This is a genomic window from Sphaerochaeta sp. (assembly GCA_022482495.1).
Lineage (GTDB): Bacteria > Spirochaetota > Spirochaetia > Sphaerochaetales > Sphaerochaetaceae > RUG023.
In genome coordinates, this window is sequence record JAKVPA010000001.1 from 173,015 (window position 1) to 229,918 (window position 56,904).

The window sequence follows — 56,904 nt, forward strand, 5'->3', positions numbered from 1 at the left end:
ATGCCGACATGGACGATCTGAAGCGCTGTCTTGAACAGGCGAAGGAAAAGCGAAGACGCATCATCTGTACGGACGGGGTATTTTCCATGGACGGCGATGTGGCCAGATTGGATAAAATCTGCGATCTTGCCGATACCTATGACAGCATGGTGATGGTCGACGACTCCCATGCGACCGGATATCTCGGGGATACGGGAAGGGGATCAGGCGAATACTGGCATGTTGAGGACAGGATAGATTTGCTCACCACTACATTCGGCAAAGGACTCGGCGGCGCCAGCGGCGGGTGCATCAGCGGAAAAAAGCGACTGATCGACCTGTACCGTCAAAGTGCGCGTCCCTATCTTTTCTCCAACTCGCTCGCACCCGCCATCTGCGGCGCGACGCTTCAGGTACTGAAGATGCTTTCGGATGAAAATCCCTATGCGAAACGGACAAAGGAAAACGCGGCCTATTTCAGAAAGAAAATGCAGGAAGCCGGATTCGACCTGATCAAGGGGGATACCGCCATCATCGCCGTGATGATCTACGACGAGGCGAAGGCCGTGGAGATCGCGAACGAACTTCTTGCGCAAGGAATCTACGTCATCGGATTCACCTATCCTGTCGTCCCCAAAGGCAAGGCAAGGATACGCGTACAATTATCCGCAGCGCATACGAAAGAGGACATCGACCGGGCGGTGAACGCTTTTGTCAAGATAGGGAAAGCATCGGGCATTATCCGGTAAGGAAGAAACGGCGGGGATTTCCCCGCCGTTTTGCATTTCCTCTATGAATTGGATATACTTCCTTTCATGCAATCGCAACCAACGAAAAAATACATTCTTTCCGATATGCCACAACGCGGGCTTGTCCGCGTGATCGATCTCCAAAACGACAAGACATTGCTCGTAGCGAGCGAAGACATCGAAAAGGACATCATCGACATCCGTTTCAAACTCGATCTGGAGATGTATCCCTGTGAGCAATTACAGAAGGCGTATACGGCTACCGGTCTGGAACTGTTCTCGATCGAACCCTATCTCATCGCAACATCAGCGGAAGATCTTGCGTCGCTTCTGAAAACCGAAACGGAAAGACTTTCCCGAAAAGGCGTCAGACTGTATCGTTCTTGATCAGTTGCCGAATACCTTCGACCGCCAGTTTGATGGCGTCTTCCGTATCAAACAACTTAGGATTGTCCATGCCGAGTTTCTCTCGTTCCTGATTCCCCACGACGAAGAAGCATGCTCCGGCGCGTGCGCCGAGGTGTGCGGCACAGCACATCAACGCCGCTCCTTCCATCTCGCTGGCCAGCACGCCAAGCCGTTTCCACGCCTCCCATTTCTGCAGCAAGTCATAGGAGACCGGCATGATCTCTGGGTCATGCTGTCCGTAGAACGAATCCTTGGACTGCACCACCCCGGCATGCCATGTGTATCCCAGACGCTTCGCGGCCGCGACCAAGGCGGTCACCACCTGGAAATCACAAACCGCCGGATATTCGATGGGAGCGTATTCCCTGCTGGTTCCTTCCGCCCGGACACAACCGGTCGCGATGACGCAGTCACCTCCCATCACCGGAAGGGCGATGCCACCACAGGTGCCCATCCGGATGAACGTATCCGCCCCGCAATTGTGCAGCTCCTCCACGGCGATGGCGGTGGAGGGCCCTCCGATCCCGGTGGAACAGACGGAAACGGGAACCCCTTCCAGGCTTCCCGTATAGGTGACGAACTCACGGTTGTCCGCAACAAAATGGGCGTCATCCAAATGAGACGCGATCTTCTCCACCCGTTTGGGATCGCCGGGAAGGATCACATACCGCCCGACATCCCCTTTCTTGATGTGCAGATGGTACTGCACACCACTTCCCTGCATATAATCACTCATGCCTGTAGCATAGCACAGTTTCCTCGTTCCCAAAACGGGAAAGTCGTGATAGACTGCCCGCCATGAAGCAATCCCATGGAATCCTGTTGCTCGTCACCTGCGCGGTGATCTGGGGCTTGGCGTTTGTCGCCCAAAGCGTCTCCTCCGGCCAGATCAGGCCGTGGACGTTCAATACCATCCGTTTCGCCATAGGGGTTTCTGGTATTGCTGCCCATCTCACGCCACCATTTGAAGCAAAAGCGCACCTGGGTGGGAGGAGTACTCTGTGGCACCGTCCTGTGCTTCGCCAGTCTGCTGCAACAGATCGGCATCACAACGACGATCACCGGAAAAGCAGGGTTCATCACCAGCCTGTACATCGTCATCGTCCCATTCCTCTCCGTTCTGACCGGCAGGAAGGTGACCATCAGAAACTGGGCGTGCGTAGGACTTGCACTGGTGGGGATGGCGCTGTTGACAGGATTTCGGCAAGGCGGCATTTCCCGGGGTGAATGGTTCATCCTCGCCTCGGCGTTCTGCTATGCACTGCACATCATGGTGATCGACCATTTCAAAGATGTGGATGGCATCGCGCTTTCCACCGTACAGTTCCTCACCGCTACCGTAATCGGCATCCCATTGACCATTCTGGAGGCGCCGGCATGGGAAGCGATCAAATCCGTCGCAGTTCCCCTGGTATACGCCGGCGTGATGAGCTGTGGCGTCGCCTATACGCTGCAGATCCTGGGACAGAAATACGTGGAGCCGGCGAAAGCGGTGCTGCCGCTCTCCCTGGAATCGGTGTTCTCCGCGTTATTCGGGTTTTTGATCCTCAGACAGAAACTTACCCCTGCGGAACTTGCCGGATGCGCCGTGGTGTTCGCCGCCGTGCTGCTCAGCCAGAAAGAACCGGCGACTCAAAGAACCACGTAAGTTTTTCCCATGCCGCCGTCTTCCGGCATGGCGAACCGGTAATCCTTCACGGCAGGGTGCTTTTTCAGATAGGCGGCAATGCCTTGGGAAAGGATGCCATCCCCGTAGCCGTGGATGACGGAAAACTGCGTCACCCCATGCACCAGACACCGCTCGATCTCCTGGTCCAGCTTCTGGAGCGTTTCTTCCAACGTCAGACCGCGCACATCCATTTCCAATTCAGGAGCCGGCGTCTGTCCGGTATACACCACCTGGACGGTCGGCGCGTTGGTCTGTTTTGTTTTGACCAGATCCTTCCGTTTCAGTTCCAGCTTCATCGTCCCGATGGCTACCTGGTAGCGGCCCTTCCCCATCACACGGACGACCACCCCTTCCCGATGGTTTCGTCCACAGAGGACGGCGTCCCCTACGGCAAGCGGTTCGGCCTGGGAGACGATGGCGTCTTCCTCATGCTCCAACTGCTGGTCCGTCTCCTGTTTTTTCTGTTGCAGGGAAGAGACGTACTGTTTGACGGCGACGGTCTGCTCCCTGCTCACCCCTTCTTTCTTCAAACGGGCGACCAGCTGTTCCAGCTCACTGTTCTTCTCCCGCATGAACTTGGCGAGATCGGTGGACTGCTCGTCCTTCAGCCGGAGGGAGAGACGCCGCACCTGCTCTTCCCGTGCATGGAGTGTTTCCTGCTGTTCCTTCAGTTCCTGTTCCTTTTGCTGCATCTCTGCCTCTCGGGAGAGCAGTTCCTGCCGTTTCTGTTCCAGGCCTTTGATGATCTCCCCGATCTGTACGGCGGAGGATCCCAGATACTGCTGTGCCCGCTGGACGACCTGGGGCGGAACTTCCATGGCGCGCGCCGTATCCAACGCATGGCTGTCCCCCGGCACCCCTTGGACGACGCGGAACGTCGGCTTGTGGCTTTGGCCGTCAAACTCCATCGAGGCGTTCAGCACATCGGCGCGGGCGTAGGCGAATTCCTTCAGCACCCCGTGATGGCTGGTCACCAGCGTCAACGCCGCGTGACGGAGGCACTCCTCCAGGATGGAGCGGGCCAACGCAGAACCTTCCACCGGGTCGGTACCGCTTCCCAGCTCATCCAGCACCACCAGGGAACGCTCCGTCATGTGGCGGAGAATAAAGGCGATGCGGCGCATGTGGGAACTGAATGTGGACAGTCCCTGTTCAATGGATTGTTCGTCACCAATCTCCGTGTATACGTCGTCAAACAATGGCATCCGGGATCCTTCGGAAGCGGGAATGTAGCCACAAAGCTGGTTGAGCATGCACAGGAGCCCCACCGTCTTGATGGTCACCGTCTTTCCTCCGGCGTTGGGGCCGGAGAACACCACCGCCTTGACCTGTCCATCCAACTGGATGGTGATGGGAACCGCCTTGGCCCCCAGGAGCGGATGCCAGGCGCGTTCCAGATGGAGCGGGCCGTCGGAGAGATCCGTCCGGGTCATCGGCTCAAGGTGGCTGTAGCGAGCCAGGGCATAAAACTGGTCGGCGAACGCGACCTGCCCGGAAAGGCGGGTCAGCTCATCCTTCAGATCCCGGGCGCGATCGGAGAATTCCTTCAGGATCCTGGCTGTTTCCACCAGAATCTCGTTCTGGGCCATCGTCACCTGGTTGTTCAGCTCCACCAGACGGAACGGCTCGACGAACATCGTGCTTCCCGTCTGGGACGTCCCGGTGACGAACCCATCCCCCGTCTGGGAACGGTCGGAACGCATCGGGATGACCAGCCGGCCATCACGGAACGCCCCTTGGTCACTCTGCACCTTTTCCTTGTGGGCGTTGATGTACTCCCGGGCGAAACGGAGCCGACCCTGCCGGGCATCCTCGACCTGCCTGATCAAGCGGGCGATCGCAGGATGGCTGGGCTTGACCGTCCCGTCCGGCTGAAGGGCCGATGCGATGTCATCCCCCAATGCGGCGAGCGTGGGATCGAGACGCGCGGGGAACAAGGGGAGAAGCGCCTCCTGGAAAAGATTGTCCGAAAGCGTCGCGTGACAGAAACGGATGAAGGATGCCGCGCTCTGCAGATAGGAAGAAAGCGCGTACAGCGTCTGTCCGTCGGCATGATAGCGGAGATCCCCGTTCTGGCGGAAAAACTCGGTGAGATCAGGAAAACGGGTCGGATTTGGCACCATCCCGCTGGAAAGAAGCGTGAGGAATGATGCGATGATCTGCTGACGACCCTCCAGCGTCGCGCGGTCGGAGGTGAACGGCAAGCTTTCCAATGCGGCGCGCCCTTCGGCGGACAAACATTCCCTGCTGATCGCATCCAGCACGCGGTCGAATTCCAAATCCTTTCTACTCTGACTCTCCATCATACACCTTGTATTTCTCGCCCTTTTTGGGCATTTTTTTCTCCCGCTGCACCCACTGGGGCGTCATTTCCGACAGGGATTGGAGCATTCTGAGATAACTCTCGTACCGGTCGGCCAGGATCGTCCCCTTTTGGACCATCTCCTTGATTCCGCACCCCGGCTCCTCCTGATGCAGGCAACCGGCATAGGCGCACAGGTGGTCATTGGCGCGGAACTCCGGGAAACTCTGTTCGATCTGCCGGGGATCCCCGTGAGGGGGATACAGTTCACGCACCCCCGGCGTGTCGATGACGACAAAATCAGGACAGATGATCATCTGGGAGTAGTTGGTCGTGTGACATCCGCGGTTGAACTTCTCGCTGATCGCACCAACCCGCTGTCCGCTCCCGCACAACGTGTTGATCAACGTCGACTTCCCCACGCCGCTCTGCCCGATGAACGCCGTCGTCTTGCCGGAAAGCACCTTTTTGAGTTCCTCGATGTTTTCTCCCGTCTGGGAACTGACGGCAATGATCCGGTAGCCCAGCGTGTGGTACAGGGAAAACCGTTCGTTCTCCTCTTCGGTGAGCAGGATGTCGCTCTTGTTCATCACGATGACCGGCTCCACGTTATGGCAGCAGGCGATGGCACGGTCCAGGAACCGGGGCCGGAACGGTGGGCTCTCCACACTGGTGACGATGGCCACCTGGTCCAGGTTGGCCGCCACACACTGGTTGCACAACCCCTTGACGTTCCACCGGGAGAACCAGTTCTTCCGATCCAGCCGCTGGACGATCATCAGATCGGCGCTGAAACGGACCATATCCCCCACGGCGATGGGATTGTACTCGTTGACCAGACCGGCAAGCTGCTTGCCTTTGATGCGGCAGAGCAAGGATTGGCCTTCCCACAGAACGGTGTAGATATTGTTGATGCCCCGTGTGACAAGGCCTTGCCGGTATTCCATGCGAGCATGGTACACTGAACCCAAGGAACTTGACAACAGAAGGGAAACAGGGCACCCTCGGGGTATGTTTTCGTTCAAGACCTGCAACCATCCTTCCTGCCATACCTATGTCGCCTGCGGTACGGATACCTGTTACCGGCACAGCACGGAGAAAGAACGGCTTCGCGCCTACTGCACGATGAAACTGGAGAGCATGGAAGTGGTCAAGGACCTGTGCATCACCGATGCGGAGTTCGAAGGCATCACCCTGCCGGAAACGAAGGAGATCATCGCCAGCAACTTCGCATGGTGCACGTTCCGTGACATGGATTTCTCCCATGCCAAGCTGATCTCCTCGTTCTTTGATTTCTGCCTGTTCGAACACTGCACGTTCCACGACATTGACTGCCGGTACAGCGTCTTCTCGGGAAGCGAATTCCTTCACTGTGATTTCTCCGGCTCCTTCATCGTCCACTCCAACTTCTCCGGCATCACCAGCATCGACACCAGCTTCGCTTCCAGCGACCTGTACTTCTCATCGTTTCCCACCAGCTATCTGAAGAACACGTCGTTCGAGGACTGCAATCTGAAGAAAAGCGATTTCCGCTTCTCCGACCAGAAAGGAGTCTCGTTCAAGTACTCCAACTACCAGGAGGCGCGGCTGTGAAGATATTCCCCCATTTTTCCGTCGTTGGTTTCTGCAACAGCTACATCGTCGGCGGGGAGCAAGGTGGCGGATGCATCATGATCGACCCCGGGCACATCGACGAGGAATTGATCTCCCTCTTGGTCGCCAACCACTACATGGTGGAGGTGGTGCTGGTCACCCACGCCCATGAGGCGCACGTCGCCGGCATGGGGACGCTGAAGAAAATCTATGATCCGGTGGTGTACGCCGCGGATCCTTCCCGTTTCGACTATCCGGTGCAGAAGGTCGATGATGGCGAAGAGCTCATCCTGTGCGGGCTGACCGTACGGGCCATCCACGTTCCGGGCCATAGTCTGGACAGCATGGCCTATCAGATCGACCACGCACTGTTCAGCGGAGATACGCTGGAAGGCGGCAGACTGGCCACCTCCAACGGGTTCATGGAACAGGAATTGCTGCGCAACGTCGTGGAAAACCGGCTGATGAGCCTGGATGAGAACTTTTTGTTGTTCCCCGGTCACGGCTCGATCTCAAAACTCCGCATTGAACGGATGTTCAACCAGGATCTTCTGCACCTTCAGACCATCGAACGGACCCGGTCCCTGCTCAGGGACGGGGAAGACGCAAAAGAGGTTTGAACCGCTCCGGCAAGGGGCTTCGGAACGTCATCACCTTCCCGGTTTCCGGATGCCGGATGGTCAGGCTGAAGGCATGGAGCATCAAGCCATCCATTCCATCCGCTTTTCCATACACCGGATCCCCGGCGATCGGGTGTCCGATGGAAGAGAGATGCACCCGGATCTGGTGGGTTCGTCCGGTGTGGATCACCACGGAAAGCAAGGCATACGAAGACAGTTGCCGGAGCACGCTCCAGTCGGTGATGGCTTCCTTCCCTTCCCCCAATGGACGTACGGCGAACTTTTTCCGGTCACTGGCGCTCCGGGCGATGCCGGTATGGAGACTGCCTTGTGGTGCGGCAAACCGTCCCATGGCGATGGCCAGATACCGTTTGACCGTGGTATGTTCCTTGAACTGCGCAGCCAATGCCGCGTGCGCCTTGCTTGTCTTTGCGATGATCATCGTGCCGGAGGTGTCCTTGTCCAGCCGATGGACGATCCCCGGACGACGGACATCCCCATCCTCATCATCCTCTCCGGTGGAGAAGTCTTCTCCATACCGGTACAGCAGGGCGTTGACCAGCGTACGGTCCCAGTTTCCCGCCGCCGGATGGACCACCATCCCGGAGGGTTTGTTGATGACCAAAATCTGGTCATCCTCATACAGGACATCCAGCGGAATATCCTGGGGGACCACTCCCTCGAAGCACTGTTCCGTCCACTGCACTTCCACCTGGTCCCCCGCCTCCAGCGCCCTGCTTTTCTTCGCAGGCTTCCCGTTGACCAGAATCTGTGTTCCTTCATCCGAAAAGACACTCCGCTTCAGGCCATGCTCCGCACAGAACTTGTCCAGCCGGGAAGCCGGCTCCTGGACGGTGAAGCTGCGGCTCATCAGCCTATCGGGCATCGGAAGCTCCTTGGATCCGTCCGACGATGTAGTCGGCAAGCGCAATGCCCAGCGACAGTCCTGCTGCCACTCCGGCCTGCCGGAGCGTGACGGTCAGGGCGGGGCTGGTGGGCAGGTCTCCGCCGAGCAGATTGATGACGTTGTATGCAAGCGCCGTCACGGGAAACGTGATGGCCAGGGATCCGAAGAACAGCGTCTCCGCCCTGCGCAACTCATACGACCACAGAGGGAATTCCTGTTCCTGATAGGGCTCGTAGTCCGGCAGTTTGTCAGAAAACACCGGCAGCGCGAGAAGGAGGATCAGACAGATGCAGAGGATCCGTCGGCTCACGTGGTGTAGTCCCTTTGGCCGAAGATCCTGGTCCCCACCCTGACCATGGTGGAACCTTCCTGGATGGCGATGGGGAAATCAGCGCTCATCCCCATGCTCAACACAGAGAAATCCACATGGGGGAATTTCTTCTGGCAGTCACGGTGCAGGCGGGCCAGATACCGGAACGCCTCCCGGGTCTTCTCCGGCCCTCCTTCCAGCGGGCCGACGGTCATCAGGCCGTGGATCGCCACATGGGACAGATCCACCGCGTGAGCGATGGCGTCAAACAGCTCTTCTTCGGTAAGGAAACCGCTCTTCGCCTCTTCCCCGCTGGTGTTGCATTCCAGCAGGACCGGCATCACCTTGCCAAGCGGCGCGCACTCCGCATCGATCTTTTCCAGCAATTTCAGGGAATCCACGCTGTCGATGCCGTCCACGTACGGGACGACCTTGCGCACTTTGTTGGACTGCAGGTGTCCGATCAGATGGAGGATCATCCCCTCGGGACGGGGGACGGGGAATTTTCCGACGATCTCCTGCACATGGTTTTCCCCGAACAGCCGTTGGCCGGCCTGCCAGGCCGAGAGGATATCCTCGTACGGATGCAGCTTGGAGACGGCCATCAACGTGACCGAGCCTTCCGCCCTTCCGCTTTCCTTCTCCACCTTGCGGATATCAGCTTCCACATCCCGCAGATCTTGTATGTTCATCGTGACGCCTCACCTGCAATCTAGCACAATCGCGGCAAAAGGGAAACCGATCACTTCTTGAAGTGTTTCTCCCGCAGCACACGGAAGTTTTCCCTGAGTGTGTCCAGCTGGCCTTTCAGTTCCAGGTTGGAGGAAGTCATCGTCGGGAACGCGTCCAACAGGCGGCGGTTGGAACGGGTGAACCGGTCCTTGGCGACCATGATCTCCTCTTCCCATTTGCGTTTGATCAGTTCCAACGCATCGGTGCTGGCCGTATCCTTCAGGAGCACCAGACGATCCTGCAGTTGCCTTCCCTTCTCCTTGATCTCCGCAAGCCCCCGCTTGAAGCCGGACATGCGCAGGACGCTTGCCGTGGCGTCGACGCTCATCACGGCGATGATCGCCTTGGAGAAATCCGGCACCAAGGCATCCGGCAGTGATTTCATCCCGCCGGAGAGCATCGGATGGATCACATAGGTAAGCAGGACACCGGCCAGCCCGAAGATTGAGCTGTTCAGCAGGCATACCCGTCCGTTGATATTGAAGTGGTGCTTGCTGTAGTCCCACAGCTTGACGTTGAACCAACGCTGCAGGATCCAGGAGCCAAGATACTCAATGAGGGAGCAGATCACCATGGAAAGGAGGAACACCACCACGGGATTGGGCGTGGAACCGGAGGTGGAATGGTCCATCCAGGCACCCAGCATGCGCACGGCCACACCTCCGAAGCCATAGATGGGAAGCCATGGCCCGTACATGAATCCACGGTTGACAAGCCGTCTGGCACCGATGGAACAGTAGATCACCTCCCCGATGTATCCGAGGATCGAATAGACGAAAAAATAGATGACGTAGCGGTCGAACAGCAGATTCGCCGTCATGGCAGCCTCCTCTTCAGGCTGTTGTACTGTACCATAGGTTTCCGCTTCTGTCTAACGCCAGACGAAGTACAGCGCCACCGAGGATGCCACGGTGGTTATCAGCGTGAAGGGAACCCCGATCTTCAGCCAATCGGCGAAGTTCATCTTGTGCCCTTCCTTCTTCAGGATGCCCATGGCGACGATGTTCGCCGAGGCTCCGAATGGCGTGAGGTTGCCGCCCAGACAGGAGCCGATCAGCAGTGCGAACATGTATAGCTCCGGCTGGAGGTTCATCGACTGGGACAGGCTTGCCGCCACCGGCAGCATCACCATGATGTACGGCACGTTGTCCACGAAACCAGAGACGATGACCGACACCAGAATGATCAGGACGAAGCCCAGCACGACGTTTCCGCCGATCGCCCTTCCCAATGACTCGGCAAGCAGATCGAGGAGACCGCTCTTCTGCACCGCTCCAACGACGACGAACACGCCGATCAGGAACAAAATCGTCTCCCAGTCAAGCCCGCGTACCAGACGACGCACTTCGCTGCGCCCTTTCTTCTGGGAGAAGCGGTACCAGAACAGCCCGATGACGGCAAGGGCCATGACAAAGATGCCGCTTGCCGCGCTCAGACCGCCGAAGATGAACGAACAGATGGCCAGTCCGATGATCATGGCGATCAGAAGGATGGTGGGGACGAAGGAAAGCAGCTTTTTCTCCCGCATCACCACCGGTTTCTCGTTCCAGCGGCGGAAGTACAGCCAGAAATACACCGCTCCGGCAACCATGCCGATCTGGACGAACCAGAAGATGGAGATCTTTCCATCGTAGAAGAAGAAATCGTTGAACCCGTAATGGGCGAAGGTGGCGAAGATCATCGAAGGGGGATCACCGACCAGCGTGGCCGTCCCCTGCAGGTTGGCCATCACCGCCAGCCCGATCATGAAATAGGTGGGGTCCATCTTCAGCTTGCGGCAGAGCGAAAGGCAGATCGGAGCCATCAGAAGGACGGTGGCCACGTTGTCCACCACCGCGCTGATCAATCCGGTGAGCACCAGAATGGCGATGATGGAGAGTCCTACGTTGGAGGAACGCGCGATGATGCGGTCGGCGATGCATGCAGGAGCGTTGCTGTAGATGAACAGCTCGGCGATGACGAGGCTCCCCACGTAAATGGCAAGCACGTCCCAGTTGATCAACGTGGTGAACGATTCCTTCACCCCGACGACGCCCAGCGCCATCATGATGGCTGCGGTGATCAACGCCGCCCAGGCTTTCCAGTCTCCTTTGATGATCACCACGGCGTACATGGCGACGGCAAGGGACAACACGGCGATCTGCATTCCACTCATCTCACACACTCCCACAAAAAAAGGCCTCCCGGTGATGCGAAGCATACCGAAAGGTCTTGTGCTCCCCCTTTGCAGAGGGCAGTGGAACCAGGCAGTCATGCCGGTTGTTGGCTCCACACGGTGAAGGACTACTCCCCTTTCTTTGACCGGAGAGGGATTTGGACCCCCGACCCGTTGCGTGTAAGGCAACTGCTCTCCCGCTGAGCTATCCGGCCAACTCCTAAGAGATATAAAGGTTTTTGTCGTTTTAGGCAAGGGAGCGGGGAAAAAGAGCAGGAGTTTCCCGGTTCGTCCCCGCATCCATTGGAAACGGTTCCGTTCTGCTCCCCGCTTTTCCAAAATCCTGCCATTGATTTCATCGTTTTCCGCGTCGCAATAAAAAACTTTCTGATATATTGCGGACATACTTCTTGTTTCTGTTGACGACTTTCCGAATATCCCGTACAACGGATGCATAGGTGTTGGGAATATGGACACAATGAAACTGGACCGAAGGGCGCGCTACACCCGGATGATCCTCAAGCAAAGCCTGTTGGAACTGATGCGGGATCGCCCGATCACCAGAATCTCCGTCAAGGAACTCTGTGAGAAAGCGGACGTGAACCGCACGACCTTCTACGCCCATTACAAAGACATCGCAGAGTTGCTTGACCAGATCGAGGATGAGCTGTTCCAGTCGGTGCGCTCTTCCCTTGAGCATGGACTGGGAGAGGAGTCAGTCTCCGCCATGGTGATGGACATCCTGACCAATCTGAAGGAGAACGGCGAGCTGTGCAAGGTGCTGTTTTCTCCCTACGGAGACAAGGACTGCCTGGAGAAAATCCTCCGTTTCGCCCATCAGAAAACCATCGCCACGTGGCAACGCCTCTGTCCGGGCCTGACGGACGAAGATATGGAAAGGCTGTACCTGTTCTTCTCCAACGGCTCCGTCGCCCTGATCCGAGAATGGGTGATGAACGACATGCAGGAAAGCCCGGCGACCATTGCGCTGTTCATCGACCGGCTCTCCTCCATGGGGCTTTCCGTCCTTGAGCGACGGGAGTAGCCTTACTTTCCCTGGAGCGTCGAGGAGGAATCCTTCAGAAGCACGTCATGGGCGCCGCCTTCCACGATACTGGTCTCGCTGACCAACGTCAGGCGTGCGTTCTTCTGCAGGTCCTTGATGGTCATGCAACCACAGTTGCACATCGTTGATTTCACTTTGGAGAGCGTCACCTGGACGTTGTCCTTCAAGGCCCCGGCGTACGGGACATAGGAATCGACGCCTTCGACGAAACTCAGCTTTCCACCCTTTCCGCCCAAATCGTACCGCTGCCAGTTGCGGGCCCGTGCCGAACCTTCGCCCCAGTATTCCTTCATGTAACTGCCGCCGACCATCAGCTTTTCCGTCGGGCTTTCGTCAAAGCGGGCGAAGTACCGGCCCAGCATGACAAAGTCGGCGCCCATCGCCAAGGCAAGGGTGATGTGGTAATCCAGCACGATGCCGCCATCCGAGCAGATCGGAACATAGATGCCTGTCTTTTTGCAGTATTCGTCCCGCGCCCTGGCCACTTCGATCACCGCCGTGGCCTGCCCTCTCCCGATGCCTTTCGTCTCACGGGTGATGCAGATGGAGCCGCCCCCGATGCCAACCTTGACGAAATCAGCCCCTGCGTCGGCAAGAAAACGGAACCCTTCGGCGTCAACGACGTTGCCCGCCCCTACTTTCACCGAATCCCCGTAATGAGCGCGGATCCACTGCAACGTGTCCGCCTGCCACTGGGAATAACCCTCGGAGGAATCGATGCACAGGCAGTCCGCCCCCGCTTCGACCAGAGCCGGGACACGCTCTGCGTAATCCCTGCTGTTGATGGCCGCTCCTACCAGGTACCGTTTGTGCTGGTCCAGCAACTCCTCAGGGTTCTCCTTGTGGCTGTCATAGTCCTTGCGGAACACGAAGTATTTCAGATGGTTCTGTTCGTCGACGATCGGCAGGCTGTTCAGCTTGTGATCCCACAGGATGTCGTTCGCCTCACTGAGCGTGATGGGATCCTTGGCGTAGACCAGCTTTTCGAACGGCGTCATGAACGTGGACACTTTGGTCTCCTCGCTCATCCGGCTGGGACGCCAGTCCCTGCTGGTAACCACCCCGAGAAGCCGTCCGTTGGGGCTTCCATCCTCCGTTACGGCGATGGTGGAGTGCCCGTACCGTTCCTTCAGCGCGATGATGTCCTTCAGGCTCTGGTCCGGCCGAATGTTGGAATCCGACGGCACAAACCCCGCCTTGAATCCCTTCACCCTGGCCACCATGGCCGCTTCGTCGGCGACACTCTGCGAACAGTAAATGAAGGAGAGACCTCCTTCCCGAGCCAAAGCCTCGGCCATCCGCTCTCCGCTGACGCTCTGCATGCATGCCGAGACCATCGGAATGGACAGCGTGATGGGAGATGTGCCGCCCGCCGGATACTTGACCAGCGGGGTTTTCAGCGAAACGTTGGCAGGCACGCAATCGCGCCCGGTATACCCGGGGATCAACAGATACTCGCCGAACGTATGGGAAGGTTCATCAAAAAAGAAGGCCATAAACGACTCCTTAGGGGAATGGTATATGGCACGTTATTTTTACATCTTTGCAGGGAAGTTACAAGCGGGAGGAAAGGTGCAGCATCAGATTTTCCTTCGGCTTCAGATCCACTTCGATCCACTCACCGTGGAACGACACCTTGTCCGTCTCACGCGCCGTCTGCATGCCCAGCACGTAATTGTCCATGCGAATCCGGCACCGCTCCTGCGAACGGTTCAAAACGGCGACGAGCGCAACCTTCCCGTCGTATCGGGCGAAAGCCACCTGCTCGGGACCGACGGCGATGAACCGCCAGGCGCCGAACGCAAGCAGATCACGGTACTCGGCCCGGTCGCGGGCGAGTTCCCGGTACAACGCGACGTACCGCTCATCCCACTTTGAGGCATCCCACTGCATGGGATAGCGGCAATCCTCGATGGAACCGTACGGGCCTTCCAGCCCCACCTCGTCCCCGTAGTAGGTGCATGGCATGCCTGGCAGCAGGTACTGCAGCATGACGCATCCGGCGAATACGGAAAAGTCCTGTTTTCCTTTCCAGGAAAGTCTGGGGATGTCGTGGGTGTCGATCACATTGAACTGCAAAAAGCGCATCTGGCTGGGTACGGACAGCATGGCGTCGGTGATGGCGTCGGCCAGATCCCGTCCGCTGTACGGACGCGTAGGGTTGGGATCCGCGCCCCACCCACCGGAAAGATACTTGTCCGTCTCACCCATCCAGGAACGCAGCGGACGGCTGCAACCCAGATAGTTCATCGTGGCATCCCATTCGTCCCCATGGAGGTGGGAGGAGGAATCAAGCCAGTCCTCCCCGACCAGATACGCCTTGGGATTGACGGCTTTCACGCTTTCATGCACTTCTCTCCATACCTCGTGGCAGTAGTCGTCCGTGCGGGTGCGCCCCACTTCAGCCGCCACGTCCAGACGCCAGCCGTCCTGGGAGAATGGAGGCTTGAGGAAGCTCTTCAGGACGCTGTCCTCGCCTCTCCAGATGATGTCCCTGAGTTCCTTATTGCCATAGTTCAGCTGGGCAAGGGTCGGTACACCGTTCCATTTTTCCGAAGTACCGTCTTCACTGAAGTAATAATACCCCCGTTCCTTGCTCTGGGGATCGGCCACGGCTCTCTTGAACCAGGGATGCTCGATACCGGTGTGGTTGATGGAAATATCCACAACGATCCGCATCCCCTTCTGGTGGGCGGCGTCCATCAGGCGGATGAACGCCTCGTTTCCTCCCAGCTTGGGATCCACCTGGAAATAGTCGGTGCAGTCATACCGGTGGGTGGTGCGTGACGCGCCGATCGGATTGAGATACAACGTATCGAACCCCCGCTCTTTCAGATAGTCCAGTTTCTGCTGGATGCCGGCCAGGTCCCCGTTGAAGAAATCCAGGCACCGGCCCTGTTCGAACGGGAGCGGCTTGTCGGTGAACGGATGGACCGTCACCGTACCGCCGTCAAATTGGTATTCCCCTTCTTTCGCCCCGACGCTTGCATCACCTTTGCAGAACCGGTCAGGGAAGATCTGGTAACAGGTGGAGGAAGCGACCCAGGTGGCGGCGTCCAGATCCGGTTTCAGGAAGAAGCAGTCCCGAAGGACCGGCACAGACCTGCGCACGCCCTTCTCCGAAACGTACAGATAGCTGTCTGATGTACACAGCACGAAATGCCACCAGATGCCTTCCGGATGGGAAACACACACCGTAGCGGCATACCGGTTTCCGTTTTTCACGCACGGATGATTCTCCTGACGGTCGGCAGAGAACGTCACCAGCAACACCTGCAGCACCGGACTCTCGTCGGGCACCTGGATGGACAGGGTGATCTCCTCCCCGCGTTTGGGGTACAGATTTGATACGTAGGAGCGGTTGACCCCGCTGTCGACGCCGTTTTCCCACATCGTTACACCTCCTGCAAAAATGTTCTATTAATATCCAAACATTTCTGGTTGACCGTTTTAGAAAACCGGTTTACTCTCTGTAGTATACACCAGAATTGAACAGGATTCAATCTGGGAAATTGGGAAAAGGAGTAGTCAAATGAAAAAGACACTTGTGATCGCATTGCTGTGCGTAGCCATGGTGGGCTCTGTCTTCGCGCAGGGCGCCAGCGAAAGCACGGCTTCTTCCGCCTCTGCGGCGAAGGAAGTGTACTTCCTGAACTTCAAACCGGAAATCGCAGACGTATATACGCAGAAGGTAGCTCCTGCATTCGAGGCCGAGACCGGCATCAAGCTGAAGGTCGTCACCGCCGCCAGCGGCACCTACGCCCAGACGCTGAAGAGCGAAATGGCGAAGAACAACCCGCCGGTGATCTTCCAGACCAACGGACCGGTTGGCTTGGCCGAAAACCTGGACTCCACCGCAGATCTGAAGAACACCGGCTTCTACCAGTTGCTGGGTGACAAGAGCATGGCGCTGACCAATGGCGACCAGGTTCTTGCGATCCCGTACGCCGTCGAAGGCTATGGCATCATCTACAACGACGCCATCATGCGCAAGTACTTCGCGCTGGCCGACAAGGCGGTGTCCATCAGCAGTGCAGAAGAGATCAAAGACTTCGCTACGTTGAAAGCGGTGGTCGAGGACATGACCAAGCACAAGAGCCAGCTGGGAATCGAGGGAGTCTTCGCTTCCACGTCCCTGTCAGCCGGCAACCAGTGGAGATGGCAAACCCACCTTGTGAACGTTCCGTTGTACTATGAGTTCGCCGAAAACAAGAACTATGACAACGCAGTGCTCGCGGGACTGGCTTCCAGCACCATCACGTTCAAGTATGGGAAGAACTTCCAGAACATCTTTGACCTGTACCTGCAGAACAGTCTGACCAAACCGGGTCTGCTCGGTTCCAAGAGCGTGGATGATTCCATGGCCGAGTTCGCCCTTGGCAAGGTCGCCATGGTGCAGAACGGCAACTGGGGCGCCAGCCAGATTCTTGGAGTGAAGGGCAACACCGTCGCCAATGACGACATCAAGTTCCTGCCGATCTACATGGGGATCGACGGCGAATCCAGCCGCGGGCTTTGCGTCGGAACAGAGAACTATCTGTGCATCAACAAGAACGTCTCGGCCGATACCCAGAAGTACGCCGACCAGTTCCTCACCTGGCTGTTCTCTTCGGACACCGGCAAGAAGATCGTCAAGGAAGACTTGATGTTCATCACGCCGTTCAACAGCTTCAAGGAAGACGAGATGCCCACCGACCCGCTTGCCAAACAGGTGGTCCAGTGGATGAACAAACCGGGAGTCTCCTCGATTCCTTGGGCGTTCGCCGCGATTCCTTCCGAAGAGTGGAAGAACAGTTTCGGCGCCGCGCTGCTTGAGTATGCCCAGGGCCAGAAGAGCTGGGACCAGGTCAGCAAGGTCGCTGTCGACCAGTGGGCGAGCGAGTACAAGCTCACGCACTGAGGGAGAACCCGAGGTCGTCCCTTCGGGGACGGCCTTTCTTTTTTGTTTCCCAAAGGGGGTTTTCATGCAAAGAGCGTTGAAACGTTATTTCACGCTGTTCGCGCTGCCAGGTTTGATCTGTTTTTGCCTGGCGTTCCTCATCCCGATGATCCTCGGGGTCATCCTGTCATTCTGCAAATTCACCAACCTGACCAACGCAAAGTTTGTCGGGCTGTCCAACTACGCAAAGATGTTCGTGGATGGCAACTTCGGCCACGCGTTCGGCTTCACCGTGCTGTTCACCATCGTCAGCATGGCGACCATCAACGTCATCGCGTTCGCCTTGGCAATGCTTTTGACCCGTGGCATCAAGGGCACCAACGTGTTCCGCACGATCTTCTTCATGCCCAACCTGATCGGCGGCATCGTGCTGGGATGGATCTGGCAGGTCATTCTGAACGGTATTTTGATGAAAAGCGGGGTGACGTTGGTCAGTGACGCCAAATATGGCTTCTGGGGCTTGGTCATCTTGATGAATTGGCAGAATGTCGGTTACATGATGGTCATTTACATCGCCGGCATCCAGAACATCTCCAGCGATCTGATCGAGGCTGCGGAGATTGACGGGGCCGGCAAGGGGACGATGCTCCGGCACGTGATCATCCCCAGCGTGATGCCGTCCATCACCATCTGCACGTTCCTCACGCTGACCAACGGCTTCAAGCTGTTCGACCAGAACCTCGCCTTGACGGCCGGGGATCCGGGGAAGAAGAGCGAGATGCTGGCGCTGAACATCTACAATACGTTCTACGGCAGAAGTGGATTTGAGGGCGTGGGACAGGCAAAAGCGGTGCTGTTCACCATCATCGTCGCCTTGATCGCCCTGACCCAGCTCAGGGTCACCCGGAGCAAGGAGGTGGAATCATGAACGTCCAAACCAAAGGCTCCCGCGTTTCGCGGATCATTCTGTTTGTCGTGCTGGTGGCGCTTGCCGCGTTGTTCCTCGCCCCGATCTTCATCGTGTTCATGAACTCGTTCAAGAGCAAGCTGTACATCTCCAACGAACCATTCGTGTTTCCCAACACCGATACGTATACCGGCAGTGAGAACTACGTCACCGGCGTCATGAAGACACAGTTCTTCCGCGCCTTCGGATACTCGCTGTTCATCACCGTCTTCTCCGTACTGGGCATCGCGCTGGTGACCAGCATGCTGGCATGGTACATAACCCGGGTGAAGAGCAAGTTCACCTCGTTCGTCTACTATCTCTTGGTCTTCTCCATGATCGTCCCGTTCCAGATGGTGATGTTCACCATGAGCAAGATGGCCAACATGCTCCACCTGGACAATCCGGTGGGCATCATCGTGCTGTACATCGGGTTCGGGTGCGGCATGTCCAGCTTCATGTTCAGCGGATTCATCAAGAGCATTCCGCTGGCCCTGGAGGAAGCCGCCATGATCGACGGAGCCGGCCCGGTACGCACCTTCTTCCAGGTGGTGTTCCCGATGCTCAAGCCGACGGCCATCACCGTCTCGATCCTCAACGCCATGTGGGTGTGGAACGATTACCTCCTCCCCTACCTGACCATCGGCAACGACTACAAGACGATTCCGGTGGCCATCCAGTACCTGCGCGGCGGATACGGTTCGGTGGATATGGGAGCCATGATGGCCATGCTGGTGCTGGCGATGATTCCAATCATCCTATTTTATTTCTCCGCGCAACGGTTCATCATCAAGGGTGTTGTTGCCGGCGCGGTGAAGGGGTAAACCATGACACAGGGAAAACGACCGACAATCAAGGACATCGCCCAGGAGTCCGGATATTCGAAAACCGCAGTCTCTTTCGCGTTCAACGAGCCGTCACGTATCAGTGCGAAGGCCCGCGCCCAGATCTTGGAGGTCGCCAACCGCCTTGGGTATATTCCTGACCCGATGGCACGAAACTTCAGCTTGCGCAAGCATATGTCCGTCGGGTTTCTCCTTCCCCAGGATGTGATGTACTCGTTGGGGAATCCCTATGTCGGGGAAGTGGTCGAAGGGATCGGGATGGTGTGCCAGAAACATGGCTACACCCTGACTTTGATCCCTCCGCTGGAAGGAAGCATCGTCCAGGCGGTGCGCAATGCCGCCGTGGATGGCTTGATCGCCCTGGGGATGAAAGTGGGCATGGATATCGTCGACATCCTCAACGCACGGAAAGTCCCGTACGTGACGATCGACGGAACGCCTTCCGCCGAAATGCCCAGCGTGAACATCCAGGACAGCGAAGCCGCCTACCAGTTGATGGATGCCGTCCTGACGGCAGGCCACAAGGACATCGCCATCGTCAGCCTGACGGCGGCGGCCTTCAGTGATGATTCCGACGAGGATTCCGTCCCCCGCAAACGAATCCGCGGTTTTGAGAAAGCGTTCTCCGAGCGGTGGATGGACATCAACGATCCACGGCACATCCAGCAGTTCGTCAGTGAGTGCACGTTCACCGACGGCATGGATGTCGGTCGGAAGATCGCGTCGCAGCCCAATCTCCCTACCTGCGTGGTGACGATGAGCGACATCGTCGCCATCGGGTGCATCTCGGCGTTCCAGGAACGGGGATTGAACGTGCCCGATGACATTTCCGTCGTCGGTTTTGACAATGATGTGGCCTCTCGTATCATCCGGCCGGCACTGACCACCATCGACCAACCGGCGCTTGAAAAAGGCGCCATGGCGGCGGAAGCGTTGTTCCGGATGATCAACGGGGAACATTTGGGAAACGTACGGATGGAGATCCCGTTCCACTTGGTGAAGCGGGAAAGTCTGGCGGGACCAAGGAAAGCATAATCATGGACAGCAAAAAGCAACGATTTTCAGGGGTGCTGCTGCACCCGACCAGTTTGTATACCCCGTATGGCATCGGGGATTTCGGACCGGCGGCGTACGGCTTTGTCCGTTCCCTCACCCACGTCGGGGTAAAACTGTGGCAAGTATTGCCATTAGGGCCTACAGGCTACGGCAACAGCCCATACGCTGCGCGTTCCTCCTTCGCCGGCAACGAGCTGATGATCAGTCCCGAACTGTTGGTACGGGAAGGGTGGCTCTCTGCTTTGGACATCGAGCAACATCCCTCATTCCCCGACGGGAAGGTGGACTACAACGCGGTGATCCGCTGGAAGCTTCCCCTGCTGAAACGGGCGGCCAAGGAATTCCTCACCACCGATTCCGTGCAGGAAGACTTTGGACGCTTCTGTGAGGAAAACAGCGACTGGCTGGATGACTACGCCCTGTTTATGGTGGAGTACGAGCAGTATCAGGATGCCCGGTGGTTCTCCCACTGGGATCCCAAGGTGGCCCATCGCGACCCGGTGGCGCTTGCCCACATCGAGGAGGAGCATACCGAGGAGATCGAGGTGTGGAAAGCGCTGCAGTATCTGTACGAACGGCAGTGGCTCAGCCTGAAACGGTTTGCCAACGAAGCGGGCGTTGAGATCATCGGGGACATTCCCATCTTCGTCGCCAGCGACAGCGCCGACACGTGGAGCCACATTGATCTGTTCCAGACGGATGCCAACGGACGATACCGGAAGGTCTCCGGCGTTCCTCCTGATTGTTTCTGCGCGACCGGACAGCTGTGGGGCAACCCGATCTACGACTGGGAAAAGATGAAGAAAAACGGATACGCCTGGTGGATCCGGCGCCTGAAGCGGCTTGCGTCCCACACCGATTACATCAGGATCGACCATTTCCGGGGATTCGAGTCCTACTGGAGCGTTCCGGCGGGAGACAAGACGGCGGAACATGGCGTCTGGGTCAAAGGGCCAGGCCAGTCGTTTTTCGACGCGGTGCGCGCCCAGTTGCCGAACCTGAAGATCATCGCGGAGGATCTGGGATTCATGACGCCGGAAGTGGAGAAACTTCGGGATGACAACGACTACCCCGGCATGCGGATCGCCACGTTCGGCTTCAACCGCAAGCCGGATGGCACTTTTGACGCTGAGGACACCTTCCTCCCCCACAACTATGGATACCGTGCCGTCGTCTATCCCGGCACTCACGACAACGATACCATCAAGGGATGGTTCGACAAGCTGGGAAAGGAAGACCAGTCCATGGTGATGGGATATCTGGGTTGCGCCGCTGAGGAAGTCCCCCATGCGTTGGTACGCGCCCTGATGGCCAGCCACGCCGAGTTCGCCATCTTCCAGCTCCAGGACATCCTGGGACTGGGCAGCGAAGCGCGGATGAACACTCCTTCCACCTGCGGAGACCAGAACTGGTCATGGCAGTTGGGAGAAAAAGACAACATCGAGCCTCCGTTGCAGTGGTTCCACCAGCTGGTGAAGTGGTACGGAAGATAAAATGACGGCCGGGAAACCGGCCGTCTGAAGCACGTTATTTTTTCAGTTTCTTGACCAACGCGTCGGTGATGGCATGCGCTTCACCGGACGCGTCAAGGTCGATGATCAAGCCTTTGGCACGATAGTAGTTGATCAACGGTTCAGTCGAGGTGGCGTACACCTCCAGCCGATGTGCGATCGCTTCCGGCTTGTCATCATCCCGCTGGATCAACGGCTCCCCGGTATCATCATCGATTCCCTCTTTCTTGGGAGGGTTGTACAGGATGTGGTACGTCCGGCCGGTGCTCTTGCAGACCCGGCGTCCGGAAAGCCGTTTGATGATCACGTCATCCGGAACGACGAAGTTCACCACCGCATCAACGTGGCTCATCGCGCCCAGCGCGTCCGCCTGGGGTATGGTGCGGGGAAAGCCGTCCAGGATGTACCCTTTCTTGGCATCCGCTTCAGAGAGGCGGTTCTTCACCATGGCGATGGTCACTTCATCCGGCACAAGGCCACCGGAAGCAAGGATTGATTTGACCTGCTTGCCCAGTTCCGTTTCATTCTTGATGTTCGCCCTGAACAGATCTCCCGTGGAGATGTGGGGAATGCCCAGGATATCCTTCGCCAGTTCCGCTATCGTACCCTTCCCCGCTCCGGGAGGGCCAAGAAACACAAGATTCATCTTTTTTCGCTCCTTGTCCAAATCATACCAAAAGAGGGTTTGCGTTAAAAGGGCAACTGAGGTAGTATTTCCGGTTGAGGAGTCAATACCATGAGCAAAATCGTGCTGCACGCCACCGACCTGGATGGCTATCTGAACGAAGACGACAAGAACAAGATCGCCACGGCGGACAAGATGTACGCCCAGTCGTTGTCGTACTGTGAGATTCTGGACACATCCACCGACGTGGTGAATCTGGAAACGGCCCGCAAGGGATTGGTGGAGAATGCGTCGGAGATCGGCTCGTACCTGAAGCAGGTGACGTCCGAAGTGAAACGGATCCACGTCTATTCGTTTGAGACGCCCCAGGAACAACACGGGGAAGCCAGCCGCTTGATCGCCAAACTCCGCTCTCCGGAAACGCAGCACGAAGAGTTCCTGTACTACATCCAGCGGGCATACGAACTGCTCTTCTCCCACGTCTTCGCCGACGCGGCTCTGCCCAACAAACGGAGCATCATCACCAAGACGCCGGTGACCAATCCGGTGCGCAACTATGCCGTACACCGCATCCCCGACGTGGACAATCTGATCCACAACAGCGTGATGTGCGTCATGCTCCGCGGAGCCCTCCTCCCCTCGATGATCCTCTCCAAGGAAATCCAGGACTACAGTTCGGACAACTTTGTCACGCCGTTTGCCCTGTTCAAGATCAAACGGGATGAGACGAAGCATGAGTCCAACATGGACTACGTGCTGGATCTTGACCGTTCGTTCTTTGACCTGAAGAGCCTGGACGGCAAGGATCTGGTGTTCGCCGATCCGATGAACGCCACCGGAGGATCGTTGGTGACGATCATCAACTACCTGAAGAGCAAGGACATCAAGCCGAAATCCATCAAGTTCATCAACGTCATCGCCGCGTTGAAAGGAAGCCTGCGCATCTGCAGGGCGCTCCCGGAAGCGGAAGTCTACACGCTCTGGATGGATCCGGTGCTGAACGACCAGGCGTACATCCTGCCGGGTCTTGGGGATGCCGGAGACCGGTTGAACGGGCTGGACACCGGGGACAAGCCCCGCAACATGATCCAGTTGATCGCCGATTACGGCACCAACATCGTCAACCTGTACCGCGCGCAGGTACGGGTCATCGAAGACACCGTCCTGGGGAAATGAACCGGTGAAAAGGTTCTTCCCGTTCCTTTTCGTCTGCCTGCTCCTCTTCTCCTGCGCCTCAAACGAGACGCGGGTGAACCAGGCGCTTTCCCGCGGCATGGCGTTGGTGGACGAAAAGCGATACGACGAAGCCATCCAGCTGTTTGATCAAGCTCTGGAAAAAGACCAAGGCAACATGAAACTGTTGTACGACAAGGCGCTGGCCTTGTTCGCCTCGGGACGGTTCACCGAAGCGCGAGCCCTGTGCGATGAGGCGTTCGCCCTGCACCCTGGCTCCCTTCGATTCCTGACGTTGAAGGCGGACAGTTACCGGGCGGAAGGAAACGTCCAGGCTACGCTGGAAGGATATCATCGCATTCTTTCCTTGAATCCCGGTGATACCGATTTCCGCGTCTCCGTGATGCAATGGGCGTTGGACGAAGGACTCACCGAGGAAGCGAAAACACAGGCACAATGGCTTCTGGACCATCGGGTGAACCTGATCGAGGCTTATACGGTGTTGGGAAAACTTTCCGGGGAAGGCAGCGTGGAGGAGGCGATCGCCTCCTACCTCAAAGCCCATCCCCCGGTCACGAAGGCAACTTGAGCAAAATTCCCAGTACGGCTGCGATGCCGATCCACACGATGGGGTGGACCTTCTTCAATTTGAGCATCAGCACCAGGAAAACGGCGAACAGTGCCGTCTCCACCAGACGGATATGGGAGCCGTCAAACAGCGAGATGCGGAACACCTGCCAACCGGCGTAGGAGATCAAGGCGATCACCGAGGCGCGCAGTCCGTAGAACGCCCACTTCACATAGCGGTTGTCGCTGAACTTCTCCAGCACCCGGGCGATGATCAGAATGATGATGATCGACGGGGCGACCAGCCCCAACGTGGCGCACAGGGAACCAAAGATTCCCCCGACGATGCTTCCTGTATAGGTCGCCATGTTGATGCCCATCGGACCTGGGGTTGATTCGCTGACGGCGATCATGTTGGAAATGTCATTGACGGTGATCCATTCCGGGTGGGTCTGGGCCAGACGGAACAGGAACGGCAACGTGGCCAACCCACCACCTACGGAGAACAGCCCGATCTTGAAGAATTCCCAGAACAACAGGAGGTAGGTCATGATTTCCTCCGTTTTTCTTTCAGAAAGGAGAACAGCAACCCCCAGAGGATTCCCACGGCGATGAAAATCACCGGAGAGAGGGAGAAGACGACCATCAGGACAAAGGTTGCCAGGCAGAGGACCAGTGTCGGGACATCAACGATGCTTTTCTTTGCAAGTTTCACCACGCTGACGGTGATCAGGGCGCATACGGCGACCCGGATGCCGCTGAAAGCCATCTGGACGTATGTATTCTCTTCAAACGCCGTAAGGACGGAGGCCAGGATGGTGATGATCACCAATGAGGGGAACACCATACCGAGTGTGGCGACAATGCCACCGATGTTTCCCCGTTGTTTATAGCCGATGAACGTCGCCGTGTTCACGGCGATGATGCCCGGCGTGCACTGTCCGACGGCAAAATAATCCAACAGGTCGGAATCGGTGCACCACTTCCTGCTTTCCACCACTTCCCGCTGCAACATGGGCAGCATGGCGTATCCGCCGCCAAAGGTCATCACGCCGATTTTGGCGAACGTCCAGAACAGCTGAGGAAGCGTTGTCTTCTCCTCATGCATTCCCTTTGATCCTCCCGATCTCAGCCTGGACCATCTGGTCGCACTTTTCGTTCATCTCGATCCCATTGTGCCCCTTGACCCACCGGAATGACACGGACAGCCCGGAGACCAGCTTGTCCAGGATTTCCCAGTATTCCCGGTTCTTCACCGGTTTGTTGTCCGCCGTCTTCCACCCTTTTCGTTTCCAGGATGCGATCCACACCAGAATGCCGTTCTTCACGTACTGGCTGTCCGTGTTGACGACGATCCGCTCCGCCCCGAGGGTCCGGGCGTATTCCAGCGCTTTGATCACCGCGGTCAGTTCCATCCGGTTGTTGGTCGTCATCGCCTCCCCTCCGGAAAGCTCGGTGGTGAACACGCCATCCGCGTTGAGGGTGAACGCCCAGCCCCCCGGTCCCGGGTTGCCGCTGCATCCCCCATCCGTGTAGATCTCTATGGTTCGGTACTGCATACCGGCATGGTACAGAGGCGGATGGAACTGGTCAACCGACCACGCGGGAACGGTATGCGACATTCCTGCCAAAAGGGAGACACTTTTTTCACCCCGCATCTTTGCCCCTCGGGGAAGGAGTCGTTGCGTTAAGCACCAATGACGCCAACACCAAGACACCTCCGCCGACCAGGCGGAGGGTTAATGACTCCCCCAGCATCAGGACGGACGCCAGGACGGTGACCACCGGTTCCACGGTGGATACCATGGCGGCGGTGGATGGGCCTATCTTCTCCATTCCGGTGAAGAACGACCAGAACGCCAGCACGGTGGAGACCAATGCGATGGACAGTACGGCGCCGATGCTGGAAGCGTCGTGGGGAAAGGAAAAGCCGGAAACTCCATTCATCACCCCATACACGAGGGCGGCCCCCAGCATGATGTACGCGGAAGACGAGATTTCCCTCCCCTTTCTCACCACCCGCGCGCTGACCAAAATATACCCGGTGTAGATCACCGCCGACGCGAGGGAAAGCACCACCCCTTCCATGCTTGCATGGCCTTTGGCTCCCAAAATCACCACGGCACCAAGAATGGCACAGGCCAACGCAACGATGTTCCTCCGGCTGACCACCTCGTGGAACCACAGGACGGAAGAAGCCATCACCATCATCGGATAGGTGTACAAGAGAAGCGCCACCACACTGGCCGACGCGTAGCGGAGCGCGGTGAAATAGCAGTACGACTGGCCGACGTATCCGATGGCGCCCAACAGAAGCGATGCCAGCGTATCCCTCCCTGACGGGACGGGAAGCTTCCGCAGGGCGGCGAACAGCCCCATGCACAATGCCCCGACGGAAAACCGCAGGAACAGCAAGGTCACCGTACTGGTCCCGCCGGCATAGGCCATCTGGGCGAAGACCGGCATCACGCCGAACGAAGCGGCGGAGACCGCCACCAGAACGATACCGCTTCCACGATTTGCCTCATGCATGAGCGACTCCCCCACCATCCCTAGAAGGAACATAGCACACGAAGGGAAAAATGTATCTCCAGGCATGCCGGTCTTCAAGAAAAAAGAACGCGTCAGGTGGTTGCTTGATGAATGGTGCAAGAAACCAGAAGCCAAAAACCTGCCTTACCCAGCCACGTTTGTGGCATTCCATTTTGTGGTGTCACACAGGTACGCGTAAATGGCGTCAGAAACAGGATCCCTCATGCGAAAGCGCATGTGAACGACGGGAAGCGCTTCCCCGTTTTTCCCTGGCATCGTCTCTTCCTGGTCCTCCATCAACGTCATGTCACCCAAATAATAAAATTCTGATCCTTCATCATCACTCTTTTTGACAAACAGCAGCATCCTGATGCCGCCGCTTCGTATCGCCACCGGCTCCTTGCTGTTTGCACGCACGCCGTGGCGGGTGTACCAGGAGAACACCTCCTCACTTTCAAACCGATCCTGGTAGTCGACGCTCGCGCTGATCTTTCCGGAATCCTTCGCATAGGTGACGAACACCGGACACGTCCTGGTCTTCTTGTAGTCGATCAAATAACCATAGATGGTGGAAGTAAGATCTTTCCCCCATCCCAACAGACGGCACGCATCCTGACGGGTGTACCGCTCATACAATACGAAGTCACCTTCCCGACGAGGTGAAGATCCTTTTTTGCAAACTGCGCCAGTGAAAACGCCACCACATCGGATACACAGGACCGATACATGGGTTCAGAAAGAAGATCCAAGAATTGGGTGGTCGGCCGAACCATCGCCCCTTGTCGCTGGAGATAGCGTATGTTCCCGAATTTCGTCCGGTCCTGTTCTTTGAAAAACTGGTCGGACAGCACGTTGCACGCGCCTTCCACCGAACGATCACTTGGCTCGTACCCATACCGTTTTTGCACCTCCGCCTTGATGGACGCAATATCCACCATCAGCTCACCATCCAGGATGCGCTTCACCAGCAACGCTTCATAGGGACGTTTTCCCGAGGCCAACGCCGTTGCGAAGAACGCCAGGCTCTGCCAGTGGGCTTTGGTAAAAGGGAGGATCGAACGAGGCGGGATCAACGGTACGGACATACGCCGGATAGGAACGTTCCTTCGCCTTGCAATGGGCGATCAAGAGCAGAGGACTGACGGCGTTCAACGTTTCGAAATCCATCATCATCGGAACCCGTCCGCACCGTTGCTTGACATCGGCATACCAGGCGGCAAGCTGTCTGCTCGCCGTATAGCCACCTTGGTTCACCGCCTGGAGGATCCGTTCCTTGGCGATATGATCGAAATCCACCGTGGAAACCCCATTGATGGCCAGGCTGCCTTCAATCACCAGCTTGCGCATCACTTCCTTTTCGTAGGAATGATCGCCAAACAACGCGACGGGGATCAGGTAATTGTGCTGGTAATTCCCAATGAAATCCACCACGGAAACGAACTGTTTTCCCGGATACAGGCGCAGTCCTCTTCCCAACTGCTGGATGAACACAATGGCCGAGGTGGTGGGACGAAGCATGACGATCTGGTTGACGCAAGGGATGTCCACCCCTTCGTTGAAAATATCCACGGTAACCAGATAATCCAGATGGTCAGGATCGGTTTTCGGGGCTTTCAGCCGTTCGATGGCTTTTTCCCTGACCGCGGTGTCATCACTGCCACACAGACTCAGGACGCGCATATCCGGCGCGTCAAGCTTGCGTGCAAGCTCCCGTGCCTCATCGTTCCTGCTGCAGAAAATCAAACCACGCGGCTCCGGGTTTCCCAGACGATACCGAAGTATCATCTGTCGGATCCGCCGCACCCGTTCGTCGGCCACCAAGTACCGGAAATCGGAGACCTCGCTCACTTCCTGCCCATCAACGGTGAAATCGCTGATGCCCCAGTAATGGAACGGACAGAGCATCCCCTCTTCCAACGCGTTGGACAGTTGGATCTCATAGGCCACCGTGTGGTCAAAGAACCGATAGATGTCATATCCGTCGGTCCGCTGTGGGGTGGCCGTCATCCCCAGCCAGAAATCCGGATGAAAGTACTGCATCACCCGTTGGTAGGTCTCCGCCCCACTGTGATGCACCTCATCGATGACGATGTATTGGAATGCGTCAGGAGAGAATCGGCGCAACACCTCCGGATGGTTCAGCGTCTGTACCATGGCAAACACGAACCGGGAATCGGTCTCTCGGGAACCATCACCCACTACACTGACGGAAATATCGCTCCCAAAGACCGCCTGGAAGGTTTTGATGGCATCGGCAATGATCGTGCTCCGATGGACGATGAACAGCATACGCCGGGGATTCACCGCCTTCACATCAAAGGCGCAAAGGAAGGTCTTTCCTGTTCCGGTCGCAGAAATGACCAATGCCTTCCGTTTGCCTTGGGCTCGGAGGCCAGCCAACGCAACCAACGCTTCCTGCTGCATGTGGTTCGGGGTGAACGTCGAGGGTGGATTGGCGTTCTGGTCCACATCCCGATGAAACGTCTGGTAGATCTGCCGATAATGGGCAAGCCATGCTTCCGAAACCTCGATCGCCTCGTCCCAGGCGTCCTGGAACTCGCTCTCCAGTTGGGCGAGGAACGAGCCGCCCTGCAGCATGGAAAGCCCGACATTCCATTCCCGGGTGACGGAGAGCGCCTCTTGGGTGAGATTGGCGCTTCCGATGATCACGCTTGCCTGACGATGCAGGGGATCCTTGAAAAACAGGTATCCCTTCGCGTGGAATCGTGAACCACTGGCCACACGCACCTGGATGTTGGGAAACGCACACAATGCTTCGATCGCGGCGGGATCGGTGAAGGAGAGGTAGTCGGTCGTAAGGATCCGACCCTTCACCCCTTTCCGGCTCGCTTCCTGCAATGCGCTGAACAGGGAAGCCACCCCGCCCTGCGTGATGAACGCCACGGAAAACAGGAAACCGTCACAGGAGGAGAGTTCCTTCACCAACGTGGACAACACTTTGGTCTTGGGATATCGGTTCAACACCAACGTCGGACGCAACGTTTCATCGGAGGGTACGGACGCGTCGATGAATCCCGTCCGCAAACTGTGGGTGAGCCGATCCCCAAGATCATCCGGCATGGGCAAGCTCCTTGGCGACGGAATCCAGAAGCAGACGGTCGGCATCCGCCCAATCCACCGAATGAAGGTGGTCAGCGTCCAGCCATCTGCTGGCCACATGCTCGGAAAGGGGGAGCTCGCCTTCCACCAGAATGCAACGATAGGCGTGCATCACGATGAAGAAGGTCTGGTATTGATGCCGGACCACACCCAGCTCCTTTTGGACGCGGATGGTGCTTTTCAGCTCTTCCCGGATCTCACGGACCACGGCTTCCTCCCCGGATTCACCCGCTTCCAGCTTTCCCCCGGGAAACTCCCATTTCAGCGCCACTTCCCCACGGTCGGGACGCTGTGCGGCAAACACTTTGCCGTCACGGATGATCACCGCGGCGGCCACTTCCACCTGTTTCATGCCACCATCCTAGCAGCTTCCGTTCCCTTTTTCCAGGCGGTTTGTTGACTTTGTCCTTCCCCACCGGTACGCTGAAAGAGCCAGCACGGGGGAAGTCGGTAATGCCGCGCGGTCCCGCCACTGTACAAGTCAGGAGACCCTGCCGGCATGACGCACGCCTACGACAGATAGGCAAAGGGGCGCTGTATGAAACGATTTCTTTCCGTAGTGATCACCATGTTGGCAGCCTTGTTTCTTTTTGGCCAGCCGACGATGGAGACTCCTGTTTCCTCCACTGAGACCTACACGGACAGCAGGGGAACCGTCTACGCCATCAAACCGGTCAGCAGGATCGTCAGTCTTGGGCCGACGGTCACTGAAGGCATCTGTGCGTTGGGCGCGGAGGACAAGCTTGTCGGACGCACCGATTTCTGCAATTGGCCCGAGTCGGTGTCGGCGATCCCATCCATCGGAGGGATCATCAATCCATCGGTGGAAAAGATCATCCGCCTCCAGCCGGATCTGGTCATCGCCAGTTCCATGGTGGGGGATGACGTATACCAGGCGATCCAGAACGCAGGAATCCCAGCCATTTCCATCAACAAGGAAGGCTCATTCGACGGCGTCTTCTCCTTCATCCACGACCTTGGACTGGTGATCGGCAAAGAAAAGGAAGCGGCGGCACTGGAAGCGACGATGCGCTCCCAACTTGAGGAAATCCAGACAACCTACCAGAATGCGCCGAAGAAGCGAGTGTACATCGCCGTGGCCTTTGGCCCGTATGACGCCACCGCCACCGGGGACACGTACATGGACGAGATGATCACCCTGGCCGGCGGCATCAACGTGGCGAAGGACGGAAAGAACTGGATGTTCACCAAAGAGCAGCTGGTCCTGGCAAAGCCCGATGTGGTGATCCTGATGGGCCAGATGAACGACGGCTCCGACGGACAGGAAATCCTCTCCCAGTGGAAAGCGACCAAACCGTACGGTGATCTTCCCGCAAAAGTCAATGTGATCGACGGGGATTTGATCGGCCGGCAAGGCCCGCGCCTGGTGCAGGCGGTGGCCGAACTGGCCCGCCTGATCCATGAGGACTGAGATGGCGAAGCATTCGTTCCATTGGGTCCTTCCCATCACCACCTTCCTCTTCGTCATTCTCTCTCTGATGATGGGAAGTTCCCGTTCGTCGCTGGGAGAAATCATCAGGGCGTTCCAGGGACAGGACCCTCCCCTGTGGTACATCATCGTACACCTGCGGATTCCCCGCACCATCGCGGCGCTGTGCTGCGGCGCCATCCTTGGCCTCTCCGGAGCAGTATTCCAGGCGGTGCTGAAGAACCCGATGGCAGACCCCTACGTGCTTGGCATCTCCTCCGGCGGCAGTCTGGGAGCGGCCATCGGCGCGGCGCTGGGCGCCGTCTCCCTGACCATCCCCGCCTTGATCGGAGGACTGGGGGCGTCGCTGTTCATTCTTGCCGTCTCCCTGCGCCACCAAGGACAGACCCGCCTGATCCTCAGCGGTGTGGCCGTCACCTACCTCTGCTCCTCCCTTTTGACGTTGATCATGCTGCTGGAGCGGGAACAGTACCAGCGGATCATGTTCTGGACACTGGGCTCGTTCTCCGCCTCGACATTCCGTCAGGCGGCGATGGCGGCGGTTCTTGCCATACTGATGTTTCCCCCGCTTTGGCGGCACAGCAAGGAACTGGACATGATGCTGCTGGATTCCTCCTCGGCGCTGTCCCTCGGCCTGGATATCCGCCGCTACCGCCTGTTGTTCCTCCTCCTGCCCACCATCGCCGTTTCCGTATGTGTCGCGTCCTTCGGGGTGATCGGATTCATCGGACTGCTTGCCCCACACATCGCGCGCCTGCTCTCCGGCCCGAAGCACCACCGGCTCCTTCCCGCTTCCGCCGCCTGCGGCGCATTGCTGCTGCTCGCATCGGACATCATCTGCCGTGTGGTGCTTCCCACCGGTGAGATGCCGGTCGGAGTGATCACCGCCCTTGTGGGCACCCCGCTCTTTCTGATGATGCTCCACCGGGGGAGGTACCAGTATGGATGAGATCATCCGGGTGGAAAACCTTTCGGGAGGCTATCCCCACGCTCCGGTGTTTGAAGGCCTTTCCCTCTCCTTCCATGGTCCCGGCCTGTGCACGGTGATCGGCCCCAACGGCTCCGGAAAGAGCACCCTCCTGAAATTCCTCTACCGGGAATTGGCCCCCCAGTCAGGACAGGTATTGCTGGAAGGAAAAGACATCGCCTCCTACTCCCGAAGAGCAATCGCCAAGCGGATCGCCCTGGTCCCCCAATGGGGGCGCATCGAGGAGGATTTCACCGTACGGGACGCCGTGGCGATGGCTGGCTCGCTCCACGTGGAGGAAAGCCTGGATACCTGCGATCTTTCCGACAAAGCGGATGCCAGCGTCCTCTCCCTCTCCGGCGGGGAATTCCAACGAACGTTGATCGCCCGTGCCCTGGCGCAGGATACGCCGGTGCTGCTGTTGGACGAGCCGGTGAACAATCTGGACATCTCCTATCAGGTCTCCACGTTGCGTCTGGTCAAGGATCTTGCCCACCATGGGGGGAAACTGGTCATTCTGGTGCTGCACGACCTGACGATGGCCCAGGTGTACAGTGATGACGTGGTGCTGCTCAACCATGGGAAGCTGGTGGCGCAGGGCGCGCCGCAGGAAGTGATCATCAAAGAGCGGATCGAATCGGTCTACGGGACACCGATGCAATGGGACGAAACGAACCATCTGCTTGTGCCGGTGTGGTAGACAACCCACCCGGTTTGTCCGTACGATCAGAACTGTGAAACCCGTCGCCAGGATCCTCAACCATATCTACCGCACCGCAGTCCGGCTGATCCTCAGCCTGAACTACGATTTCTGCGTCTGGAAGGAGGAACCGCTTCCCGACGGACCCAAACTGTTCTGTTCCAACCATTTCAGTTCCTCAGACGTCCACTTCGTCACCACGTTGACCAAGGATGACCTGCACATGGTCATCGGCAGAGCCTGGGGGATCCGTCTGGTCAGGCCGTTCCTCAAATGGACGGAACAGATCAAGGCGTTGACGCCCGCCGACCGCAAGGGCGTCGTGAAGGCCGCGGTTTCCTATCTCCAGGCGGGAGACTCCGTCTACATTTTTCCCGAGGGCAAACTGTATGGAGATGGGAAGATCGGTCCGTTTCACGCCGGCGTGGCGCGAATCTATCTGGATCATCCCGTCCCGGTGATCCCCATCGGTCTGGTTGCGCCCCGGCGCAGGGTGCGGGCAAAGTTCTCCTTCACTGCGGGACGTGACATGACGGTGGTCAGCAGGAACTACTACGCAAACATCGGTCGGGCGATGGAGTTTCCCGAAGCGTTGGAAGTGGCAAAGACAGACCGTCTGAAGGCGGAAGGGATGATCTGCCATGCATTGGAAGCGGAAGTCCGCCGCTTGGTTGATGATATCAAGGAAACCAAATTCTGGAGTTGAATATGGAAGAAAAACGTGATGCGTTGTTTACACAATTCTTGGCGCAGGTGGAGGACATCTGCCGTCATTCGGCACAGGTGGATGATCTGAAGTTCCAGGCACAGCTGGGAAACGGCACCTCGTTCAGGTTCCGGTACAACCGCGCTTCGTTCCTTCGTTCGCTGAACCCCTCGACCCCCTACCAACCCCACTCCGTCTGGGGTGGCGTGGTGGATTGCGTCGGAGGCTTGTGTTGCCTTCTGATGCTGATCGCTCTGTTCAGAAGCCCTTGGCCGATGGCCTTGTACCTGCTCTTACTGGCAACTTTCACCTTCTCCGCGCTGGATCATTTCCTGGATGAGACAATGCGGCCCGCCCATCGGGTGTTCCGGACGCTTGGCAACGTGTTCCGTATCCTTTCGTTGGGGTGTGGCGTCTACGCAATCGCGTTGAAAGCGGGCAGCCACCTCACCTGGGTCGCGGCATGCTCGCTCCTTGGGATGGCGGCGGCGCTGTTTTTGCTTTCCCTGCAGACCAAAGGCGCATTGTTCGCATCCCTGGTCATCTCGATGCTCCTCCCGATGGCGATCTTGTTCACCAACCGTTCCCTGCTCGGCATCTGTGCCGCGTCCCTGCTGTCCCTCTGGTCACTGCAGGAACTGCTCCTGCCTTCCACGTGGACAAGCCGAACCAACACCGTCTTCGGCGTCATCGGCTCGATCGTCCTGGGATTATTGCTGCTTGGCTGGGGCGCGTAGCATGTCCATGTAGTAGCGGCTCTCAATGGCGCTCTGGTCGATGTCCAGCATGCGGAGCGCCTTCTGCAGGTTCCGTTTTGCCTGGTCGACCAGTTCCTGGTCGTCCAGCACGAACTCCATCTCGACAAACCACCCCAGCGGCGGAACCTCGACGAGCTCGACGTGAAGCGAAGGAAAGCCGGAGAACGGTATGTGACAATGGACTCCCTGCTTCAACTTGCGGACGAACTCCACGTATCCCAGGGAGCGGGCGAACGCCATGGCTCCGTCCCGCTCTTCCCCTGACGCGGTGAATTCATGCTCCACGTTGACTTCCACGCCATTTTGGATCGTTTTCTCCTTGCTGGTGAACAAGAGCGTCCCTTGGGAGGAACCATACCGTTCCAGACGGATACGGAACAACGCGGGACCTCCGGGAAGTGAATAGTACACATCTTCCTTCACTTCCGGGACGAGCCCGTCACCCAGCACGGAGAGGCGCTTTTGGCACGCCTCGTGATCGGCCACATGGGCCTTCAGTTCCACTTCGTAGCCCATCTCAGTCTTTCCACGGGAAGATCATTCCCTTCAGGGAGCGGGGTCCGATGCTTTCGTTTTCCTCATACAGCAGGTCGGCCCACGGCAGATGCTTGCGGTCTGCGCCGGGATTGGCTTCCAGATAATCATACTTCTTCATCAACAGTTTTCCCGCCACCATGCCGGTCAGCTGGATGCCGCCGGTTCCCGGGATCAAGCCGACGGTGAAGACGGAGATCACCGCCTGGACGATGATGTCCAGGGCGCAGAACAGGCTGACTCCGGTATTGTCCGCCACGAAGATGAAACACTTTTTCAGTGTCTTCAGCGGCCGGTCCCCTTCCATCATGAAGTGGAGCGGATAGTAGTACATGATGGCCAGGGAGAACGCCACCGCGACCCAGAACAAAATCACCGTGATGACCAGACCGAACATGTTGCCGTAGGACAGGTAGAACGGCATGACGAAACCGATCAACGCGGCAAGGAACAGCACGACGAGCCAGTACAGGAGCGCATGCCGCCAACTGGTCCGGATCCCCCGCTTGAAGCCTGCCCATCCGACCCGTTCATACCGTGCATAGGCGTGGTTCATCGCGCCCGTTCCCGCCTGCAGGAACGCGAACAAGCCGGCGACCAGGCAAAGGAGGACGACGGACAAGCCGAAATACGGCCCGGCCTGCCCTGCTTCACTCTGCTTCACCGTTTCATTGGCTTTTTCCACCTGGCTGGCCACCACCGTCGTAGGAGTGGCCTTCTCGGTTGTTGTCGCCGAGGCGTTTTCCGTCCCGGCCGCTCCCAACGAGAGGCACCCCAACAAGGCGAACAGCACCACCATGTACAGCAAATTCTGCAGGACGAGCCCCAACAGGTTGTCCCAGCCATCCCAAAACACTTTTTTGATGAAGAAACCGATCATGCTTGTAGAGTAGTAGCAGACGAAGAAAAAGACAACGGGGAAACGGGGAAAACATCAGACAAGAAAATGAGTCGTACCCCCTTGCATGAACAGGCTGATTTCTGATATTGTCACTAGAGCGACAGAATTTTGGCGGCGTAACTCAGCTGGTAGAGTGGCAGACTCATATTCTGTATGTCCGGGGTCCGACTCCCTGCGCCGCTACTCTCGGGAACGATGCTTCTGCATAGTTCCCGTTTTTTGTATTCAGACGGTATGAATCCTGCTTTTGTCGTACCGGTTCACCCGGCTGGTGGTGCGGGCTGCATAGCCGACGGCAATGATGGAGAACGGTTCCAAGGTATGGGGGATGGCAAGCGTCTTGGTCACCCAGTCGATCCGCTCCTGAATCGGCGCGATGCCCAGCCAAACGGCGCCCAACCCTTGGGCTACCGCTTCCAGCAAGATGTTTTCCGTACAGGCAGCCATATCTTGGGCGACAAACTGGGGAAACAGCGCTTTTTTGCGGGAACAGCAGACGATGCCAAGGGGCGCACCGGCAAGACATGCCGCGTCGGGATTGCTCTGGGAAAGCCGGAGAAGCACCGTTTTGTCCTTCACCACGTAGAACTCCCATGGTTGTTGGTTTCCCGCTGACGGAGAAGCCATGGCGCTCTCCAAAAGCATGACGATTTTTGAGTCCGGAACAGGATCGTCACGGAACACCCTCACGCTTTTCCGGTTCAGAATAATATCCATGCGCTGCACCACCTTCGTGTGAGTGTAGCACAAATGGATGATTTCTGCACAAGGGATGGGGATGTGTCAATCGCCTTTTTTCTGCGCTTTCGGCAAATATTTTTGCTCAAACTCCGAAATGGCGATGGGTGGCGAATACACATATCCCTGGATGTAGCTGCAGTCCAGATTCTTCAACGCAACCACCTGGGGGTGCGTCTCGATGCCTTGGGCGATGACGGACAGTCCGAGCGAGCCGGCCATGTTGATCACCCCCTTGACCAAGGTGGTCTTCCGTTCATTCTCCGGGAAACCTTCGGCGAAGAAACTCCGGTCGATCTTGATGGAATCGAAATCCAGCACGCCCAATGCCTGGATGTTGGACGAGTCGCATCCGAAATCATCAATCGTCACCGTGGCGCCCCAGGAGTGGATCCGGTCGATGATCTGCTTGATCACCCCGACATCCTTGTACGCCGAATGTTCTGAGATCTGCAGGTCAAGGTAGGAGACGGGCACCCCACTCTCCCGGACGATCTGCTCGTACTTCCGGAACACCTCGTACCGGTTGACCGCCGTCCGTGAGATGTTCACCGAAACCACTGGCGGCGTGATGCCCTGGGCCAGCCACCGGTTGATCAACATGCACACCTCCTTGAAGACGTACAGGTCGATTTCCGTGATGAACCCATTCTTCTCAAACAGCGGAATGAATTCACCCGGCTGCAACAACCCCAGCTCAGGATTGCGCCAACGGATCAACGCCTCCGCTCCGGAGAGCGTGCCGTCGCTCAGTCTGATTGTCGGTTGCAGATAGACGACGAATTCCTTGTCACGGAGCGCCTGTTGCATCCGCTCCTCTAGCATCCGTTGCCGTTGCATTTCCATGCCGCAAGCGTCGTTGTACAGATAGCAGTGCACATCGGGAAGATAATCGGCCAACGGATTGCCATAGGCAAGCAACGCCTGGCTGGTGATGGTTTCGATTAGTGTTTTGGGATCCCCCCACTTCGCTGCGCAGGATTGCACCACGATGGAATGTTCCCCCAGGTTCCTGCTGTCCACGCCGGAGAGCAGCGTCCAGATCTTCTTCAGCCGGACATACAGCACATCGTTGGATTCCGCCATGACCAGCATGCCGAATTTGGCGTCGCCGAGGTATCCCAGCGTCTCGTTCTCATGCAGGCAGGATGCGATCAAATCATACACCCGTTTGAGGATGGCGTTTCCTTCGCTCCGTCCAAGAACATCCTGGATCATGGCGAACTGCACCAGATCGTAGTGGACAAAGTAATACGACCGGCCCCCCTCCGAGACCAGGCGTTTTGCCTCATCGACGAACCGGTTGGCCGTGTTCCCGTGGGTGATCTCATCCACATAGGCAAGCCGTTTGTAGTAGCGGGCAAACCGGATGTCCTTGAAGTCATTCATGCTGCTGCGCACCGTGACGGCAAACACGATCACGACGAAGCACATCAACCCCCAGCGGTACGGTTCGGTGTTGTCATAGAAACTCTTCGTGTAGAACATCGCCAGGTTGACCGCCGAAGGAATGGCAAGCACCAAGAGGGCCAGGAACGGCGCCACCATCGTCTTGTCATGATAGCGGACCGACTCGGAAAGCACGAACAACGCCAGGATGGCCACCATCACGAAACAGAAGATGTGGGTGGTGACCAGACTGAGGTTCAGCGGCACCAGATTCAGCGCGTACAACGCCAGAATGACGTACAGATAGATGAAATAGGCGTAGATGAAATATCCCAGCGTCTTCCGGTAATGGGGGGAAAGCTCACGGTAGAACAGCGTCAGGAACAACGGCATCACCATGAATGAGAAATGGGACAGCATGTAGCGGAACGACGCGTTTCCCGAAAAGAAGAAAAAGAAATCGGAATCACTGAAAATCCACAGGCTGGACGCCAACGTGAACAATCCCAGATACAGGTAACACTGGTAGTTGAACGCCACTTTCCAGTGCCGGAGGATGAAGTAATAGACCAAAAGCCAGATGGTCAGACAGAGCATCACCAGACAAAAGCCGAACAGATACAGGTTCTGCCGGAAGATTCGGGCCCGAATCGCCCCTACCTGCCCGATCCGTGCCGTGTACAGCTCAAGGTACCGGCCGATACCCTGGTTGGTCAGGGTGACGCGGAGCGTCTTTCCTGCGTATGTCGGATCCAAGGGAATGGTCACCCAATGGCGCCCCAGCTCCTTGCCGAAACGCCCAGGATTTGCCGTCCCCTCTTCGTACACCGCATTCCCGTCGACCGTGACGACAATGTGGAAATGACTGGACAGGAAGGTGATCACCGTTCCGGCAGGAATCTGTTCGGGGAGCACGTGCTCCATCGTCATCGACTCGCCTTCATGGAGCAGATAGGCCTTGTGTTCATATTCCACATTCCGGAAGGAGGGATCTGTCCAGCCGGAGGAATAGGAAGAAGAATCGCCAAAGGACAACAGCAGGTTCTCTTTGGGGATCCGCACCCCAATGCCGATCATCACAACGAACACGACAAACAACACGATAAACCAACCCAGAAACGGTTTGGAAGTTTGTGTAGGTTTCTCCTTCAATGTGTGTCCTGGTCGCCGTTCACTCATACCACCCCCTCATCCTTCTTTTCCTCCACAGTATCACAAGATGCGGGACAAAAAACAAGAAGGAATCATCAGAACGCAAGAAACGGGGCGATGCGCCGAGCGTCCTGGTATCCTTTCAGGTACAAGTCATGGATCTGGGAACGATCCCGCGTCAACGTCTTCATCCCTTCGATGTCATCCGGGGCGACGATCAGGACGCTCCCTTCCCGTTCCAAATCCCGGGCAAGGGAAACCGCATGGTTGTATCGCTCTCCCCTGAGGTTCAGGTTCTCCGCCGTACGGGAAAAATGGTGACGGATCAGAGGCGCCATCCGCTTTTCACGCTTCCCGGTGATGGTCATCGTTTTCGGCCGGGTGAGGATCACCACGACCCGGTCGCAACCCGCTGCCTGAGCCGCGCCAAGAGGGATCGGGTCGGTCAGCGCGCCGTCGAAATACCATCGTCCTGATACGGAAACCGGTTTGCACGCGATGGGGATGCAGGAGGAAGCCATCAACACCGCATAGTCGTTCCGGCGCATGTCGTCTTTGGTGAAATACCGAGGTTTGCCGCTTTGCGCGTCGCTTGCCACGACGATCATCCGGGAGGGATTGGCGCACAACGTGTCATAATCCAGCGGATCCTCCCCTTCCTGACGCGTCAACGTCCCATAGATGTACTGGACATCCAGGTAGGAGCCGGTACGCACCAGATTGGAAAACGACATGTACTGCTTGCGGAACGCGTAATCCTCATAGAACCGCAGGCTTCGGCCCCTCTGTTTGGAGAGAAAAGAAGCGATGTTCCCCGCGCCTGCGGAGACACCGATGCACAGATCAAAACCGATCCCTTGGTCCAGGCAATAGTCAAACACACCACTGCCATAGGAACCGCGGAGGCCGCCTCCGACATCGATGACCGCCGTCATACCGCCTCCCGTCGGGGAAAGCACGGCACCCCGGCATTCCACATCACCAGAATCTCTCCGGATTTGACCGTCACGGAAGCAGGGGCATGCGTGAACGCGTTGCTCACTCCCAGGGGGAAATCTGCGCTGAGTTCCCCATCAAACGGGTAGGAACACCCCTGCAGACTGACCGTCGCCGAAGGACAGCCCCAGGCGAAGACGGAGAAGATACCCGTCAGGCCGGAAGGAAACAGAAGCGTCTCCCGTTTCGCGATGGTGGCCATCTCCCGTCCAACCAGATAACCTTCCACACCATGAGCGTTCAAAAACGCCAATGCGTGGAAATTGGCGATGGTATGGTCCGTCCGCCCTCCCGTCGCTCCGTACAGCAGAAAGCGGGAACAGCCTTTTTCCAGACCGGCACGGATGGCCAGCATGGTGTCCGTATCATCCTTCCGCTCTGGCCGGCGCTCCACCGGCACACCCGTAGGGACGAATCCCAACGAATCAAAGTCCCCGACAACCAGATCCGGCGTGATGCCAAGGCCCTGCAAGGTACGATATCCGGCGTCAGCGGCGACCACAAAATCCCCCTGCTGGGGAGAAATCGGGACATCGACCGGCATGGCGGATATGATCAGACAGGTGCTCATGACTCTATCCTCTTCATTTCCCCGCTCTCTGGCAAGTCATGTATCGCTTACCTTGGCCAGATACGCGGAAACTTCGGAATCCACCGGATACATCCGGCTGGAGGCAAGAAGGTAGGAAGAAGCCGTCTGATGATCCTTCATGCGGTAGCTCGCGATCCCGATGACCCCGCACAGCGACGCGAGATCCCATGAAGCGAGTTTGTCACGGGTCTCTTGGTACAGTTGCACCAGCATGGCCCTTCCCTTGGAGACATCCCCGCCGAACAGCCCCGGGGCAAAGACCAGGTTGTTCGCCTTCAAATAGATGGCGTAGAACTCGTCCGGATACCGCTTGTACGCTTCATCCAACGCCTTCTTTGACGCGATGCCATAGGAAAGATTAGAGCGGTCCGCCAAGAACAGCAACGAATTTGCGTCTGCGGCAAGCGTCAGACGAAAGAAGGAATCTTCAGGGAGACTCTTGATATCTTCCAGCGTCTGCTCCGCCATCGTCTTTCCCTTGGCCACATCCAGCACCGGTCCGTCCTTGATCAACAGGCGGGAACAGGCAAGGGTGGCGCGGATCGACGCCACCTGATCCTCCTGTGTCGCCTGCTGGGTTCGGAAGGTCTCACAAAGGCGCTCGGCTTCCTCGGCGTCCCCTTTGCCACGAACCAGTTGCATCAGTTGTGCGTACGAAGACCGATCCTTGAGAAACGCGTAGGAATCGGTGATCTGTGCAAACCCCACAACGCCGAGGAACAGCAGACAGCAAAGGAACAACAAACGTCGCATCACAGTTCCTCCGCCTCGGAGACGAAACAGGCGATCCCTTCTCCGGGATACTGCCCCCTGAGGTGGTTCAGGATCTTTCGGATCCCTTCCACCTCTTCATCGGAGGCGACGATCATATAGTGGTTGTTCAGCTGCGGCCAGACATCATCCCCCATCTTGGGGAAGCTGTACCCTTTCCCCTGCACTCCTGTGGTGCGGGTATAGTGTTCTCCCACCTTCAGAACTTCCAAATCGTGGAGGAAATCCCCGTCCACCGCCTGACTGATGATAATCTCCAGTTTCTTCATGATTCCTCCTGCCTGACGGAAAGATCCTTGTATTCCTTCTCCATCCGTTTCTGCGCCTTTTTGTCCGCATGTCGGTTGAATATGTAATACAAAACCGGCATGAGGAACAAGGTCATCAACGTTCCGAAACCCAAACCGCCCAACACCGTCTGTCCGATGGGCTGGACCATTGCTGAGCCTTCCTGCTGGGTGAACGCCATGGGGATCAACGCAAGGAGCGTGGTCAACGTCGTCATCAGAATCGGACGAAGACGGCTCTTCGCCGCGTCGACGCAGGCATCCTCAAGCGACTCACCTCGCTTCCGGAGCATTGAAATGTAGCTGATCAACACGATGCCGTTGTTGACGATGATGCCCACCAGGAGCAACAGGCCGACGGCGGTGATCAGGCTGAGCGTCTGGCCGGTGGCAAGATAGATCAGCACGATGCCGATCACCGACAGCGGGATGCAGAACAGGATGATGAACGGGTTCTTGAACGACTCGAACTGGCTTGCCATGATGGCGAAGACCAACAGGATCGCCATGATGATGATCTCTGCGAACGTGGTCAGGCCTTGCTGCAGTTCCTGGTAATCCCCGCTGTAGGTGATCATCACATCACTGTCCTGGGGGATGTTGGCGTCGATCAACGCCTGAATCTCCCGCTGCGTCTTGTCCACCGTGTGGCCGGGACGGATGTTGGCCGTCACGTGGACCACCCTGCTCTGGTCCTCATGGGCGATGGAGATCGGTCCCGTCCCCTGGGTGTAGGTTGCGAAGTTTGACAACGGCACCCGGAGACCGGCGGAACTGGTCACGTACAGGTTGTCGAGATCGGCGATGCTGGTCTTGTCCTTGGGATCCAGGCTGACGATCACATCGATGTCCGATCCCTTGTCATGATACAGCGTCGCCGTGGTGCCCTTGATGGCACTCTGGATCTCAGCGTTGGCCTGGGCGATGGTCACTCCCAGCGCGTACATCCGCTCTCGGTCATAGGTGATGGAAAGTTCGGGCAATCCCTCGGAAAGCGACGAGGTGACATCAGCAAGTGAATCCGTCGCCTGTTTCTCCAACAGCGTCTTGATGGCGTTGGAGGTGGAGACGACCCGGTCCATGTCACTGCTCTTCACGGCGATGTCGATGCCACTGCTTGAACTCAGGCTGGTGGTGCTTTGCTGGATGGAGAACGAAGCCTGGGGGAACAGCGGGAACAACGATTCCAGTTTCGCTTTCGCCGTGGCATCGGTATCCCACCCTTCCTTCCGTTCGGCGCTGTCATACAACGTATAGGAAACGGAGGCGGTGGAGCTTCCGCCGCTGGACATCAACGTGGTGGCCCCCCCGCTGCTCGCCACACTGCTCTTCACCCCGGCCAGTTTGCTCTGGGCCATGGCGTCAAACTGGCGAAGCAGATCATCCGTCACCTCAAGATCCGTACCCTGCGGCATGGTGATGGAGACGGTGACGCTGTTCTCTTCCGATGAGGGCATGTAGATGAACCCGATGTCCCCGATCTTCTTGATGGAGAAGCCGAACAGCAGGAGGATCACCAGAATGACCAGCACCTTGTGGTGCAGCGTCCAGCGCACCGCCTTGGCGTACCCGTTGTCCCACGCGGTGAAGAAACGGGTCATCAGCTTCTGGAACCCTTTCTGGTTCCGTTCCTTGATGTCTCCGATCTTCAGGTATTTGGACGCAAGCACCGGCACCAGAAACAGGGCGACAAGAAGCGAACAGACCAGCGAGAAGACGACGGTGAAGGCCAGGCTGTTGAACACCTGCCCCACCATGCCAAGCTGCCGTTTGTACAGGATCATCGGGAGGAAGACGCAGATGGTGGTCAGCGTGCTGCTGGTGATGGCCATCACCATCTCCTGGGAGCCCAGGACGGCAGCCACCGACGCCTTTGCCCCTTTTTCCCGGTAGCTGAAGATGTTCTCCAGAATAACGATGCTGTTGTCCACCAACATGCCGATGCCCAACGCCAAACCGGCAAGGGTCATCAAATTCAGCGTGAAGCCGGCGAAGTACATCACCCCCAGCGTAATGACCAGGGAGATCGGGATGGAAAGCCCGATGATCAACGTGCTCTTGAAGTTGCGGAGGAAGAACAGCAGCACCAGAATGGCAAGGAGCGCTCCTTGCAAGGCGCTGTCCTCCACCTGCTTGACCGAAGTCCCGATGATGTCGCTGGTGTTGTACGCCTCAGTGATCTCCACCCCGGCAGGCAGGCTCTTGCGAATCACATCAAGTTGGCTGCGCACCGCTTCCGCCGTAGCGACGGTGTTCTTTCCCGTCTGCTTCTGCAATGAGATGTTCACCGCGGGTTTCCCGTTGAAGTAGGCGTAACTGTCCACATCCTTGTAGCCATCCGTCACCGTGGCGACATCTCCCAGAAGAATCCGGCTGACCGTATTGTCCGAACCGGTCTTGTAGGCGATGACGGTGGAACGGATGTCATCCAGCGAAGCGAACTGCCCGTCGGTGGTCACCGACCAGGTGATGCCATCCTCCGTGATCTGTCCGGCGGAACTCTGCAGGTTCTGCGCCGCAAGCATCTGGCTGATGCTGGTCAGCGACAGATGATAGGCATCCAGTTTCTCCTGGGGGATCGTCACCCGGATGGCACGTTCCCGGCCACCGGTAAGCGACGTGGACGCGACGCCGGAGACTTGTTCCAGCCGAGGTTGGACGGTATCCGCCGCAATGGTCCTGAGTTCCTCCGGTCCCAACGTGTCACTGGTCAGCGCCAACGTCATGATGGGGATCATCGTCGGATCCATGCGGACGATCACCGGGCTGGTGGAACCGCTGGGGAGGTAGTTCCGCACCAAATCGATGCGGTCGCGGATGGAATTCACCGCCTGGTCGATGTCAGCATCCATCTCAAACTCCATGATGATGGTGCTGGAACCCTGCGAGGATGTGCTGGATATCTGCTTCAGACCGGAGACGCTGGAGAGGGAGTTCTCCAGCACCCGGGTGAGCTTGTCCTCCACTTCGGTGGGGGACGCGTCCGTGTAGGTGGACTGCACCAACACGTACGGGATGTCCATGTCTGGCAAAAGGTCGATGGGAAGTTTTCCCATCAGATAGCCGCCCAACGCCGTCAGCAGAATAAAGATGATCAGGACGGTCGTGGGATGTTTCACCGCGCTGCGGGTAACGCTCATTGGCCGGCCCCCTTTCCTTGCGAGGTCACCGTCACCGGCGAGCCGTCACTGAGCGTCGCCTGGCCTTGGGTGATGATCACCGAATTCTTGGCCAACCCGGAGACGATCTCCGTCATGCCATCCGCCTGGATGCCGGTCTTCACCTTCATCATTTTCGCCACATTCCCGGAAAGGACGAATATCACCGATCCATCCTCATGGGACACCACGGCGCTGGAGGGGACGAGCAACGCGTTGTCGTGGTGCTGTTCGACCAACAGGATCTTGGCGTACATCCCGGGAATGATCCGTTCATCCGGAGTATCCAGCTTGCAGTACGCCTTGCGCGTCCTGCTCTGTCCGTCCACCACCGGGCTCAGGCGGGTGATGGTCCCTGAGAAAGTCTCATCCGGGTAGGCGGCGAACGAGAGGATCACCTTCTGCCCTTCCTTGACCAGCGAGAGATACCGTTCCACCACATCGAAGTGGATCTCCACGTCCTTGTCCGTGATGATCGTCCCCAGCGACGCGCTGGGGGACGCCATGCCACCGACCTGGGCGGAGAAGGACAACAGTGTCCCCTCCATCGGGGAGGTGACGTCACTGGGGTGGTAGTTCATCCCCGGGCGGGACTGGTCGATCCGGGCGACCACCTGGCCTTTGGTCACGTGGTCCCCTTCCCTGACCAGCGTCTCGACAATCTTCCCGCTGGTTTCCGGGAGGATCACCATGGTGGTGACGGGATACACGTCCCCGCTGAACGACCGGTAGCTGGTGATCGGACCAACCTTCACCGGTTGGGTGCCCACGGGAATCGCTTGCGGCTGGCTCACCTCGGTTGTAGCCGGGGTTGCCTCTGCCGTCTTGGTTCCCGTCAGCCGGTCACAACCGGCCAGGAGAACAAACGACGCGATGGAAATGATCGCGATGGTGTGATGCTTCATGATGATTCCTCCCTACAGGTTCGTCCGCGTGGCGTACTGGAGATCCAGCAAAGCGGACAGGTAGTTGTATTGTTCATTCAACCGGGCGAGTTTCGCCTGATTCAGCTGGGCTTCACTGTCTCGGACGTCCAGCAGTTCCGTCGTCCCCGCCTGGTAGGCGGCCAGTGTCATGTCGTAGGAGCGCTGTGCGAGCTGGATGGAGTCTTCGCTTGCCGCGATGGCTTGCTTGGAAGCATTCAGCGTGTCGTACAGCTTTTTGATCTCCATCCGTGCGTTGTCCACGGCAAGTTCCCGATTCAACACCAGTTTCTTCCGGTTCTCTTCCAACGAGGCGACATTCTGCCGCGCCTTGGACCAGGGAAGCATGGCAGAGAGGTCCCAGGCCAACGAAATGCTCGGAGCGGAACCCGCGTCGTACCAGTTGTCCCCATCCCCCCAATCACTCGTCACATCCCCCAGGTACGGTTGCCAGGAGAGCGAGACGGAAAGGGACGGGACCCAGATCTGCTGGTCCAGCGCCTTCCTTTGGGAATCCAGAATGGAGAGCTGGCTGTCCAGCGCGGAAATATCGAATCTCCGTGGCACGGCATCCAGTCCGGTCTTCTCTTCCGGCACGGAGAGCTCCGTGTCAATGGATCCTACGAGTACCAGGTCATCCCCGTCATCCAACCCCAACAGGAACGCGAAGTTGTCCATCTGCTGGGAAAGGGCCTGCCGCGCCTTCAGCGTGCTTGCATTGGTGTTTTGGTAGCTCACCTGGGCCTGCAGGGCGGAAAGCTCCGTGGCATACCCTTTGGTGTACAGGTCCTCAGCCTGGTCCATCCTGGCCTTGGCGTTCTCCAAGGCGCTCTCCTGGATGGCCATAGACTCCTGCTGCAACAAAATGGCGTAGAACAGCTTCTTGACGTTCCGTTCCATCTGAGCCTTTGCCTCGGCGTAGGTGATCTGTCCTGCCGCCAACTGCCGCTTCGCCGTCTCCATGTTGGTGACCAGCGCCGGATTGAAGGCGAAACTCACCGAAAGGCCGAAGGTGAACGATGTGGTGGGGTCAGTATTGATACCCATGGTAGGGTTAAGGCTAGCTATCTTTTTCGTCACCGATGACGCTTCATTGGCATGGGAAATCGTCGCCGTGGTCTGCACAGTGGGAAGCATTCCGTTCCAGCTGTTCTTCTCTGCGCGCTGTGCCGACTGCAGGTCGATGGCCGAACTCTGCAGGCTCTTGTTGTTGGACATGGCCAACGCCACCGCCTTGTCCGCCGTCACCTCAATGGCTCCCAGAGGCAGCAGCATCGCCAACGTGATGGCCAACATCCATCGTATCTTGTTCATAGGACCTCCCTGTCCGATCCACGGGAATACCGGGACAACATCGAAATGGCATGCGCATCGCATGCATCCTTCCCCCACCCTGACTCTGTCGGGTGCATTGGGGGAATCAATGGAAGAAACAACGCCAGTTCCCCGGCGTTGGGTTGTATCGCGGAAAGCTCATTTCTCCAGAAACGGAGATGCGGATACGGTTCAAGCACGGATGGATGGAGGTACAACGCCGGGGCGGAGACGAACGCGTACACCCGGGAAAGCCACGGCCGTGCGAAATAATAGGCGTTCGTCGTCCCGAAGATGGTGATAACGGCATCCTCGATTTCCTTCACTACGGAAAGCCGCCCATCGAGAAGCTTCAGGAAACGGGCGACCTCATCCTTGCCCGTTTTGCTGATCATCTCTTCCTTGTTGGCGAACTGGTAATAGAACGAACTCTGCGCCAAGCCCGTCTCCTTGGCCATCCGCCCCATGGTGACGCCTTGGATGCCATAGGTGGAGAACAGACGGTTCAGGGCGGACAGGTTCCGGTCGGAGGCCAATTGGGAAGGATCGACATCCATTTCACTCCACTTCCTGGGGGTGACATTGACGTTCAGGCCGAGCCCATGATCATACCACCGGCGCACCCGGGCGACGAACGCCGGAATTTGTTCCTGGGGAAGATCATTGCAGATCACCTCATGGAACGCCATGGGGAAAAAGACACCAGCGCGGAAGGCCAGTTCACTGCGCGCATCCTTCTTTCCTTCCAGTCCGAATACCGGACCGATGTGGAACAGCGGTGGACGGTCAGGCCCAAACAGGAGATGCGCGTAGACGTACAGGGAACCCTTGCGGGCGATCAACTCCGACGTGAAAGCGGCAAGCGGGTCGCTTCCCTCTTCCAGGACACGCCGGCGCATCTGGGACGCCTCATCGCGAAGGTACGCGTCCACATCGTGGAGCAACGCGTCCTTGTTGGGGAAATAATGGAAGATCGCCGTCTTGGAGATTTCGACATCCGATGCCACCTTGTCCAGCGTGACAGGATCGAACGGATGGATGGACTGCCGTTTCAGCGTCGCCCAGATGATGGCTTGTCTCGTATCATTTCCCATGGTAGTTACCGAATATTCGGTAAGATATCAAGCCTCCGGGAAAAATACAATACGTTTCACCGAATTCCCATAAAAAAAGCGCGGAACCTAACGTTCCGCGCCATGATGCAGACCGAAGTATCGGAATTACTTCCGCTCTCCAGCAGCCTTGTCCAGCAAATACAGTGTCTTCGGATCGGAGCCGTACATCTCGAACTGTCTGACCTGATTGCCGGCATCCAGCTCTTCCTCGCCCTGTTCCTTGATGAACCAGCCCAGGAATTCCTGTGTGCGATAATCCTTCGAATCCTCGGCGGCGGCATAAATGTCGTTGATCGAGGCGGTGATGTATTTCTCATGAGCCAGACCAGCCTTCAGCGGGTCGATCAGCTCTTTCATCGGTACATTCGGTTTTCCAATGGCTTCCAACGTGACATGCTGTCCGTTTTCGCCAAGGTACTGGATCATCTTCTTCGCATGCTCAAGCTCTTCACCAGCCTGAATGCGGTACCAGCTCGCATACCCAAACAAACCCTTCTCAAAGTAGAAATCCGAAAAATCGAGATATAGGTACGCGGAGTAGAACTCTTTGTTTACCTGGCTGTTGAGCAGTTCAGCAACTTTCTTGTCCATGACAAACTCCTTCGGCGGCATCATACAGGATTTACATCCCCCCGCCACTGTTAAACATAGGCATGCGAGGCGGATAAGTCAACAGTTTTCCTTGCATCCAAGGCCTTTTCGTCAGTATACTAAAGAGAAAGAGGCGACAATGGTCATCAAGGAAGCGGTCGAAATGTATCTGGAAACGATTCTCGTGCTGAGCAAGGAACTTGAGCACGTCCGTTCCCTTGATGTCGCCGTCCGCATGGGATACTCCAAACCGACGATCAGCGAGCAGATGAAGACGTTGAAGGAGAACGGTCTGGTCCGAATGGACGAGAACAACTACATCTATCTCACCCCGCGAGGCAAGGAGATCGCCGACCGGACCTACGAACGCCATGTGATGATCACCAAGATGTTCAAGAACATCGGCGTCAGCCCGGTCACCGCGGAACAGGACGCCTGCCGCATCGAACACTACATCAGCGAAGAGACCTTCGACTGCATGAAGGCGTTCTTCGCCAAAGAGGAAGGCCTGGACCTCAACGGATCACAACACTGACATCCGGGCTGAGCGCCTTTGCAAGCTCTTCCAGCTCCTCATCTGAAAAAGAAGACCATGCCCCCGCTTTCTTGTCCAACGTGACCTTGGGGTTGAACCGTTGCAGCACGTACCGCTTCGCCCCATGGATCCACGTCCCGATGGAACGGATATCCTCCGTGGTGAGCAGCTCCTTCACACAGGTGGTTCGGAATTCGTACGGAACCGACCCACCAAGCAGCAGGGAAACGGAAGCCTCCACTCGGGAGGCGGGGATTCCAGCCACCCGGAGATATCCCTCACGATCCGCCTTGATGTCCATCGCCACGTAATCCAACAGGCCATCAGAGAAGAGCGCGGAGAGCATCCACGGATAGCTTCCGTTGGTATCCAGCTTGACCCGGAAACCCATCTCCTTGATGGTACGCAGGAACCCGGGAAGATCGTCCTGCATGCAGGGCTCCCCCCCACTGACCACTACACCGTCGACCAGATCCTTTCTCTCCCGTAACCACCCAACCACATCCTCTTCGGACAGGGGAGGTTCCTCCGCCCGTACCAGCGTCGGATTGTGGCAGTACGGACAGCGGCAGTCACAGCCCATGGTGAAGACCGTGGCAGCCACAACGGAGGGAAAGTTGACCAGGTCGACGGGTTGGAACCCGCCGATACGCATCAGATCACGCTCCTCGCCCACTGGGTGATGGCCCCCACCCCCTCATACCGGCCGGAAGGAGTGACCAGTACCGGGACGGTCATGATCCCATAGGAACGGGAAAGATCGGCATGGGAAGCAGCATCCACCACGACATAGGAGATTTCCGCCTTGTCCAACGCGGCTTTCACCACCTTGCAGTTCGGACAGGTCGGCGTGGTGAACAGCAGGATCTTCTCCACCTTTGCCATCATCTCTGGTTTGTTCTTCTTCGGCTTTGCCACGTTGACGGTTGGTTCCGACGCATGAAGGACATCATACGTCTTCCGTTCCCGGAACTCCTCCGCCTTGCCGTCATTCCAGTTCTGGACCGGCCGGTAGTAGCCGGTGATCCGGGAGTACACTTCCGTTTTCTTGTGGCAGACCGGGCACTCCCACACTTCGCCGGCGATGTACCCATGATCAGGACAGACGGAGTACGTCGGACTGATCGTATAGTACGGAAGGCGGTAGTGCTCGGCGATCTTGCGCACCAGGCTGGCGGTGCTCCGCCAATCGGAAAGCTTTTCGCCAAGGAACACATGGAACACCGTACCGGAGGTGTATTTCACCTGGAACTGGTCCTCGATGTCCATCGCTTTGAACAGATCATCGGTGAACCCGACGGGAAGATGGGAGCTGTTGGTGTAGTACGGAACCGATCCACGCGAAGCGGTGATGATGTCCGGATACCGCTCCTTGTCATGTTTGGCAAGACGGAACGCCGTGCTTTCCGCAGGGGTAGCCTCCAGGTTGTACAGATCCCCGTACTGCTCCTGGTAGTCGGACAAGCGGCTACGCATATGATCCAGCACCCTATTGGCGAACGCCTGTGCCTCAGGCTGGGTGAGATCCTCTCCGATCCAGCGGGCGTTCAGGCACGCCTCATTCATCCCCACCAGGCCGATGGTGCTGAAGTGGTTGTTGAACGTACCGAGGTACCGCTTGGTGTACGGGTACAACCCCGCCTCCAAAAACCGGTTGATCGTCGTCCGTTTGGTCTTCAGGCTCCGCGCGGCGATGTCCATCAATTTGTCCAGCCGGGTGAAGAAATCGGCCTCATCGCTTGCCAGATACCCCAGACGCGGCATGTTCAGCGTCACCACGCCGATGGAACCGGTCGACTCCCCGCTACCGAAGAATCCGCCGCCCTTCTTGCGCAGTTCACGGAGATCCAGCCGGAGCCGGCAGCACATCGAACGGACATCGGAAGGCTTCATGTCGCTGTTGATGTAGTTGCTGAAGTACGGAGTGCCGTATTTCATCGTCATCTCGAACAAAAGCCGGTTGTTCTCCGACTCGGACCAATCGAAATCCTTGGTGATGGAATAGGTCGGGATGGGATACTGGAACCCGCGGCCGTTGGCGTCTCCCCCGATCATCGTTTCCAGGAACGCCTTGTTGACCATGTCCATCTCCGCCTTGCAATCCCCGTAGGTGAAGGAGGCTTCCTTGCCGCCGATGACTGCCTTCTGGTCCTTCAGATCTTCCGGCACCGTCCAGTCCAGCGTGATGTTGGAGAACGGAGCCTGGGTGCCCCAGCGGGACGGCGTGTTGACGCCGAAGACGAACGACTCGATGCACTGGCGGGTCTCCGCGTAGGAGAGATGGTCTGCCTTTACGAACGACGCGAGGTATGTATCAAACGAACTGAACGCCTGGGCGCCAGCCCATTCGTTCTGCATGATGCCGATGAAGTTAACCATCTGGTTGCACAACGTGGAAAGATGCTTCGCCGGAGACGAGGATATCTTGCCCTCCACTCCTCCCAGGCCATTGGTGATCAACTGTTTCAGGCTCCAGCCGGCACAGTAGCCGGAGAGCATGGACAGATCGTGCAGATGCAGATCGGCGTTCCGGTGGGCGTCGGCCACTTCCTTGTCGTAGATCTGGCTGAGCCAGTAGTTCGCCGTGATGGCGCCGCTGTTGGAGAGGATCAAGGCCGCCGATGCTGTAATTCACCGTGCTGTTTTCTTTTACCCGCCAGTCATCAGCGTGCAGGTAGCTGTCCACCAGTTTGCGGTAGTCAAGCATGGTCTTTTCGGCGGCTCTGGCGTTCTCATGCTGTTTGCGGTACAGGATGTACGCTTTGGCGACATCATGATAGCCGGAGACGGACAACGCCGTTTCCACGCTGTCCTGGATATCCTCCACGGAAATGATGCCATCCATTACTTTGGGGGCGAAATCCGCCGAGGACCGCAAGGCAAGCAACGTGATGATGTCTTGGTTTGTGGGTTTGTCAGTCGCGACGAACGCTTTCTCAATGGCCCGTTCAATCTTGTGGATGTCAAAATCCACCACTGACCCGTTTCGTTTCAAAACGTGGTACATGGTATGCTCCTAAGTCTCGTTAGTTTCAAAGGCTCTCGTGGCGACCCGGCTGTACGGTTGCGGACCAGTGAGGGAATTGCACCCTGCTTCTCCCGAAAGCACCCCCAGTATATGCTGACTTCCTGCTGGTGTCTACTATCTGTAGCGTATGATTTGTAAATTATCCCAGATATAGCGGTATAGAAAGAAGATACCATATTTTCCCTTGGAGAAAAAACAATATAATGTATCAATATATTATACCGTATTTGGTTTGATACTATGAAATAATTTATTCCGGATGGGATCAGAACGCCAGCTTCAGGGCGGTTTGCAGCACGCAGCCCAGCTGGCTTTCCGTGGACTGTCGCACCACGTACGCCTGGGTTTTGAGATCCACACCATCGGATAGCGTCACATCCACGCCGGCGAGCACATACTGGCTGTCCCCATCATCGGTAAAGGAAGCGTCGATGGCCGTCGTCAACGTGACTCTCGGATCCAGCTCGGTTATCCAGGCAAGAAGCAGATCCGCGGTATTCGCTTTACCGTCCATCTGACCGGAAACGTACAGCGTGCCGGTGATGTCACCCGCATTCCCCTGGAACGTGAACATACGCATTGCGTTGGCGACCACGCGGTACTCATTCCCCTCGGTGAATGAGGATTCAATTCCCAGCGTGACATCGAAATACAGGGAAAGATCGGCACTGACCGATGCTTTCACCGCTGCGTCATGATCCACGGAGACGGCGCCTTTGATCTCCTTGACCACCGGGGTGCGGAAGTCCTTCCGCAACAGCAACCCACCTTTTTCCTCCGTGGGGACGAACGCGCCATCCAAGGTGAAGCCGCCACCCAACGGTTGGGACAGTGACAACACCCACAGGGTATTCTCCACATCCGTGCCGATCTCCTTGTTGGAGAACGGTTGGTCAAACAGGACATCCCCCACCCGGTAGAATGCGCCGATCCCCCAGGATACCGGAGCCTTTCCCACCGTTACCGTCAGGTTGGTGTCCGCGAACGTAGGGACGCGGAATTTGAAGAACGCGCGATCCAATGAGCCCGTCAGCGTGCTGCCGGACGGTGAAGTTGCCGCCAGGGCGGAGAGCTTCACATCCCCTTTCAAGTTTGAGGAGGAGAAGAGCCCCTCGAGATATGGCTCTGCGGTGTAGGTCCGTACGGATGTTTCCTCCTGCCAAAGGAACGATCCAGCAAACGTCCCGCCGCCTTTGATGGTCGTCGCCGCACACAGCGTGACGGAGAGCACCAAGCAAACCATCAGCGAGAGGAGGCGTTTCACCATGCCAAGGTCTCCTTTTTGAAAAGGGAGGGATCAACACCCTTGTTGAACGTCGCGTTGGTGACGGTCATCACGCTGGAATTGCCCTTCTTCACCGCGTTGGTTACATGAATGCTCCCGGGAAACCAGACATCCCCGTCATGAAGGTACTCCTGGTAGGTCATCACTTTGAGCAGTTTTCCGCTCTTGGAGTACAACTCCGTTTTCAACGGGATGAATCGCTGTTGGTCGATCCACATCTTCTCCATCTGGTACGGTTCTGAGAGCTTTTTCGCCGTAAGCGTGATGACATAACAGGAAACGCCATCGATGGATTCCGTCCCGTTCAGCGTCGAGGTGAACCGTGAAGTGTAATCGTCGTCCCCGGTCAGGTCCTCATAGGAGAAATCCGTCCCAAGGAACGCGTTCTTCAGGGAGGAACCGGAAAGACGGATGATTTCATCGGCATCGGGATAGTACAGATAGATGTCATCATCCAACCGGAGGATTTTCTGACCGGCGTCCGCGCCTTCCGTCACGACGAGCAACGTATCGTCCCGTGCGTTCTGGTAGGTGTCGAACGTCAGGCTGGTTGAACCCAGCCGGTCGGTATTGACCAACGTGGCGGAAAACGTCGCGTCCTGATAGTCCATCGCCGTGGTCATCGCGTCCACGATCTGGTCGGCCGTGAGGTTCGCAGCGCCCAAAGGAGCCAGCACCACCAGCATCCATCCTACCAGAAACACCTGTCTCCACCGTTTCATCCTAATCCTCCTCCCGTAATGCCTGAGCCGCCTCGATCTTCCTGACGCCCCGTGACGCAAGCAACGCGGCGATCACCGCAACGGCAAATCCAAACCCCGCCGTACCGCACGCCGAACGCACCGATACCGTCGGGTACAGGACTTGGGAAAACCCCCAGCCTTGTACGGCATCGGCGCCCATCGCCGACAAGTCAATGCCATGCACTCCCGCGGCAAAGATGGCAAGCAACGCACCCACCGTCGCCAAGACCGCGGCGATGAAGGACACAATGGCGCTTTCCGTCACGAACAACCGGATGATCGAAGAGCGGGAAAAGCCAAGGGCGATCATCGTGCTGATCTCCCGTTTCCATTCCATCACCGCCATCATCGTGGTGTTGAAGATCAACGTCGAGGCGATGCAGAAGAACAGAATCTCGATGAGCAGGAACATCACATCATACATCGGCAGGAACGCCGCGATGACCGTCACCTGCTTCCATGTCTTGATTTCCAGTGAGGGATCGGAGAGCGCCTGGGTGATCATCTGGGCCGCGTCGTTGGGATCGACATCCGGTACAAGATGGGCGTACAGTTCAAGGGCACCCCCCGGCATCCTCCCCAACAGATCAAGTTGGGAGAGCGGCATGACCAGGACATCGCCGTTGTACTGGGCGTTTGCGTAGGAAACCGTCCCGACAATACGGTAGGAGGCGCCATTGGTCCCACCAGTCGCCGTTTTAGAGAGCAAGGTGACCGAATCCCCCAGCGACAGCCCCAGCTTGGAAAGAAGCCGTTTGGTCAGCACCACTTCATTCTTTCCGGTTTCGATCATCCTGCCGGAGAGCACTGTAACGCTCTTTCCCACGGCAAACCTACTGGTTGAGGCATCCACACCGACGGCAGTGACGGTGGTCAGGTCCCCGTCACGATATACCGACACGGGGATTTTGCTCACCGCCTCGGCGAACGATACATCCGGCAACGAAGATACCAGCTGGAGTTTCCGCTCAACATCAGGCAGGTAGAACTGCAGGGGAAGTGCATCCTCGAACTCGGATTAGGAGGCGGTGCGGATCCGTATGTCTCCGCATTCGAAGTCCTTGTTGTTTTCGATCATCCCGGTCAGCATGGAACGCATGAACGCAAGCATGACGATCACCACCCAGATGGCGAACAGCACCGCGGTGCCGGTAAGCACGGTGCGGCGGATGTTCCGTCTGCAGTTCTTCAGCGCAAGGGTAATCATCAGCTTCTCCTCAGCAAGGAAGCCACGTCTTCCTTCGTCGCCCGGGCTACGGGCACCAGGCAGGAAAGCGCCGAGAGCGCCACGGCGCACAGCGGAATGCCGATGAAGCTCTGCGGGTAATAGCCGGAACGCATCACCAGCGTGATCCGGTATCCCAGATCGATGTCCGCAGGAAGCATGCCTGACAGGTCAATGCCGTATTTCGCCAACGGATAGGTGGCCAATGCACCGGCCAGCGCGCCCGACAAAGCGCCCAAAAGGCCAGTCATCACTCCTTCCCAGACAAACAATGAGGTGACGGCACCCCGTGAAAAGCCCATGGCGCGCAACATGGCGCACTCCTTGCGCCGTTCCATCACCGCCATCAACATCGTGTTGGTGATGCCGGCAGCGGCAAGCAGAAACAGGAAGACCAGAATCATCAGGGAGGAGCCTTTGTCCCCGTTCATCACGGCGACGAGATCCGATTCCACCTCCCGCCAGTCATATGCCTGGATGCCGGAAACCGGAGTGATCAAAGAACGGATCCGTTTGAGGAACCGCGGTCCGGCCAACGAGACCTTTCCATCGGATACGGCGTATTCCGTCACGCCTCCATCCAACGCGAACATGCCGTCAAGGGCATCCAGCGTCATGAACAGTTCCGAGGAGTTGACCACCGGATTTTCCGTCGTCAGGATCCCCACCACCGGAGCGTCAAACGTTTCCAGGAACCCTTCCCTTCCTTTGCCTTGGATGGTCAGGAGCGACCCCACGGAAAGGTTGAGTTTGTCGGCCAGTCCCTCCCCCACCACCACTCCGTCATCACCGGTTTCCAGCCACCGTCCGGAACTGACCGACCGAGGAAGACGGAACACCGCCCCATCCCGCTGGGGGTCCACTCCGACCAGCACGGCGGAACGGGATGCGTCAAGGTCATGGCCTTCATCATAAAAGGAAAGATCGGCAACCGTTTTGTATCGTGGCGCGAACGCGATGCCATGGGAGTCCAGGATCTGGTCAAGCGTTTTTCGTTGGGATTCCTCAAGAAGATGTTCCGTGGGATAGGATGCGCGGTCAGCGAAATAGCCGTCGGCATACAACGTCACTTCTCCCGTCTCATAGGTGGTGAGATTGAACAGGGATTGTTCGTTGACGCCCCGAAGGAGACCATCCACCAAAATGGAAATGCACACCGAAACGGCAATGGCCACCAATGTGATGATGGTACGAACCCGGTAGCGGAAGATGTTCCTCCATGCCAGAGTGAGCGTGTTCAGCATGAACCATCCTGCTGGACCTGTCCGTCTTTCAGGACAATGACCCGTCGCACGTGGTTCA

General features: G+C 57.4%; 58 protein-coding genes, 2 tRNA genes, 2 pseudogenes and 1 riboswitch (2 of these 63 only partly in view). Of the genes and pseudogenes, 20 read left to right on the plus strand and 42 right to left on the minus strand.

What is annotated here, in order from left to right:
• Together LKE28_00835 and LKE28_00840 are read left to right on the plus strand one after the other, a co-directional pair.
• Positions 1-728, plus strand: the 3' portion of a protein-coding gene (locus LKE28_00835) for a glycine C-acetyltransferase (protein ID MCH3906824.1). 463 nt of this gene lie to the left of the window's left edge; 728 of the gene's 1,191 nt are visible here — the last part of the coding sequence; its start codon lies beyond the left edge, outside the window; the stop codon is at positions 726-728.
• Between the two features lie 66 nt (positions 729-794).
• A complete protein-coding gene (locus LKE28_00840) occupies positions 795-1,115 on the plus strand; it encodes a hypothetical protein (protein ID MCH3906825.1) in 321 nt (106 codons plus the stop codon).
• Here LKE28_00840 and udp read toward each other — a convergent pair.
• Together udp and LKE28_00850 are read right to left on the minus strand one after the other, a co-directional pair.
• Positions 1,096-1,872: a uridine phosphorylase gene (gene udp, locus LKE28_00845; protein ID MCH3906826.1), complete on the minus strand. Its 777-nt coding sequence runs from the start codon at positions 1,870-1,872 to the stop codon at positions 1,096-1,098. The two genes, LKE28_00840 and udp, sit on opposite strands and share 20 nt — an antisense overlap.
• On the minus strand, positions 1,865-2,062 hold the full coding sequence (locus tag LKE28_00850; GenBank protein ID MCH3906827.1) for a hypothetical protein: 198 nt from the start codon (positions 2,060-2,062) through the stop codon (positions 1,865-1,867). The genes udp and LKE28_00850 overlap by 8 nt, the downstream gene beginning before the upstream one ends.
• 38 nt (positions 2,063-2,100) lie before the next feature.
• Here LKE28_00850 and LKE28_00855 point away from each other — a divergent pair, with 38 nt between their 5' ends.
• Positions 2,101-2,784 carry a DMT family transporter gene (locus tag LKE28_00855; GenBank protein ID MCH3906828.1) on the plus strand — a complete coding sequence of 228 codons (684 nt, stop codon included), beginning with the start codon at positions 2,101-2,103 and terminating at the stop codon, positions 2,782-2,784.
• Here the strand turns inward: LKE28_00855 and LKE28_00860 are convergent.
• Both LKE28_00860 and rsgA read right to left on the minus strand, forming a co-directional pair.
• Entirely contained in the window at positions 2,769-5,111 is a 2,343-nt protein-coding gene (locus LKE28_00860; protein MCH3906829.1) for a Smr/MutS family protein, read from the minus strand. The genes LKE28_00855 and LKE28_00860 overlap by 16 nt on opposite strands.
• A complete protein-coding gene (gene rsgA, locus LKE28_00865; protein ID MCH3906830.1) occupies positions 5,092-6,054 on the minus strand; it encodes a ribosome small subunit-dependent GTPase A in 963 nt (320 codons plus the stop codon). Before rsgA ends, LKE28_00860 begins: the two co-directional genes overlap by 20 nt.
• A 64-nt stretch (positions 6,055-6,118) precedes the next feature.
• Between rsgA and LKE28_00870 the strand changes: the two genes are divergently transcribed.
• Entirely contained in the window at positions 6,119-6,700 is a 582-nt protein-coding gene (locus tag LKE28_00870; GenBank protein MCH3906831.1) for a pentapeptide repeat-containing protein, read from the plus strand.
• Positions 6,697-7,320 (plus strand): MBL fold metallo-hydrolase, encoded by a 624-nt coding sequence (locus tag LKE28_00875; GenBank protein MCH3906832.1) that lies wholly within the window; start codon positions 6,697-6,699, stop codon positions 7,318-7,320. Before LKE28_00870 ends, LKE28_00875 begins: the two co-directional genes overlap by 4 nt.
• On the opposite strand, the gene LKE28_00880 is transcribed toward LKE28_00875, so the two are convergent.
• The 6 genes from LKE28_00880 to LKE28_00905 all read right to left on the minus strand — a co-directional run bounded on the left by LKE28_00880 (position 7,289) and on the right by LKE28_00905 (position 11,639).
• Positions 7,289-8,206: an RluA family pseudouridine synthase gene (locus LKE28_00880; GenBank protein ID MCH3906833.1), complete on the minus strand. Its 918-nt coding sequence runs from the start codon at positions 8,204-8,206 to the stop codon at positions 7,289-7,291. The genes LKE28_00875 and LKE28_00880 overlap by 32 nt on opposite strands.
• On the minus strand, positions 8,196-8,537 hold the full coding sequence (locus tag LKE28_00885) for a hypothetical protein (protein ID MCH3906834.1): 342 nt from the start codon (positions 8,535-8,537) through the stop codon (positions 8,196-8,198). The genes LKE28_00880 and LKE28_00885 overlap by 11 nt, the downstream gene beginning before the upstream one ends.
• Positions 8,534-9,229, minus strand: coding sequence for a YggS family pyridoxal phosphate-dependent enzyme (locus LKE28_00890; protein MCH3906835.1), 696 nt, complete (start codon positions 9,227-9,229; stop codon positions 8,534-8,536). The genes LKE28_00885 and LKE28_00890 overlap by 4 nt, the downstream gene beginning before the upstream one ends.
• A 50-nt stretch (positions 9,230-9,279) precedes the next feature.
• Positions 9,280-10,089: a putative ABC transporter permease gene (locus tag LKE28_00895; GenBank protein MCH3906836.1), complete on the minus strand. Its 810-nt coding sequence runs from the start codon at positions 10,087-10,089 to the stop codon at positions 9,280-9,282.
• Between the two features lie 51 nt (positions 10,090-10,140).
• Positions 10,141-11,424 carry an anion permease gene (locus tag LKE28_00900; GenBank protein MCH3906837.1) on the minus strand — a complete coding sequence of 428 codons (1,284 nt, stop codon included), beginning with the start codon at positions 11,422-11,424 and terminating at the stop codon, positions 10,141-10,143.
• Positions 11,425-11,567: 143 nt separating this feature from the next.
• Positions 11,568-11,639: transfer RNA gene (locus tag LKE28_00905), tRNA-Val, on the minus strand.
• Between the two features lie 254 nt (positions 11,640-11,893).
• On the opposite strand from LKE28_00905, the gene LKE28_00910 reads away from it, so the two are divergent.
• Positions 11,894-12,469, plus strand: a complete 576-nt coding sequence (locus LKE28_00910) for a TetR/AcrR family transcriptional regulator (protein MCH3906838.1) — start codon at positions 11,894-11,896, stop codon at positions 12,467-12,469.
• Between the two features lie 2 nt (positions 12,470-12,471).
• Here LKE28_00910 and LKE28_00915 read toward each other — a convergent pair whose 3' ends face one another.
• Complete coding sequence (locus LKE28_00915) at positions 12,472-13,986, minus strand: IMP dehydrogenase (protein ID MCH3906839.1); 1,515 nt, start codon at positions 13,984-13,986, stop codon at positions 12,472-12,474.
• A gap of 58 nt (positions 13,987-14,044) precedes the next feature.
• Positions 14,045-15,883, minus strand: coding sequence for a glycoside hydrolase family 13 protein (locus LKE28_00920; protein ID MCH3906840.1), 1,839 nt, complete (start codon positions 15,881-15,883; stop codon positions 14,045-14,047).
• A 139-nt stretch (positions 15,884-16,022) separates the two neighbouring features.
• Here LKE28_00920 and LKE28_00925 point away from each other — a divergent pair, with 139 nt between their 5' ends.
• The 5 genes from LKE28_00925 (at position 16,023) to malQ (ending at position 21,709) form a co-directional block, all read left to right on the plus strand.
• Positions 16,023-17,390 carry an ABC transporter substrate-binding protein gene (locus LKE28_00925; GenBank protein MCH3906841.1) on the plus strand — a complete coding sequence of 456 codons (1,368 nt, stop codon included), beginning with the start codon at positions 16,023-16,025 and terminating at the stop codon, positions 17,388-17,390.
• Between the two features lie 64 nt (positions 17,391-17,454).
• A complete protein-coding gene (locus tag LKE28_00930; protein MCH3906842.1) occupies positions 17,455-18,297 on the plus strand; it encodes a sugar ABC transporter permease in 843 nt (280 codons plus the stop codon).
• On the plus strand, positions 18,294-19,139 hold the full coding sequence (locus LKE28_00935; GenBank protein MCH3906843.1) for a carbohydrate ABC transporter permease: 846 nt from the start codon (positions 18,294-18,296) through the stop codon (positions 19,137-19,139). Before LKE28_00930 ends, LKE28_00935 begins: the two co-directional genes overlap by 4 nt.
• A 3-nt stretch (positions 19,140-19,142) precedes the next feature.
• Positions 19,143-20,195: a LacI family transcriptional regulator gene (locus LKE28_00940; GenBank protein ID MCH3906844.1), complete on the plus strand. Its 1,053-nt coding sequence runs from the start codon at positions 19,143-19,145 to the stop codon at positions 20,193-20,195.
• A gap of 2 nt (positions 20,196-20,197) precedes the next feature.
• Positions 20,198-21,709 (plus strand): 4-alpha-glucanotransferase, encoded by a 1,512-nt coding sequence (gene malQ, locus LKE28_00945; protein ID MCH3906845.1) that lies wholly within the window; start codon positions 20,198-20,200, stop codon positions 21,707-21,709.
• A 34-nt stretch (positions 21,710-21,743) separates the two neighbouring features.
• Here malQ and LKE28_00950 read toward each other — a convergent pair whose 3' ends face one another.
• Positions 21,744-22,373 carry an adenylate kinase gene (locus LKE28_00950; GenBank protein MCH3906846.1) on the minus strand — a complete coding sequence of 210 codons (630 nt, stop codon included), beginning with the start codon at positions 22,371-22,373 and terminating at the stop codon, positions 21,744-21,746.
• Between the two features lie 90 nt (positions 22,374-22,463).
• Between LKE28_00950 and LKE28_00955 the strand changes: the two genes are divergently transcribed.
• Positions 22,464-23,528 carry a uracil phosphoribosyltransferase gene (locus tag LKE28_00955; GenBank protein ID MCH3906847.1) on the plus strand — a complete coding sequence of 355 codons (1,065 nt, stop codon included), beginning with the start codon at positions 22,464-22,466 and terminating at the stop codon, positions 23,526-23,528.
• Positions 23,529-23,532: 4 nt separating this feature from the next.
• Positions 23,533-24,114: a tetratricopeptide repeat protein gene (locus LKE28_00960; GenBank protein ID MCH3906848.1), complete on the plus strand. Its 582-nt coding sequence runs from the start codon at positions 23,533-23,535 to the stop codon at positions 24,112-24,114.
• On the opposite strand, the gene LKE28_00965 is transcribed toward LKE28_00960, so the two are convergent.
• From LKE28_00965 to LKE28_00995, 7 genes and pseudogenes are all read right to left on the minus strand, one after another.
• Positions 24,098-24,643 (minus strand): chromate transporter, encoded by a 546-nt coding sequence (locus tag LKE28_00965; protein MCH3906849.1) that lies wholly within the window; start codon positions 24,641-24,643, stop codon positions 24,098-24,100. The two genes, LKE28_00960 and LKE28_00965, sit on opposite strands and share 17 nt — an antisense overlap.
• On the minus strand, positions 24,640-25,200 hold the full coding sequence (locus tag LKE28_00970; GenBank protein ID MCH3906850.1) for a chromate transporter: 561 nt from the start codon (positions 25,198-25,200) through the stop codon (positions 24,640-24,642). The genes LKE28_00965 and LKE28_00970 overlap by 4 nt, the downstream gene beginning before the upstream one ends.
• Positions 25,193-25,651 (minus strand): ribonuclease HI, encoded by a 459-nt coding sequence (gene rnhA, locus LKE28_00975; protein ID MCH3906851.1) that lies wholly within the window; start codon positions 25,649-25,651, stop codon positions 25,193-25,195. Before rnhA ends, LKE28_00970 begins: the two co-directional genes overlap by 8 nt.
• Before the next feature lie 88 nt (positions 25,652-25,739).
• Positions 25,740-26,624, minus strand: a complete 885-nt coding sequence (locus LKE28_00980) for a DMT family transporter (protein ID MCH3906852.1) — start codon at positions 26,622-26,624, stop codon at positions 25,740-25,742.
• Positions 26,625-26,768: 144 nt separating this feature from the next.
• Positions 26,769-27,709 (minus strand): annotated as a pseudogene (locus tag LKE28_00985) (DUF3427 domain-containing protein).
• Positions 27,600-29,705, minus strand: coding sequence for a DEAD/DEAH box helicase family protein (locus LKE28_00990; GenBank protein ID MCH3906853.1), 2,106 nt, complete (start codon positions 29,703-29,705; stop codon positions 27,600-27,602). Before LKE28_00990 ends, LKE28_00985 begins: the two are co-directional and overlap by 110 nt.
• Positions 29,695-30,096: a (deoxy)nucleoside triphosphate pyrophosphohydrolase gene (locus LKE28_00995; GenBank protein MCH3906854.1), complete on the minus strand. Its 402-nt coding sequence runs from the start codon at positions 30,094-30,096 to the stop codon at positions 29,695-29,697. Before LKE28_00995 ends, LKE28_00990 begins: the two co-directional genes overlap by 11 nt.
• Positions 30,097-30,144: 48 nt before the next feature.
• A riboswitch (cobalamin riboswitch) is annotated at positions 30,145-30,257 on the plus strand.
• A gap of 25 nt (positions 30,258-30,282) precedes the next feature.
• On the opposite strand from LKE28_00995, the gene LKE28_01000 reads away from it, so the two are divergent.
• From LKE28_01000 to LKE28_01020, 5 genes are read left to right on the plus strand one after another with little or no spacing between them, the layout of a single operon-like run.
• The gene (locus tag LKE28_01000; protein ID MCH3906855.1) at positions 30,283-31,176 is read left to right on the plus strand and encodes an ABC transporter substrate-binding protein; all 894 of its coding nucleotides are present in this window, start codon (positions 30,283-30,285) and stop codon (positions 31,174-31,176) included.
• 1 nt (position 31,177) lies between these two features.
• Positions 31,178-32,143 carry an iron ABC transporter permease gene (locus LKE28_01005; GenBank protein MCH3906856.1) on the plus strand — a complete coding sequence of 322 codons (966 nt, stop codon included), beginning with the start codon at positions 31,178-31,180 and terminating at the stop codon, positions 32,141-32,143.
• Entirely contained in the window at positions 32,136-32,861 is a 726-nt protein-coding gene (locus LKE28_01010) for an ABC transporter ATP-binding protein (GenBank protein ID MCH3906857.1), read from the plus strand. Before LKE28_01005 ends, LKE28_01010 begins: the two co-directional genes overlap by 8 nt.
• Positions 32,862-32,895: 34 nt before the next feature.
• The gene (locus LKE28_01015) at positions 32,896-33,567 is read left to right on the plus strand and encodes a 1-acyl-sn-glycerol-3-phosphate acyltransferase (protein ID MCH3906858.1); all 672 of its coding nucleotides are present in this window, start codon (positions 32,896-32,898) and stop codon (positions 33,565-33,567) included.
• Positions 33,568-33,569: 2 nt separating this feature from the next.
• A complete protein-coding gene (locus LKE28_01020) occupies positions 33,570-34,304 on the plus strand; it encodes a hypothetical protein (protein MCH3906859.1) in 735 nt (244 codons plus the stop codon).
• On the opposite strand, the gene LKE28_01025 is transcribed toward LKE28_01020, so the two are convergent.
• Positions 34,278-34,841: a CYTH domain-containing protein gene (locus tag LKE28_01025; GenBank protein ID MCH3906860.1), complete on the minus strand. Its 564-nt coding sequence runs from the start codon at positions 34,839-34,841 to the stop codon at positions 34,278-34,280. The two genes, LKE28_01020 and LKE28_01025, sit on opposite strands and share 27 nt — an antisense overlap.
• 1 nt (position 34,842) lies before the next feature.
• Entirely contained in the window at positions 34,843-35,739 is an 897-nt protein-coding gene (locus tag LKE28_01030; GenBank protein ID MCH3906861.1) for a hypothetical protein, read from the minus strand.
• Between the two features lie 131 nt (positions 35,740-35,870).
• On the opposite strand from LKE28_01030, the gene LKE28_01035 reads away from it, so the two are divergent.
• A tRNA-Met gene (locus LKE28_01035) sits at positions 35,871-35,943 on the plus strand.
• A 42-nt stretch (positions 35,944-35,985) separates the two neighbouring features.
• Here LKE28_01035 and LKE28_01040 read toward each other — a convergent pair.
• The 11 genes from LKE28_01040 to LKE28_01090 all read right to left on the minus strand — a co-directional run bounded on the left by LKE28_01040 (position 35,986) and on the right by LKE28_01090 (position 48,786).
• A complete protein-coding gene (locus LKE28_01040) occupies positions 35,986-36,477 on the minus strand; it encodes a nitroreductase family protein (protein ID MCH3906862.1) in 492 nt (163 codons plus the stop codon).
• Between the two features lie 66 nt (positions 36,478-36,543).
• Complete coding sequence (locus LKE28_01045; protein ID MCH3906863.1) at positions 36,544-39,066, minus strand: EAL domain-containing protein; 2,523 nt, start codon at positions 39,064-39,066, stop codon at positions 36,544-36,546.
• 68 nt (positions 39,067-39,134) lie between these two features.
• Positions 39,135-39,974 (minus strand): patatin family protein, encoded by an 840-nt coding sequence (locus LKE28_01050; protein MCH3906864.1) that lies wholly within the window; start codon positions 39,972-39,974, stop codon positions 39,135-39,137.
• The gene (locus LKE28_01055; GenBank protein ID MCH3906865.1) at positions 39,971-40,606 is read right to left on the minus strand and encodes a thiamine diphosphokinase; all 636 of its coding nucleotides are present in this window, start codon (positions 40,604-40,606) and stop codon (positions 39,971-39,973) included. The genes LKE28_01050 and LKE28_01055 overlap by 4 nt, the downstream gene beginning before the upstream one ends.
• Before the next feature lie 36 nt (positions 40,607-40,642).
• Complete coding sequence (locus tag LKE28_01060) at positions 40,643-41,380, minus strand: hypothetical protein (protein MCH3906866.1); 738 nt, start codon at positions 41,378-41,380, stop codon at positions 40,643-40,645.
• Positions 41,380-41,667 (minus strand): hypothetical protein, encoded by a 288-nt coding sequence (locus LKE28_01065; protein ID MCH3906867.1) that lies wholly within the window; start codon positions 41,665-41,667, stop codon positions 41,380-41,382. Before LKE28_01065 ends, LKE28_01060 begins: the two co-directional genes overlap by 1 nt.
• A complete protein-coding gene (locus LKE28_01070) occupies positions 41,664-44,825 on the minus strand; it encodes an efflux RND transporter permease subunit (protein MCH3906868.1) in 3,162 nt (1,053 codons plus the stop codon). Before LKE28_01070 ends, LKE28_01065 begins: the two co-directional genes overlap by 4 nt.
• Complete coding sequence (locus LKE28_01075; protein MCH3906869.1) at positions 44,822-45,748, minus strand: efflux RND transporter periplasmic adaptor subunit; 927 nt, start codon at positions 45,746-45,748, stop codon at positions 44,822-44,824. The genes LKE28_01070 and LKE28_01075 overlap by 4 nt, the downstream gene beginning before the upstream one ends.
• Positions 45,749-45,760: 12 nt before the next feature.
• Positions 45,761-47,080 carry a TolC family protein gene (locus LKE28_01080; GenBank protein MCH3906870.1) on the minus strand — a complete coding sequence of 440 codons (1,320 nt, stop codon included), beginning with the start codon at positions 47,078-47,080 and terminating at the stop codon, positions 45,761-45,763.
• A complete protein-coding gene (locus LKE28_01085; protein MCH3906871.1) occupies positions 47,077-48,174 on the minus strand; it encodes a TetR/AcrR family transcriptional regulator in 1,098 nt (365 codons plus the stop codon). Before LKE28_01085 ends, LKE28_01080 begins: the two co-directional genes overlap by 4 nt.
• A gap of 126 nt (positions 48,175-48,300) precedes the next feature.
• Positions 48,301-48,786: a ferritin gene (locus LKE28_01090; protein ID MCH3906872.1), complete on the minus strand. Its 486-nt coding sequence runs from the start codon at positions 48,784-48,786 to the stop codon at positions 48,301-48,303.
• A 139-nt stretch (positions 48,787-48,925) separates the two neighbouring features.
• Here LKE28_01090 and LKE28_01095 point away from each other — a divergent pair, with 139 nt between their 5' ends.
• Positions 48,926-49,321 (plus strand): metal-dependent transcriptional regulator, encoded by a 396-nt coding sequence (locus tag LKE28_01095; protein MCH3906873.1) that lies wholly within the window; start codon positions 48,926-48,928, stop codon positions 49,319-49,321.
• On the opposite strand, the gene LKE28_01100 is transcribed toward LKE28_01095, so the two are convergent.
• The 9 genes and pseudogenes from LKE28_01100 to LKE28_01140 all read right to left on the minus strand — a co-directional run.
• Entirely contained in the window at positions 49,302-49,976 is a 675-nt protein-coding gene (locus LKE28_01100; protein MCH3906874.1) for an anaerobic ribonucleoside-triphosphate reductase activating protein, read from the minus strand. The two genes, LKE28_01095 and LKE28_01100, sit on opposite strands and share 20 nt — an antisense overlap.
• Positions 49,976-50,206, minus strand: coding sequence for a thioredoxin family protein (locus LKE28_01105; GenBank protein MCH3906875.1), 231 nt, complete (start codon positions 50,204-50,206; stop codon positions 49,976-49,978). The genes LKE28_01100 and LKE28_01105 overlap by 1 nt, the downstream gene beginning before the upstream one ends.
• Positions 50,207-50,272: 66 nt before the next feature.
• A pseudogene (locus tag LKE28_01110) lies at positions 50,273-52,328 on the minus strand (ribonucleoside triphosphate reductase).
• A gap of 286 nt (positions 52,329-52,614) precedes the next feature.
• On the minus strand, positions 52,615-53,616 hold the full coding sequence (locus LKE28_01115) for a hypothetical protein (GenBank protein MCH3906876.1): 1,002 nt from the start codon (positions 53,614-53,616) through the stop codon (positions 52,615-52,617).
• Positions 53,610-54,356, minus strand: a complete 747-nt coding sequence (locus tag LKE28_01120; protein ID MCH3906877.1) for an outer membrane lipoprotein-sorting protein — start codon at positions 54,354-54,356, stop codon at positions 53,610-53,612. The genes LKE28_01115 and LKE28_01120 overlap by 7 nt, the downstream gene beginning before the upstream one ends.
• 1 nt (position 54,357) lies before the next feature.
• A complete protein-coding gene (locus LKE28_01125) occupies positions 54,358-55,320 on the minus strand; it encodes an FtsX-like permease family protein (GenBank protein ID MCH3906878.1) in 963 nt (320 codons plus the stop codon).
• A gap of 75 nt (positions 55,321-55,395) precedes the next feature.
• Positions 55,396-55,584, minus strand: coding sequence for a hypothetical protein (locus tag LKE28_01130; protein ID MCH3906879.1), 189 nt, complete (start codon positions 55,582-55,584; stop codon positions 55,396-55,398).
• Complete coding sequence (locus LKE28_01135; protein MCH3906880.1) at positions 55,584-56,846, minus strand: ABC transporter permease; 1,263 nt, start codon at positions 56,844-56,846, stop codon at positions 55,584-55,586. The genes LKE28_01130 and LKE28_01135 overlap by 1 nt, the downstream gene beginning before the upstream one ends.
• Positions 56,840-56,904, minus strand: partial view of an ABC transporter ATP-binding protein gene (locus LKE28_01140; GenBank protein MCH3906881.1) — the end only. Its footprint extends 631 nt past the window's final position; only the last 65 of its 696 coding nucleotides appear in the window; the start codon falls outside the window, past its right edge; it ends in the stop codon at positions 56,840-56,842. Before LKE28_01140 ends, LKE28_01135 begins: the two co-directional genes overlap by 7 nt.

Coding starts and splice junctions, on each gene's coding strand:
- LKE28_00840 (MCH3906825.1), top strand. CDS start 795: ATGCAATCGCAACCAACGAAAAAATACATTCTTTCCGATATGCCACAA.
- udp (MCH3906826.1), bottom strand. CDS start 1,872: ATGAGTGATTATATGCAGGGAAGTGGTGTGCAGTACCATCTGCACATC.
- LKE28_00850 (MCH3906827.1), bottom strand. CDS start 2,062: ATGGCGAAACGGATGGTATTGAACGTCCACGGCCTGATCTGGCCGGAG.
- LKE28_00860 (MCH3906829.1), bottom strand. CDS start 5,111: ATGATGGAGAGTCAGAGTAGAAAGGATTTGGAATTCGACCGCGTGCTG.
- rsgA (MCH3906830.1), bottom strand. CDS start 6,054: ATGGAATACCGGCAAGGCCTTGTCACACGGGGCATCAACAATATCTAC.
- LKE28_00870 (MCH3906831.1), top strand. CDS start 6,119: ATGTTTTCGTTCAAGACCTGCAACCATCCTTCCTGCCATACCTATGTC.
- LKE28_00880 (MCH3906833.1), bottom strand. CDS start 8,206: ATGCCCGATAGGCTGATGAGCCGCAGCTTCACCGTCCAGGAGCCGGCT.
- LKE28_00890 (MCH3906835.1), bottom strand. CDS start 9,229: ATGAACATACAAGATCTGCGGGATGTGGAAGCTGATATCCGCAAGGTG.
- LKE28_00895 (MCH3906836.1), bottom strand. CDS start 10,089: ATGACGGCGAATCTGCTGTTCGACCGCTACGTCATCTATTTTTTCGTC.
- LKE28_00900 (MCH3906837.1), bottom strand. CDS start 11,424: ATGAGTGGAATGCAGATCGCCGTGTTGTCCCTTGCCGTCGCCATGTAC.
- LKE28_00910 (MCH3906838.1), top strand. CDS start 11,894: ATGGACACAATGAAACTGGACCGAAGGGCGCGCTACACCCGGATGATC.
- LKE28_00915 (MCH3906839.1), bottom strand. CDS start 13,986: ATGGCCTTCTTTTTTGATGAACCTTCCCATACGTTCGGCGAGTATCTG.
- LKE28_00920 (MCH3906840.1), bottom strand. CDS start 15,883: ATGTGGGAAAACGGCGTCGACAGCGGGGTCAACCGCTCCTACGTATCA.
- LKE28_00925 (MCH3906841.1), top strand. CDS start 16,023: ATGAAAAAGACACTTGTGATCGCATTGCTGTGCGTAGCCATGGTGGGC.
- LKE28_00930 (MCH3906842.1), top strand. CDS start 17,455: ATGCAAAGAGCGTTGAAACGTTATTTCACGCTGTTCGCGCTGCCAGGT.
- LKE28_00935 (MCH3906843.1), top strand. CDS start 18,294: ATGAACGTCCAAACCAAAGGCTCCCGCGTTTCGCGGATCATTCTGTTT.
- LKE28_00940 (MCH3906844.1), top strand. CDS start 19,143: ATGACACAGGGAAAACGACCGACAATCAAGGACATCGCCCAGGAGTCC.
- malQ (MCH3906845.1), top strand. CDS start 20,198: ATGGACAGCAAAAAGCAACGATTTTCAGGGGTGCTGCTGCACCCGACC.
- LKE28_00950 (MCH3906846.1), bottom strand. CDS start 22,373: ATGAATCTTGTGTTTCTTGGCCCTCCCGGAGCGGGGAAGGGTACGATA.
- LKE28_00955 (MCH3906847.1), top strand. CDS start 22,464: ATGAGCAAAATCGTGCTGCACGCCACCGACCTGGATGGCTATCTGAAC.
- LKE28_00965 (MCH3906849.1), bottom strand. CDS start 24,643: ATGACCTACCTCCTGTTGTTCTGGGAATTCTTCAAGATCGGGCTGTTC.
- LKE28_00970 (MCH3906850.1), bottom strand. CDS start 25,200: ATGCATGAGGAGAAGACAACGCTTCCTCAGCTGTTCTGGACGTTCGCC.
- rnhA (MCH3906851.1), bottom strand. CDS start 25,651: ATGCAGTACCGAACCATAGAGATCTACACGGATGGGGGATGCAGCGGC.
- LKE28_00980 (MCH3906852.1), bottom strand. CDS start 26,624: ATGCATGAGGCAAATCGTGGAAGCGGTATCGTTCTGGTGGCGGTCTCC.
- LKE28_00990 (MCH3906853.1), bottom strand. CDS start 29,705: ATGCCGGATGATCTTGGGGATCGGCTCACCCACAGTTTGCGGACGGGA.
- LKE28_00995 (MCH3906854.1), bottom strand. CDS start 30,096: ATGAAACAGGTGGAAGTGGCCGCCGCGGTGATCATCCGTGACGGCAAA.
- LKE28_01000 (MCH3906855.1), top strand. CDS start 30,283: ATGAAACGATTTCTTTCCGTAGTGATCACCATGTTGGCAGCCTTGTTT.
- LKE28_01005 (MCH3906856.1), top strand. CDS start 31,178: ATGGCGAAGCATTCGTTCCATTGGGTCCTTCCCATCACCACCTTCCTC.
- LKE28_01010 (MCH3906857.1), top strand. CDS start 32,136: ATGGATGAGATCATCCGGGTGGAAAACCTTTCGGGAGGCTATCCCCAC.
- LKE28_01020 (MCH3906859.1), top strand. CDS start 33,570: ATGGAAGAAAAACGTGATGCGTTGTTTACACAATTCTTGGCGCAGGTG.
- LKE28_01025 (MCH3906860.1), bottom strand. CDS start 34,841: ATGGGCTACGAAGTGGAACTGAAGGCCCATGTGGCCGATCACGAGGCG.
- LKE28_01030 (MCH3906861.1), bottom strand. CDS start 35,739: ATGATCGGTTTCTTCATCAAAAAAGTGTTTTGGGATGGCTGGGACAAC.
- LKE28_01040 (MCH3906862.1), bottom strand. CDS start 36,477: ATGGATATTATTCTGAACCGGAAAAGCGTGAGGGTGTTCCGTGACGAT.
- LKE28_01045 (MCH3906863.1), bottom strand. CDS start 39,066: ATGAGTGAACGGCGACCAGGACACACATTGAAGGAGAAACCTACACAA.
- LKE28_01050 (MCH3906864.1), bottom strand. CDS start 39,974: ATGACGGCGGTCATCGATGTCGGAGGCGGCCTCCGCGGTTCCTATGGC.
- LKE28_01055 (MCH3906865.1), bottom strand. CDS start 40,606: ATGAGCACCTGTCTGATCATATCCGCCATGCCGGTCGATGTCCCGATT.
- LKE28_01060 (MCH3906866.1), bottom strand. CDS start 41,380: ATGCGACGTTTGTTGTTCCTTTGCTGTCTGCTGTTCCTCGGCGTTGTG.
- LKE28_01065 (MCH3906867.1), bottom strand. CDS start 41,667: ATGAAGAAACTGGAGATTATCATCAGTCAGGCGGTGGACGGGGATTTC.
- LKE28_01070 (MCH3906868.1), bottom strand. CDS start 44,825: ATGAGCGTTACCCGCAGCGCGGTGAAACATCCCACGACCGTCCTGATC.
- LKE28_01075 (MCH3906869.1), bottom strand. CDS start 45,748: ATGAAGCATCACACCATCGCGATCATTTCCATCGCGTCGTTTGTTCTC.
- LKE28_01080 (MCH3906870.1), bottom strand. CDS start 47,080: ATGAACAAGATACGATGGATGTTGGCCATCACGTTGGCGATGCTGCTG.
- LKE28_01085 (MCH3906871.1), bottom strand. CDS start 48,174: ATGGGAAATGATACGAGACAAGCCATCATCTGGGCGACGCTGAAACGG.
- LKE28_01090 (MCH3906872.1), bottom strand. CDS start 48,786: ATGGACAAGAAAGTTGCTGAACTGCTCAACAGCCAGGTAAACAAAGAG.
- LKE28_01095 (MCH3906873.1), top strand. CDS start 48,926: ATGGTCATCAAGGAAGCGGTCGAAATGTATCTGGAAACGATTCTCGTG.
- LKE28_01100 (MCH3906874.1), bottom strand. CDS start 49,976: ATGCGTATCGGCGGGTTCCAACCCGTCGACCTGGTCAACTTTCCCTCC.
- LKE28_01105 (MCH3906875.1), bottom strand. CDS start 50,206: ATGGCAAAGGTGGAGAAGATCCTGCTGTTCACCACGCCGACCTGTCCG.
- LKE28_01115 (MCH3906876.1), bottom strand. CDS start 53,616: ATGGTGAAACGCCTCCTCTCGCTGATGGTTTGCTTGGTGCTCTCCGTC.
- LKE28_01120 (MCH3906877.1), bottom strand. CDS start 54,356: ATGAAACGGTGGAGACAGGTGTTTCTGGTAGGATGGATGCTGGTGGTG.
- LKE28_01130 (MCH3906879.1), bottom strand. CDS start 55,584: ATGATTACCCTTGCGCTGAAGAACTGCAGACGGAACATCCGCCGCACC.
- LKE28_01135 (MCH3906880.1), bottom strand. CDS start 56,846: ATGCTGAACACGCTCACTCTGGCATGGAGGAACATCTTCCGCTACCGG.